Origin of the sequence: Zavarzinia aquatilis, from assembly GCF_003173035.1 — a bacterium.
Taxonomy (GTDB): domain Bacteria; phylum Pseudomonadota; class Alphaproteobacteria; order Zavarziniales; family Zavarziniaceae; genus Zavarzinia; species Zavarzinia aquatilis.
In genome coordinates this window covers 1-54921 of the sequence record NZ_QGLE01000012.1, presented here as the reverse complement: position 1 = coordinate 54921, position 54921 = coordinate 1, and the positions used below count along the sequence as shown (strand labels likewise).

The 54921-nt window shown below is 67.2% G+C and carries 57 protein-coding genes (1 of these 57 only partly in view); 34 read left to right on the top strand and 23 right to left on the bottom strand.

Annotated features, from left to right (window positions below):
• On the top strand, positions 1-405 hold the 3' portion of the coding sequence (locus DKG74_RS17560) for an SDR family oxidoreductase (protein ID WP_109907487.1). Its footprint begins 372 nt before the window's first position; 405 of the gene's 777 nt are visible here — the last part of the coding sequence; the start codon falls outside the window, past its left edge; its stop codon occupies positions 403-405.
• On the opposite strand, the gene DKG74_RS17555 is transcribed toward DKG74_RS17560, so the two are convergent.
• Entirely contained in the window at positions 338-1417 is a 1080-nt protein-coding gene (locus tag DKG74_RS17555; RefSeq protein WP_109907486.1) for an AraC family transcriptional regulator, read from the bottom strand. The genes DKG74_RS17560 and DKG74_RS17555 overlap by 68 nt on opposite strands.
• Before the next feature lie 127 nt (positions 1418-1544).
• Here DKG74_RS17555 and DKG74_RS17550 point away from each other — a divergent pair, with 127 nt between their 5' ends.
• From DKG74_RS17550 to hydA, 7 genes are all read left to right on the top strand, one after another.
• Entirely contained in the window at positions 1545-3311 is a 1767-nt protein-coding gene (locus DKG74_RS17550; protein WP_109907485.1) for an N-acyl-D-amino-acid deacylase family protein, read from the top strand.
• A gap of 164 nt (positions 3312-3475) precedes the next feature.
• Positions 3476-4720 (top strand): Zn-dependent hydrolase, encoded by a 1245-nt coding sequence (locus tag DKG74_RS17545; RefSeq protein ID WP_109907484.1) that lies wholly within the window; start codon positions 3476-3478, stop codon positions 4718-4720.
• A 29-nt stretch (positions 4721-4749) separates the two neighbouring features.
• Complete coding sequence (locus tag DKG74_RS17540) at positions 4750-5532, top strand: ABC transporter ATP-binding protein (protein ID WP_109907483.1); 783 nt, start codon at positions 4750-4752, stop codon at positions 5530-5532.
• 5 nt (positions 5533-5537) lie between these two features.
• Positions 5538-6440 (top strand): ABC transporter permease, encoded by a 903-nt coding sequence (locus tag DKG74_RS17535; protein ID WP_109907482.1) that lies wholly within the window; start codon positions 5538-5540, stop codon positions 6438-6440.
• Positions 6437-7387 carry an ABC transporter permease gene (locus tag DKG74_RS17530; RefSeq protein ID WP_109907481.1) on the top strand — a complete coding sequence of 317 codons (951 nt, stop codon included), beginning with the start codon at positions 6437-6439 and terminating at the stop codon, positions 7385-7387. The genes DKG74_RS17535 and DKG74_RS17530 overlap by 4 nt, the downstream gene beginning before the upstream one ends.
• Before the next feature lie 16 nt (positions 7388-7403).
• Complete coding sequence (locus tag DKG74_RS17525) at positions 7404-8387, top strand: ABC transporter substrate-binding protein (RefSeq protein WP_109907480.1); 984 nt, start codon at positions 7404-7406, stop codon at positions 8385-8387.
• A 218-nt stretch (positions 8388-8605) separates the two neighbouring features.
• Positions 8606-10060, top strand: a complete 1455-nt coding sequence (gene hydA, locus DKG74_RS17520; protein ID WP_109907479.1) for a dihydropyrimidinase — start codon at positions 8606-8608, stop codon at positions 10058-10060.
• 17 nt (positions 10061-10077) lie between these two features.
• On the opposite strand, the gene DKG74_RS17515 is transcribed toward hydA, so the two are convergent.
• Together DKG74_RS17515 and DKG74_RS17510 are read right to left on the bottom strand one after the other, a co-directional pair.
• Positions 10078-10776 carry a GntR family transcriptional regulator gene (locus tag DKG74_RS17515; RefSeq protein ID WP_243404158.1) on the bottom strand — a complete coding sequence of 233 codons (699 nt, stop codon included), beginning with the start codon at positions 10774-10776 and terminating at the stop codon, positions 10078-10080.
• Positions 10777-10856: 80 nt separating this feature from the next.
• On the bottom strand, positions 10857-11492 hold the full coding sequence (locus DKG74_RS17510) for a TetR/AcrR family transcriptional regulator (protein ID WP_207779401.1): 636 nt from the start codon (positions 11490-11492) through the stop codon (positions 10857-10859).
• Between the two features lie 76 nt (positions 11493-11568).
• Here DKG74_RS17510 and DKG74_RS17505 point away from each other — a divergent pair, with 76 nt between their 5' ends.
• Entirely contained in the window at positions 11569-12921 is a 1353-nt protein-coding gene (locus DKG74_RS17505; protein WP_109907477.1) for an oxygenase MpaB family protein, read from the top strand.
• Between the two features lie 81 nt (positions 12922-13002).
• On the opposite strand, the gene DKG74_RS17500 is transcribed toward DKG74_RS17505, so the two are convergent.
• Together DKG74_RS17500 and DKG74_RS17495 are read right to left on the bottom strand one after the other, a co-directional pair.
• Positions 13003-14154, bottom strand: coding sequence for a 3-ketosteroid-9-alpha-monooxygenase, oxygenase component (locus tag DKG74_RS17500; protein WP_109907476.1), 1152 nt, complete (start codon positions 14152-14154; stop codon positions 13003-13005).
• A gap of 283 nt (positions 14155-14437) precedes the next feature.
• Positions 14438-15295, bottom strand: coding sequence for an SDR family NAD(P)-dependent oxidoreductase (locus DKG74_RS17495; protein ID WP_109907475.1), 858 nt, complete (start codon positions 15293-15295; stop codon positions 14438-14440).
• Positions 15296-15382: 87 nt separating this feature from the next.
• On the opposite strand from DKG74_RS17495, the gene DKG74_RS17490 reads away from it, so the two are divergent.
• The 11 genes from DKG74_RS17490 to DKG74_RS17440 all read left to right on the top strand — a co-directional run bounded on the left by DKG74_RS17490 (position 15383) and on the right by DKG74_RS17440 (position 26366).
• Positions 15383-16318, top strand: a complete 936-nt coding sequence (locus tag DKG74_RS17490) for an alpha/beta fold hydrolase (protein WP_109907474.1) — start codon at positions 15383-15385, stop codon at positions 16316-16318.
• 29 nt (positions 16319-16347) lie between these two features.
• Entirely contained in the window at positions 16348-16836 is a 489-nt protein-coding gene (locus DKG74_RS17485; RefSeq protein WP_109907473.1) for a nuclear transport factor 2 family protein, read from the top strand.
• A gap of 232 nt (positions 16837-17068) precedes the next feature.
• Complete coding sequence (locus DKG74_RS17480; protein WP_109907586.1) at positions 17069-18841, top strand: FAD-dependent oxidoreductase; 1773 nt, start codon at positions 17069-17071, stop codon at positions 18839-18841.
• Between the two features lie 31 nt (positions 18842-18872).
• Complete coding sequence (locus DKG74_RS17475) at positions 18873-19634, top strand: SDR family NAD(P)-dependent oxidoreductase (RefSeq protein WP_109907472.1); 762 nt, start codon at positions 18873-18875, stop codon at positions 19632-19634.
• Between the two features lie 100 nt (positions 19635-19734).
• On the top strand, positions 19735-20499 hold the full coding sequence (locus DKG74_RS17470) for an SDR family oxidoreductase (RefSeq protein ID WP_109907471.1): 765 nt from the start codon (positions 19735-19737) through the stop codon (positions 20497-20499).
• Between the two features lie 137 nt (positions 20500-20636).
• Positions 20637-21827 carry an amidohydrolase family protein gene (locus DKG74_RS17465; RefSeq protein WP_109907470.1) on the top strand — a complete coding sequence of 397 codons (1191 nt, stop codon included), beginning with the start codon at positions 20637-20639 and terminating at the stop codon, positions 21825-21827.
• A 5-nt stretch (positions 21828-21832) separates the two neighbouring features.
• Positions 21833-22840 (top strand): aromatic ring-hydroxylating oxygenase subunit alpha, encoded by a 1008-nt coding sequence (locus DKG74_RS17460; protein WP_109907469.1) that lies wholly within the window; start codon positions 21833-21835, stop codon positions 22838-22840.
• A gap of 82 nt (positions 22841-22922) precedes the next feature.
• Positions 22923-23750 (top strand): acetoacetate decarboxylase family protein, encoded by an 828-nt coding sequence (locus tag DKG74_RS17455; protein WP_165837738.1) that lies wholly within the window; start codon positions 22923-22925, stop codon positions 23748-23750.
• Positions 23743-24618, top strand: coding sequence for an SDR family NAD(P)-dependent oxidoreductase (locus tag DKG74_RS17450; RefSeq protein WP_109907467.1), 876 nt, complete (start codon positions 23743-23745; stop codon positions 24616-24618). Before DKG74_RS17455 ends, DKG74_RS17450 begins: the two co-directional genes overlap by 8 nt.
• Entirely contained in the window at positions 24619-25083 is a 465-nt protein-coding gene (locus DKG74_RS17445) for a MaoC family dehydratase (protein WP_109907466.1), read from the top strand.
• An 80-nt stretch (positions 25084-25163) separates the two neighbouring features.
• Positions 25164-26366, top strand: coding sequence for an acetyl-CoA C-acyltransferase (locus tag DKG74_RS17440; RefSeq protein ID WP_109907465.1), 1203 nt, complete (start codon positions 25164-25166; stop codon positions 26364-26366).
• 4 nt (positions 26367-26370) lie between these two features.
• On the opposite strand, the gene DKG74_RS17435 is transcribed toward DKG74_RS17440, so the two are convergent.
• Positions 26371-27348 (bottom strand): hypothetical protein, encoded by a 978-nt coding sequence (locus tag DKG74_RS17435; RefSeq protein WP_109907464.1) that lies wholly within the window; start codon positions 27346-27348, stop codon positions 26371-26373.
• A gap of 124 nt (positions 27349-27472) precedes the next feature.
• Between DKG74_RS17435 and phnX the strand changes: the two genes are divergently transcribed.
• Positions 27473-28297, top strand: a complete 825-nt coding sequence (gene phnX / locus DKG74_RS17430; RefSeq protein WP_109907463.1) for a phosphonoacetaldehyde hydrolase — start codon at positions 27473-27475, stop codon at positions 28295-28297.
• 4 nt (positions 28298-28301) lie between these two features.
• Here phnX and DKG74_RS17425 read toward each other — a convergent pair whose 3' ends face one another.
• Entirely contained in the window at positions 28302-28970 is a 669-nt protein-coding gene (locus DKG74_RS17425) for a TetR/AcrR family transcriptional regulator (RefSeq protein WP_109907462.1), read from the bottom strand.
• A gap of 71 nt (positions 28971-29041) precedes the next feature.
• On the opposite strand from DKG74_RS17425, the gene DKG74_RS17420 reads away from it, so the two are divergent.
• Positions 29042-30124, top strand: coding sequence for an efflux RND transporter periplasmic adaptor subunit (locus DKG74_RS17420; RefSeq protein ID WP_109907461.1), 1083 nt, complete (start codon positions 29042-29044; stop codon positions 30122-30124).
• Between the two features lie 15 nt (positions 30125-30139).
• Entirely contained in the window at positions 30140-33220 is a 3081-nt protein-coding gene (locus DKG74_RS17415; protein WP_109907460.1) for an efflux RND transporter permease subunit, read from the top strand.
• A gap of 34 nt (positions 33221-33254) precedes the next feature.
• On the opposite strand, the gene DKG74_RS17410 is transcribed toward DKG74_RS17415, so the two are convergent.
• The 5 genes from DKG74_RS17410 to DKG74_RS17390 all read right to left on the bottom strand — a co-directional run bounded on the left by DKG74_RS17410 (position 33255) and on the right by DKG74_RS17390 (position 36626).
• Positions 33255-34124, bottom strand: coding sequence for a pirin family protein (locus DKG74_RS17410; protein ID WP_109907459.1), 870 nt, complete (start codon positions 34122-34124; stop codon positions 33255-33257).
• 20 nt (positions 34125-34144) lie between these two features.
• Entirely contained in the window at positions 34145-34816 is a 672-nt protein-coding gene (locus DKG74_RS17405; protein ID WP_109907458.1) for a nitroreductase, read from the bottom strand.
• A 66-nt stretch (positions 34817-34882) separates the two neighbouring features.
• Positions 34883-35620 carry an SDR family oxidoreductase gene (locus tag DKG74_RS17400; RefSeq protein WP_109907457.1) on the bottom strand — a complete coding sequence of 246 codons (738 nt, stop codon included), beginning with the start codon at positions 35618-35620 and terminating at the stop codon, positions 34883-34885.
• Between the two features lies 1 nt (position 35621).
• Positions 35622-36104 (bottom strand): hypothetical protein, encoded by a 483-nt coding sequence (locus DKG74_RS17395; RefSeq protein WP_109907456.1) that lies wholly within the window; start codon positions 36102-36104, stop codon positions 35622-35624.
• A gap of 18 nt (positions 36105-36122) precedes the next feature.
• Positions 36123-36626, bottom strand: a complete 504-nt coding sequence (locus tag DKG74_RS17390) for a DUF6306 domain-containing protein (RefSeq protein ID WP_109907455.1) — start codon at positions 36624-36626, stop codon at positions 36123-36125.
• Between the two features lie 259 nt (positions 36627-36885).
• On the opposite strand from DKG74_RS17390, the gene DKG74_RS17385 reads away from it, so the two are divergent.
• Entirely contained in the window at positions 36886-37509 is a 624-nt protein-coding gene (locus DKG74_RS17385) for an SCO family protein (protein WP_109907454.1), read from the top strand.
• Positions 37510-37619: 110 nt separating this feature from the next.
• On the opposite strand, the gene DKG74_RS17380 is transcribed toward DKG74_RS17385, so the two are convergent.
• The 10 genes from DKG74_RS17380 to sppA are packed head-to-tail and all read right to left on the bottom strand — an operon-like array spanning position 37620 to position 46251.
• The gene (locus tag DKG74_RS17380; RefSeq protein WP_109907453.1) at positions 37620-38906 is read right to left on the bottom strand and encodes a bifunctional folylpolyglutamate synthase/dihydrofolate synthase; all 1287 of its coding nucleotides are present in this window, start codon (positions 38904-38906) and stop codon (positions 37620-37622) included.
• Between the two features lie 31 nt (positions 38907-38937).
• Entirely contained in the window at positions 38938-39822 is an 885-nt protein-coding gene (gene accD, locus DKG74_RS17375) for an acetyl-CoA carboxylase, carboxyltransferase subunit beta (protein ID WP_109907452.1), read from the bottom strand.
• Positions 39823-39840: 18 nt separating this feature from the next.
• Entirely contained in the window at positions 39841-40677 is an 837-nt protein-coding gene (gene trpA, locus DKG74_RS17370; RefSeq protein ID WP_109907451.1) for a tryptophan synthase subunit alpha, read from the bottom strand.
• Entirely contained in the window at positions 40674-41900 is a 1227-nt protein-coding gene (gene trpB, locus DKG74_RS17365; RefSeq protein ID WP_109907450.1) for a tryptophan synthase subunit beta, read from the bottom strand. The genes trpA and trpB overlap by 4 nt, the downstream gene beginning before the upstream one ends.
• A gap of 9 nt (positions 41901-41909) precedes the next feature.
• The gene (locus tag DKG74_RS17360) at positions 41910-42548 is read right to left on the bottom strand and encodes a phosphoribosylanthranilate isomerase (RefSeq protein ID WP_109907449.1); all 639 of its coding nucleotides are present in this window, start codon (positions 42546-42548) and stop codon (positions 41910-41912) included.
• An 8-nt stretch (positions 42549-42556) separates the two neighbouring features.
• Positions 42557-43660 carry an NAD(P)/FAD-dependent oxidoreductase gene (locus DKG74_RS17355; protein WP_109907448.1) on the bottom strand — a complete coding sequence of 368 codons (1104 nt, stop codon included), beginning with the start codon at positions 43658-43660 and terminating at the stop codon, positions 42557-42559.
• Positions 43657-44613 carry a bifunctional Delta(1)-pyrroline-2-carboxylate/Delta(1)-piperideine-2-carboxylate reductase gene (gene lhpI / locus DKG74_RS17350; RefSeq protein ID WP_109907447.1) on the bottom strand — a complete coding sequence of 319 codons (957 nt, stop codon included), beginning with the start codon at positions 44611-44613 and terminating at the stop codon, positions 43657-43659. The genes DKG74_RS17355 and lhpI overlap by 4 nt, the downstream gene beginning before the upstream one ends.
• A complete protein-coding gene (locus tag DKG74_RS17345) occupies positions 44610-44969 on the bottom strand; it encodes a LapA family protein (RefSeq protein WP_109907446.1) in 360 nt (119 codons plus the stop codon). Before DKG74_RS17345 ends, lhpI begins: the two co-directional genes overlap by 4 nt.
• Positions 44970-45003: 34 nt before the next feature.
• Positions 45004-45324, bottom strand: coding sequence for an integration host factor subunit beta (gene ihfB / locus DKG74_RS17340; RefSeq protein WP_109907445.1), 321 nt, complete (start codon positions 45322-45324; stop codon positions 45004-45006).
• Positions 45325-45351: 27 nt separating this feature from the next.
• Positions 45352-46251, bottom strand: coding sequence for a signal peptide peptidase SppA (sppA, locus tag DKG74_RS17335; RefSeq protein WP_109907444.1), 900 nt, complete (start codon positions 46249-46251; stop codon positions 45352-45354).
• A 214-nt stretch (positions 46252-46465) separates the two neighbouring features.
• Between sppA and DKG74_RS22440 the strand changes: the two genes are divergently transcribed.
• The 3 genes from DKG74_RS22440 to DKG74_RS17325 all read left to right on the top strand — a co-directional run bounded on the left by DKG74_RS22440 (position 46466) and on the right by DKG74_RS17325 (position 47677).
• Positions 46466-46594 (top strand): hypothetical protein, encoded by a 129-nt coding sequence (locus tag DKG74_RS22440; protein ID WP_279340893.1) that lies wholly within the window; start codon positions 46466-46468, stop codon positions 46592-46594.
• Positions 46595-46677: 83 nt separating this feature from the next.
• Positions 46678-47268 carry a DJ-1/PfpI family protein gene (locus DKG74_RS17330; protein WP_109907443.1) on the top strand — a complete coding sequence of 197 codons (591 nt, stop codon included), beginning with the start codon at positions 46678-46680 and terminating at the stop codon, positions 47266-47268.
• 55 nt (positions 47269-47323) lie between these two features.
• The gene (locus DKG74_RS17325) at positions 47324-47677 is read left to right on the top strand and encodes a ribbon-helix-helix domain-containing protein (protein ID WP_109907442.1); all 354 of its coding nucleotides are present in this window, start codon (positions 47324-47326) and stop codon (positions 47675-47677) included.
• 12 nt (positions 47678-47689) lie between these two features.
• Here DKG74_RS17325 and DKG74_RS17320 read toward each other — a convergent pair whose 3' ends face one another.
• Positions 47690-50440 (bottom strand): winged helix-turn-helix domain-containing protein, encoded by a 2751-nt coding sequence (locus DKG74_RS17320; RefSeq protein ID WP_109907441.1) that lies wholly within the window; start codon positions 50438-50440, stop codon positions 47690-47692.
• A 387-nt stretch (positions 50441-50827) separates the two neighbouring features.
• Here DKG74_RS17320 and DKG74_RS17315 point away from each other — a divergent pair, with 387 nt between their 5' ends.
• The 7 genes from DKG74_RS17315 to DKG74_RS17285 all read left to right on the top strand — a co-directional run.
• A complete protein-coding gene (locus DKG74_RS17315) occupies positions 50828-52330 on the top strand; it encodes a YHS domain-containing protein (protein WP_109907440.1) in 1503 nt (500 codons plus the stop codon).
• Positions 52331-52391: 61 nt separating this feature from the next.
• Positions 52392-52673: a toluene-4-monooxygenase system B family protein gene (locus DKG74_RS17310; protein WP_165837737.1), complete on the top strand. Its 282-nt coding sequence runs from the start codon at positions 52392-52394 to the stop codon at positions 52671-52673.
• Positions 52670-53023, top strand: coding sequence for a monooxygenase system ferredoxin subunit (locus DKG74_RS17305; protein ID WP_109907438.1), 354 nt, complete (start codon positions 52670-52672; stop codon positions 53021-53023). The genes DKG74_RS17310 and DKG74_RS17305 overlap by 4 nt, the downstream gene beginning before the upstream one ends.
• 21 nt (positions 53024-53044) lie before the next feature.
• On the top strand, positions 53045-53362 hold the full coding sequence (locus tag DKG74_RS17300) for an MmoB/DmpM family protein (protein WP_109907437.1): 318 nt from the start codon (positions 53045-53047) through the stop codon (positions 53360-53362).
• A 33-nt stretch (positions 53363-53395) separates the two neighbouring features.
• Positions 53396-54403 (top strand): ferritin family protein, encoded by a 1008-nt coding sequence (locus DKG74_RS17295; protein WP_109907436.1) that lies wholly within the window; start codon positions 53396-53398, stop codon positions 54401-54403.
• A 12-nt stretch (positions 54404-54415) separates the two neighbouring features.
• On the top strand, positions 54416-54718 hold the full coding sequence (locus tag DKG74_RS17290; RefSeq protein WP_109907435.1) for an EthD family reductase: 303 nt from the start codon (positions 54416-54418) through the stop codon (positions 54716-54718).
• 11 nt (positions 54719-54729) lie between these two features.
• A partial coding sequence (locus DKG74_RS17285) for an alcohol dehydrogenase catalytic domain-containing protein (protein WP_165837450.1) occupies positions 54730-54921 on the top strand: 192 nt, incomplete at its 3' end.

Below are 54921 nucleotides of genomic sequence, written 5' to 3'. Positions count from 1 at the left end.
AAAAAGACGCCGGGTTCCGCCGTGGTCTCGCTCTGCTCCGCCTCGGCCCTGTATGGCGTGCCGGGGCTCGCGGTCTATTCGGCGACGAAATTCGCGGTTCGCGCCCTGACCGAGGCGCTGGCGCAGGAATTCGAGGTTTACGGCATCAAGGTCTCGGACATCATGCCCAGCTTTGTCCATACCGACATGGTGCACAGCCAGGGGGCGGACGCGGGCAAGGCCCTGTCCAAGATGGGCGGCATCCCGCACAAGCCGGAAGATATCGCCGAGCTGGCGTGGAAGGCGGTCGAAGGTGACAGGCGCCACTGGCCCGGCAACGCGGAGGTCGCCTTCGGCCTCAAGGTCGCCGGCCTGTTCCCGGGGCTTCTGCGCCGGATGATGACGCCGATGAAGGCGATGCGCTGACGCTGGCCTTGCGCCAGCGCGCCGGGCTTTGCCCGGTCCAGCGGCGGAAGGCGCGGACGAAGACGGCGGCTTCGGCATAGCCAAGACGGAGCGCGATCGCCTCGACCGTCAGGGTGCCGGCGGCCAGCAGGCGCTGTGCTTCGCCTTGGCGCAGGCGGTCGCGCTCCGCCGTGAAGCTGGTGCCGGCGGCGTCGAGAGCGCGTTGCAGGCTGCGCAGGCTGGTGTTCAGGGCCGCCGCCGCCGCCTCGGCGGTCAGGGACATGCCCGCGGCCAGCCGCGCCGCCAGCAGGCGCCGCACCGCCGCCACCATGCCTTCCGCCGACAGGCGCTCGCGCACCAGATCGTCGGCATGACGGCGCAGCAGGCTGTTCAGGGCTTCGTTGGCCGCGCGGACGGGGGTGGAGAGCTGGGCCCGGCGCCAGACCAGGGCATTTTCCGGCGCCCCGAAGCGCAAGGGCGCCGCGAACAGGGCCTGCCACGGGCCGGCATCGCGCGGCGCGGCGCGGGTCAGGCGGACTTCCTCGGGCGCGAGATCGGCAAGGCCGGTGATCCAGCGCGCGAGGGTAAGACTGCCGGCGAGGGCGGCGTCGATCCGCATCGCGGCCAGCGGCCAGTCGGCGCGCAAGGGCCGGTAGCGCATGAGGACGCGGCCCGGCTCGTGCCCGACCTCGATCGCCCCACCTTCCCCGACGAGGGCGGTCAGCCGCCCGGCCTCGGCAAGGGCCCCGCCGAGATCGGCCGCCGTCATCATCACCTGGCCGAGCACGCTGTAGCTGCCGGGTTGCACCCGCCGCCCGACCGCGATGCCGAAGGCGGGATCGCCGGTCGCCTGCGCCGCCGCCTGCCACAGGCGGTCGACGGCGGACAGCGGCAGCACGGCATCGGGCCGGGTCAGCAGGGCGGGCTCGATCCCCGCCGCCGCCGCCAGCGCCTCGCCGCCGCCGGGGATGAAGGCCGCCGCCGTCTCGATCAGGGTCGCCACATAGGCGGAGAGAACGCCGCTGCCGATCATGGCCGCCAGTGTCGCGCCTTGGCGCGAAAAGTCAATTTCCCGGCGGCTGCAGTCAATGACCCAAGTCTCGAATGCGATTAGATGTCATGATCATCGCTACCGCCGACAGAAGCGGGCAGGAGGAATCATGGACTACGATCTGAAAATCGCGGGCGGCACCATCGTCGACGGCACGGGCGCGCCGGCTTTTCCGGGCGATGTCGCGGTGAAGGACGGCGTCATCGTCGCCGTCGGGGTCTGCCCCGGCACCGCCGCCCGGGTTATCGACGCTTCGGGCGCCATCGTCACCCCAGGGTTCGTTGACCTGCACACCCATTACGACGGCCAGGTCAGCTGGGACGCGGACCTTCGCCCCTCGGTCAATCACGGCGTGACCACGGCCATCCTCGGCAATTGCGGCGTTGGCTTTGCGCCGGTGCGCCCGGCCGACCATGACTGCCTGATCCGCCTGATGGAAGGGGTGGAGGATATTCCGGGCGTCGCCCTTGCCGAGGGGCTGAAGTGGAACTGGGAGAGTTTCCCCGATTACATGGCGGCGATCGACTTTCCCCACACCATCGACTTCGCCGTGATGGTGCCCCACGACCCCTTGCGCGTTTATGTCATGGGCGAGCGCGCGGTGCGCGGCGAGGCGGCGACACCCGATGATGTCGCGGAAATGCGCCGGCTGGTGCGCGAGGCGATGGAGGCGGGCGCCTTCGGTTTCGCCACCGGGCGCAGCGACACCCATCGCACCTCCGACGGTCTGTGCACCCCGGCATCCGAGGCGACGGTGGCGGAGTTGACCGGCATCGCCGAGGCGTTGAAGGGCCTCGACCACGGCGTGCTTCAGGCCGTCTCGGACTTCGACCTCGAAAAGGGGCCGGAGGAGTTCGAGCGGGAATTCGACATCGTCGAGACTTACGCCGCGACCGCGCCCGACCACCCGACCTCGATCACCCTGATGGAGCGGCCGCTCGATCCCCGGCAGTGGCGCCGCATCGTGGCGCGGGCCGAGGCGGCGAAGCAGAAGGGCGTTACCATCCGCCTGCAGACGGCGCCGCGCGCGGTCGGCGTCATGGTCGGTTTCCAGTGCACCTTCCACCCCTTCATGGGCCATCCGTCCTACAAGGCCATCGCCCATCTGCCGCTGGACGAGCGGGTGGCGCTGCTGCGCGATCCCGCGACCAAGGCCCGCCTCCTCGCCGAGACGCCGGACCGCATGGCCGCCGACGGCTCGTCGGTGCCGCCGATGGTCGACAAATTCCTCGCTTCGGTCGATTTCGTCTCGACCATGCTGTTCCGTCTGGGCGAGAGCCCGGATTACGAACAGCCCTTCGAGAAATCGCTCTATGCCGAGGCGCAAGGCCGGGGTGTCGCGCCGCTGGAGGCGATCTATGACGCCATGCTGGCGGAAGACGGGCGGGCGATGCTCTATTTCCCCTTCGCCAATTACGTCGAATTCTCCCTCGACAATGTCCTGACCATGATGCGCCATCCGCTCGCCCTCGCCGGCCTGTCGGACGGCGGTGCCCATGTCGGCACGGTGTGCGACGCCTCCTTCACCACCTTCCTGCTGTCCTATTGGGCGCGCGACCGGGTGAAGGGCGAGCGTCTCGGCCTTGAGAAGGCGGTGAACATGCTCACCGGGGCGAATGCCGCCCATGGCGGTTTTACCGATCGGGGCATCATCGCGGTCGGCAAGCGCGCCGACCTCAATGTGATCGACTTCGACCGCCTGGCGCTGAAATCGCCCCACATGGTGAAAGACCTGCCGGCGGGCGGCCAGCGCCTGCTGCAGGACGCGGTCGGCTACCGCGCGACCCTGGTTGCCGGCGTGCCCGTGATCGAGAACGACAGGCTGACCGGGGCGAAGCCCGGCCGGCTGGTGCGCATGGGGCAGGCCGCCGCCTGATGCGTCCCGCCTGACGCTTCTCGGCGGGGACTGCCCAAGACATGGGCAGTCCCCGCCGTGCGACGAAAAATCTGCTCGAAATCTGTTGCCTGCCGCCGCGACCGGACCCGATACTGATCTGACCAAACGGTCAGGTTCGGGCCTTGGGAATCGGGATCAGGGGCATGAGCGAGCAGCGCAATCTTTCGATCAACGGCGACCGCCTGTGGCAGAGCCTGATGGACATGGCGAAGATCGGCGCGACCCCCAAGGGCGGCGTCTGTCGCCTCGCCCTGACCGATGTCGACAAGGCGGGCCGCGACCTCTTCGTCGACTGGTGCCGGGCGGCGGGCTGCTCCATCACCGTCGACCGCATGGGCAATATCTTCGCCCGCCGGCCGGGCCGTAACAACGACCTCGCCCCCGTCGTCACCGGCTCCCACCTCGACAGCCAGCCCACGGGCGGGCGCTTCGACGGCGTTTACGGCGTGCTTGCCGGGCTCGAGGTGGTGCGCAGCCTGAACGACCTCGGCCTCGAGACCGAACACCCGGTCGAGGTCGCGGTCTGGACCAACGAGGAAGGCTCGCGCTTCGCCCCGGCCATGGTCGCCTCCGGCGTCTTCGCCGGGGTGTTCGACCTCGACTACGGCCTCTCCCGCGCGGATCCCGACGGCAAGACCATGGGCGAGGAACTGGCCCGCATCGGCTATGCCGGCGATGCCCCGGTGGGCCGCCCGGTCCATGCCTATTTCGAGGCGCATATCGAACAGGGCCCGATCCTCGAGGCCGAGGGCAAGACCATCGGCGTCGTCACCGACGCGCAAGGCCAGCGCTGGTACGAGCTGAACATTACGGGTGTCGAGAGCCATGCCGGCCCGACGCCGATGACCCGGCGCAAGGACGCCCTGCTGGGCGCCGCCCGCATCGTCGACCTCGTGAACCGCATCGGCCACCAGTTCGCGCCCCGTGCCTGCGCCACGGTCGGCATGATGCAGGTCTATCCCAATTCGCGGAACGTCATTCCGGGCAAGGTCTTCATGACCGTCGACTTCCGCCACCCGGAAGACGCGACCCTGGCCGAGATGGACAAGGCGATGCGCGAGGGTGTCGCGAAGATCTGCGACGAGATCGGCCTCGGGGCCGAGATCGACCAGATCTTCTATTACGCCCCGGTGCATTTCGACGACGCCTGTATCGACGCGGTGCGCAAGGGCGTGGCCGAACATGGCTTCACCGCCCGCGACATGGTCTCGGGCGCCGGGCACGACGCCTGTTATCTCGCGCGGGTGGCGCCCACGGGCATGGTGTTCATTCCCTGCATCGACGGCATTTCCCACAATGAGGTCGAGGATGCGACGCCGGAATGGGTCTCGGCCGGCGGGCAGGTGCTGCTGCGCGCCATTCTGGAAAAAGCGGGCCAGGTGAATTGACGGTGCCGCTGGCAGGTGGTGGAGCGGCGATGGCGGCCAAGGTTGTCGATATTGCGGGCCTGTCCCTGACCTTCGAGACGAAGGACGGGCCGGTCTACGCCCTGTCCAACGTCGATCTGACGATCCGGCGCGGCGAATTCGTCTCCTTCATCGGGCCGTCGGGCTGCGGCAAGACCACCTTGCTGCGCGTGATCGCCGACCTCGAGAAATCGACCGGCGGCAGCATCGCCGTCAACGGCCTGTCGCCCGAGGAAGCGCGGCTCCAGCGCGCCTATGGTTACGTCTTCCAGGCCCCCGCGCTCTATCCCTGGCGCAATATCGAGCGGAACGTGACGCTTCCCCTCGAGATCATGGGAATGCCAAAGGCCGAGCGGCAGGCGCGGGCGAAGAAATATCTCGAGCTGGTCAATCTCGGCGGTTTCGAGCGGAAATTTCCCTGGCAACTGTCGGGCGGGATGCAGCAGCGCGCTTCCATCGCCCGGGCGCTGTCGTTCGAGCCGGACCTGCTTTTGATGGACGAGCCCTTTGGCGCGCTCGACGAGATCGTGCGCGACCATCTGAACGAGCAATTGCTGCGCCTGTGGGACAAGACGGAAAAGACCGTGGTCTTCGTCACCCATTCGATTCCCGAGGCGGTGTTCCTGTCGTCGAAGATCGTCGTCATGTCGCCGCGGCCGGGCCGCATCATCGACGTGATCGAGACCGATTTCCCCCGGGGTCGCGGCCTCGACATCCGCGAGACCCCGGAATTCCTGAAGATCGCCCACCGGGTGCGCGAGGGTCTGCGCGCCGGCCACGCCTACGAGGATTGAAGGCGATGGCGGCGGCGAAACCGAAACCGATCGCGCGCCTCTTCGCCGGCCATGCCGGGCCGGTCGCCGTGCTCGGCCTCGCCCTTGTCGCGCTGTGGTACGCGGGTGCGGTCTGGCTGAACGCCGACCTTCAGATCGACGCTTTCGCCAGGGCCGGCACCGACTGGAATTTCACCGATCTCGTCGCCGGCACCTGGGCGCAGGAGCGGCCGCTGCTGCCCGCGCCCCATCAGGTGCTGGCGGAGCTTTGGCGCACCACGGTCGAGACCGGCATCGCCTCGAAGCGCAGCCTCGTGTTCCACGGCTGGGTCACCCTGTCGTCGACCCTGCTCGGCTTCGCGGCGGGGGCGCTGCTCGGCATCCTGCTCGCGGTCGGCATCGTCCATGTCCGGGTCCTGGAAAAGAGCCTGATGCCCTGGATCATCGCCTCGCAGACGATCCCCATCCTCGCGGTCGCGCCCATGGTCATCGTCGTGCTGGGCGCCATCGGGCTGAAGGGGCTGGTGCCGAAATCGGTCATCTCGACCTATCTCTGCTTCTTTCCGGTCGCTATCGGCATGGTGAAGGGCCTGCGCGCGCCCGACCTCCTGCAACTCGACCTGATGCGGACCTATAGCGCCAGCGCGCGCCAGACCTTCTTCTATCTGCGCTGGCCGACTTCGCTGCCCTTCCTTTTCGCCGGGCTGAAGGTCGCGATCTCGATCAGCCTCGTCGGCGCCATCATCGCCGAACTGCCGACGGGGGCGCAGGCCGGCCTCGGCGCGCGGCTGCTCGCCGGGTCCTATTATGGGCAGACGATCCAGATCTGGTCGGCCCTTGTCGCCGCCGCGCTGATGGCGGCGCTGCTCGTCGCGCTGATGGGCGCGATCGAGCGGCAGGTGGCACGCCTGATGGGGGCGCGGTCATGAGCGGGCTGCGCCATGCCCTGCTGTTCCTCGGCATCGCCGGCCTCGGCGCGATCGCCATGCTCGATGCCCATACGGGGGGCGAGGCGGGGGCGGGTTATGCCCTGTCGCTTCTGGCCCTGTCGCTGCTCGGCTGGCGCGGCCTTGCCCTGCTCGCCAATGCGCGGCTCGGCGATGCCCGGCGCCAGCGCCTCGCCGATCTTGCCGTGCCGGTGCTGTTCGGCCTGTGGATCGTCTTCCTGTGGCAGGCCGTGACCGTGGGGTTCGGCGTGCCGCAGGTGCTGCTGCCGCCGCCGTCCATGATCCTGGCCCGCATCCTCGGCTCCGCCGACATCCTGCTGGCCGATTTCCGCCAGACCTTCCTGCAGGCGGTGCTGGCGGGTTACGTCCTTGGCTGCGGTTCGGGCTTCATCGTCGCGCTGATCGCCGACCGGGTGCCCTTCCTCCAGCGCGGGCTGCTGCCGCTCGGCAACCTGGCCTCGGCCCTGCCCATCGTCGGCGTCGCGCCGATCATGGTCATGTGGTTCGGTTTCGACTGGCCGTCCAAGGCGGCGGTCGTCGTCATCATGACTTTCTTTCCCATGCTGGTGAACACGGTCGCCGGCCTCGCCGCCGCCGGCCGGCAGGAGCGGGAATTGCTCGGCACCTATGCCGCGAGCTGGGGCCAGAGCCTGCTGGCCCTGCGTCTGCCGGCGGCCATGCCCTTCATCTTCAACGCGCTGAAGATCAATTCGACCCTCGCCCTTATCGGTGCCATCGTGGCGGAATTCTTCGGCACGCCCATCGTCGGCATGGGCTTTCGCATCTCGACCGAGGTCGGGCGCATGAACCTCGACATGGTCTGGGCGGAAATCGTGCTGGCGGCGGTGGCGGGTTCGCTGTTCTACGGCCTCGTCGCCCTCGCCGAGCGGCGCGTGACCTTCTGGCATCCTTCTTTGCGGCAGCGTTAACAGGGGAGTTTAGGGGATGAAGAGACTGATCGCAGGTGCGGCCCTGATGGCCGTCAGCCTTGGCGCTTTCGCCGCGCAGGCGGCCGACAAGGTCACGCTTCAGCTGAAGTGGGTGACCCAGGCCCAGTTCGCCGGTTATTACGTCGCCAAGGAAAAGGGCTTCTACGAGGAAGCCGGGCTTGACGTCACCATCAACCCGGGCGGCCCGGACATCGCCCCGCCGCAGGTGATCGCGGGCGGCGGCGCCGATGTGATCGTCGACTGGATGCCCTCGGCCCTCGCCTCGCGCGAGAAGGGCGTGCCCCTCGTCAACATCGCCCAGCCTTACAAGCGCTCGGGCATGATGCTGACCTGTCGCAAGGAGACGGGCATCACCTCGCCGGCCGATTTCCCGGGCAAGACGCTGGGCGTCTGGTTCTTTGGCAACGAATATCCCTTCCTGTCGTGGATGTCGAAACTGGGCATTCCGACGACCGGCGGCCCGAAGGGCGTCACGGTGCTGAAGCAGGGCTTCAACGTCGATCCCCTGTTGCAGAAGCAGGCCGACTGCATCTCCACGATGACCTACAACGAATATTGGCAGGTGATCGAGGCCGGGGTGAAGCCGGAAGACCTCGTCGTCTTCAAATACGAGGAGCAGGGCGTCGCCACCCTCGAGGACGGGCTCTATGTCCTCGAAGCCAAGCTGGCCGATCCGAAGTTCGTCGAGACCATGGCCAAATTCGTCAAGGCCTCGATGAAGGGCTGGGACTATGCCCGCGCCCATCCGGACGAGGCGGTGAAGATCGTGCTCGACAATGACGCGACCGGTGCCCAGACCGAAGGCCACCAGAAGACCATGATGGAAGAGGTGAACAAGCTCACCGAAGGCTCGACCGGCGTGCTCGACCCGGCCGATTACGAGCGGACGGTGAAGACCATCATGACCGGCGGCTCCGACCCCGTGATCACCAAGGCGCCGGTCGGCGCCTGGACCCACGCGGTTACCGACAAGATGTAAAGGGGCCGGTCTCCCTTTTCATTCCCCTCTCCTCCTTGGAGGAGAGGGGGCGCGGTGCCCCCCTCTGTCGTCATCCCGGCGCAGGCCGGGATCTCTGACCGGCAAGGGCGCCTCTCTCGTTCCAAGGCCCCGGCCTGCGCCGGGGCGACGAGGGCCATGGTTCGATCATTCGGAAAAGCGGCTCTCGCCGCGAAGGCAGACGAAGTGGAGACAGGATCATGACGCTGCTGGTCAAGGGCGGGACGGTCGTCAACGCCGACTACACGCGGCAGGCCGATGTGCTGATCGAGGGCGGCACCGTCGCCGCCGTCGGCACCGGCCTCGACGTACCGGCAGGCACCGAGGTGATCGACGCCGGGGGCGCCTATGTCATGCCGGGCGGCATCGACCCTCACACCCATATGGAGTTGCCCTTCATGGGCACCGTCGCGTCCGAGGATTTCTTTTCCGGCACCACGGCGGGCGCGGTCGGCGGCACCACGACGATCATCGACTTCGTGATCCCCAGCCCGCAGCAGGATATTCTCGAGGCCTATCACACCTGGCGCGGCTGGGCCGAGAAGGCCGCCACCGATTACAGTTTCCACGTCGCCATCACCTGGTGGGACGAGAGCGTGCGCGAGGCCATGGGCACGCTGACCCGCGATTTCGGCGTCAACAGCTTCAAGCACTTCATGGCCTACAAGGGCGCGATCATGTGCGATGACGAGGTGCTGGTGAATTCCTTCACCCGCGCCGGCGAATTGGGCGCGCTGTGCACGGTCCATGCCGAGAATGGCGAACTGGTCGCCCATTTGCAGAACAAGCTGATATCCATGGGCATCACCGGGCCCGAGGGACATCCCCAGTCCCGCCCCAGCGCGGTCGAGGGCGAGGCGGCGGACCGGGCGATCCGCATCGCCCAGGTGCTGAACGTGCCGCTCTACATCGTCCATAATTCCTGCATCGAGAGCCTGCAGGCGATCACGCGCGCCCGCAACGACGGACAGCGGGTGTTCGGTGAGGTGCTGGCGGGCCATCTCCTGGTCGACGACGCGGTCTATCGCAGCACCGACTGGGATTATGCCGCGCATCACGTGATGAGCCCGCCGTTCCGCCCGAAGGAGCATCAGGCGGCGCTGTGGCGGGGCCTGCAATCGGGCATGTTGCAGACGACGGCGACCGATCATTGCTGCTTCTGCACGCCGCAGAAGCGCATGGGCCACAATAATTTCACCCGTATCCCGAACGGCACCGGCGGGGTCGAGGACCGGATGCATGTGCTGTGGCATCACGGCGTGAACACCGGCCGCCTGACGCCATCGGAATTCGTCGCCATCACCTCGGCCAACGCGGCCAAGATCTTCAACATCTATCCGCGCAAGGGCGTGATCGCGCCCGGCTCCGACGCCGACATCGTGATCTGGGATCCGTCGCGGGAGCGGACGATCTCGAAGGACACCCACCACCAGAAGATCGACTTCAACATCTTCGAGGGCATGACGGTGCGCGGCATCAACACGGTCACCATCGCGAACGGCCAGGTGGTCTGGAAGGATGGCGACATCCGCACGGTGCGGGGCGCTGGCCGCTATGTGGACCGGCCCACGTTCCCGTCCTATTTCGATGCGGTGCGCCGGGTCGCCGAAGTGACGGCGCCGAGCGCGGTCGAGCGCATGGGCGCGGCCGGTTAAGGGGAGGCGCGGCGCCCTCAGCGGACGCCGCTGTAACGCTCGTAAGTCTCTTCGACCAGGGTGATATGGCCGCGCATCGCGGCCTCTGCCCCGGCCTTGTCGCCGCGCAGGATCGCGGTCACCACGTGATCGTGCTCGGCATGGGACAGGGGCAGGCGGCCGAGGGTACGGAACTGGGCGCGGCGGAACGGCGACAGGCGCGCCCGTGTCGCCAGCGTGATCTCGGTCAGATAGTCGTTGTGGCTGCCGTGATAGATCGCGCTGTGAAAATGCTCGTTCAGCTCGTGGTAACGCTGGGGATCGCCCTTGCGCACCAGCTCGGCCAGCCCCTCGTGGACGGAGACGAGGGCCTGCCGCTCGGCGGTCGTCATGTTCACGGCGGCGAGGCCGGCGCAGATCGCTTCCAACTCGCCCATCACCTCGAACATGCCGCGCAGGCGCTCGATCGAGGGCAGGGCGACGAGGGCGCTGCGATGCGGCCGCGCCTCGACGAGGCCCGAGGCGGCGAGTTCGCGGATCGCCTCGCGCACGGGGGTGCGGGAAACGCCGAAGCGGGTGGCGATCTCCACCTCTTCCAGCGGGGTGCCGGGGGTCAGGCGGCCCTGCACGATCTCGTCGGCGAGGACGAGGCGCAATTCTTCGCTGCGGGTGGCGGAGCGGCGCGGACCCGGACGGCTGGCGGTGGTTTTGGCGCGTTTGGCGGCGGACGTCGGCACGATCGGACTCTTCATACTCAAGACCTGAGCCTAGGGTTCGGAAGGTCCCGCGGCAAGGGGCTTGCGCCCCTCTGGCCCCGTCACCCGCCGCGGCGCCGGAACATCGCGCGGGCGAAGAATTCGGCCTGGGCCAGCAGACGCTCGACCGTATAGGCATCCGGGTCGCGCAGGCGCAGGCGCACCAGTTCTTCCGACAGGGCGCGGAGCAGGGCGATGGCCAGTTCCCGGTCGGGATTGGCGAGGCTGGTCAGGGCCGGATCGGCGGCCTGCAACGCGGCATCCATATGGGCGCGGGTCAGGGCGCGGGCTTCGTCCAGCCGGCTGTAGAGTTCGGGCGGGCCGCCCTGACCCGGCATCAGCAACATGCGCCAGGTCGCGGGCGCGGCGTCGACCGCTTCCAGCACCCCGGCGACACCGGCGGCGAAGCGCGATTGCCCCGGGGCCGGTGGCCGGCTGCCGGCGGCGAGAAAGGCGGCGGCGGCCCGGCCGAATTCCCGGTCCACCATGGCGAGCAGCAAAGCTGGCAGATTGCCGAACTGCTGGTAGATCAGCGTCCGGGTGATGCCGCAGGCCTTCGCGACACGGTCGAGGCTGACCGCGTGAAAACCCTCGGCGTCGACGAGATCGCGCACGGTATCGAGGATCTGTTCCCGGCGCAGGCCGACACTCATGCGCCGCCGGGGCGCGCCCCTCGAGGTCAGGACCGGTCGATTCATGCTTGCCCCCGTCACGGCCGCAGCATAACTTACAAAACATAACTTAATAAATGTAAGTTGTCGGGAGGGGGATCGGATGGAAAGCCTGCAGGCGCTGGAGGCGCGGGTCGCCGCCCAGCGAGACCTGTTGCCGGCCATGTACGGCAAGGTCGATTTCTCCGTCACGCCCGAGCGTTTCGCCGGCACCCCCGACATTCCGAGCACGATCAGGGGCGAGAAGGGCGAGGCGGCGCGCCGCCGCTTTCTGGCCGACCCCGAGACCGTGGCGCGGGCGCGGGCCTATACGATGCTGGGCGACAATGTCGCCGACGCCTATGCCGCCCTGATGCCGCAGTATGGGTTCCGCAAGCTGGTCGACATGTTGACGCGGGCCTGCGACGAGGGGGTCGAGGCGGTGGCGGAGGCCCCGGCCGAGCTGGTCGGCTTCATCCGGGCGATGGAGGCGACGCCGGACTGGATCGACATGAGCCTGATCGAGGAGGGGGCGCGCTACAGCCGCAACGCCACCGCCAATGTCGCGCCTTTCGTCGTGCGTGGCGCCTTCGTCGCCACCTTCCTCAACAAATATTCGGCCCTGCCCATGGCCCTGACCGGCACCCTGTCGCATGAGACGGCGGTGCGGCGGATCAAGGAGACGGCGGCCTTCTTCACGACGACGGCGCTGCCCGGCGCGCTCACCCGCTTCGGTCCCGGCTTCAAGGCGGCGGCCATGGTCCGGCTGATGCATTCCATGGTGCGATTCAATGTGCTGCGCGGGGCGACGACCTGGGATGTCGCGGTCTATGGCATTCCGGTGCCGCAGGTCGACCAGATGCCGGCGGGGACCATCGCCGTCTTCCTGCTGGCCTTCAAGCTGATGCGCCAGGGGCGGGCGGCATTCACGCCGCGGGAACGCGCCTTCGTCGAATTCAACCGCTATCGCTGCTGGCTGCTCGGCCTGCCCGAAGACCTGCTGCCGGCGACGCCGGATGGCATCCAGCAAGCCATGAGCGTCTACAGCGGCACATTGCGTGACGGCTATGACGACGCGACCTGCGGCGCGCTGGTGCGGGCGACCATGGCCGGCTATTTCCCCGCCGACCGCCGGCTGCGCAGCCGCCTCTTCGATGGGCTGGAGCGCAGCTTCGCCCGGGTCTTTTTCAACCGGGCCTTCCTGTCGGGCGACACCAGCGGCAAGGCCGCCCTGATGGGGGTCGCCCTGCGTCCCTACGACCGGCTGGTCTTCGTCGCCCTCGGCCTTTACGTCTATGGCCGGCAGGGGCTCTACAAGCTCGCCCTGCGCCTGCCGCTGATGCGGGACATCGCCGACCGGCGGCTGATCGCCCGGATCGACCGCCTGCTGATCGGCTATGGCCACGCCGAATATACCACCGACGCCTCGAAATACCGGGGCGCCGGCTTCGAGGGCAAACGCCAGCCGGCGGAGTAGGGCCTTACGCAAAAAAAACGCCGCCCGGGAGGGGCGGCGAAGTTGGGGAGCTCTAGTACAGATGCCCCGAGGGCAGGCGGCCTATTCGGCGGCCTGCTGGGCGGCTTTGTTGGCGGCCTCGTCGGCCACCCACAACTCGTTGGACTTGGCGAGGTCCATCTCGATCTCGAACTTGTCGGTCATGTCGGGCTGCACGTCCGCGACATCGACATAGAACTGCTCGTACCAGCGGCGCAGCTGGTAGACGGGGCCATCGGCCTCGCACAGCAGCGGATTGTCGATGCGGCGCTTGGTCTTCCAGATCGCGACGTCCTGGAAGAAACCGTCACGGTTACCCGAGGCATACATCTGGGCGATCTGCGCGTTCATCTCGTCGTCGAGGAACGGCAGCTTCTTCACCATGAGGCCGACATGAAGGGTGAAGCTGTCATGGTCGATCGGCACATGGCAGTTGATCAGATAGGCCTCGACCGTCATGCCGTTCACGACCGACGAGAGTTCGTCGATCATGTAGGACGGGCCGTAATAGGTGGCGACGGAATAAAGCTCGTCGATCACCACCTCGGCGCCGCCGAAGGCCATGTTGTCGCCGGACACCTTCAGGTCGGCGCGGGGCTTGCCGCGCATTTCCTGCCGGGCGACATGCTTCTCGAAGGTGTTCTTGAAGTAGGTCGCGCGGGCGCCGTGGACGTAATAGAAATGGGCCATGTCGGCCACATTGTCGATCAGCTCGCGGCAGTTGATGTCGATCTTCACCGTCTCCCAGATCCATTCGGACCATTCGCCGGTGAAGCATTCCTCGATGCGGGGGATGCGCACGGCGGGATCGGGCTGGCTGCCCTCGACATCGTGCCAGATGAAGAGCTGCTTGTTCTCTTCCAGGGTCGGCCAGGACTTGATGCGCGCGCGCGGCGGCACGCGGCCGGCATAGGGAATGGCCTTGCACTTGCCATCGCCGCCCCACTGCCAGCCATGGAACGGGCAGGACAGATTATCGCCCTTGATCGTGCCTTCGCCGAGGTCGGCGCCCATATGCGGGCAATAGCCGTCGACGACGTTCAGCTTGCCCGTGGAATCCGCGAAGACCGCGACGCGGGTGCCGAAGACGTCGAGCGAATGGGCCTTGCCGTCGCGGAACGTCTCGGCGAGACCGAGGCAGTGCCAGCCCCGGGCGAAACGCTGTGGCGGCCGATCCGCCTGGATGACCCGGATGTCGCTCTCGACTGCTGCCATGTCGTCCTCCCACAGAACATCGGATGGCCCCCTTGTTTCGGGGCGTTCATCACCTTGTGGCGGAGGTTAGGAACGCAGGCAACGATCATCATCACCTATATGGACTAGGAGGGCGGCCGGCGAGGTCCGTGGGGTCTTTCGCCATGGGCCGCCGAAAGCACGAAACCCGCGGATTCCGCGGGTTCCGATAATGACGGCGGCGCCTGCCGCCTGGCCCGTTCACATCCGGAAACGGACTGTATTCACTGGCGGTGCAATCATCCGCCGCTGCCCGGCAACGGTGTTACAGCGGCTTCTCGAACAGGGGCGCGCCGAAGAACTGGCGGAAGGAAATGGGCTGGTGGTCGCCCTCGTCCCTGATGCCGTAGTGAAGCGCGAGTTCCGAGGTGTAGAAGGTCCCGCCCGAGAGCCGCATCAGGTCGCCGTCCTGCCACAGGGCGTCGATGATCCTGCCGCCGAAGCCCGGGCTTTCCGCCCCGGCATAGCCGCCGATGCCCTCGAACATCTGGGGGAAATGCTCGAGGCCGAGCAGGGTGCGGTCGGTCTTGACGAGGCCGTGCCAGAACGACAGCGCGCAGACATTGTGGGGCTGCAGATCGGGCGCCATGTCGGCGGCCAGCTTGTCCTGACCGATCTTGGACAGGCCATAGGGCAGGGGGTGCAGATGCGCCCGCGCCCCGACCGACGAGGTGTTGACGATCAGGCCGCGCCCGGCCTCGATCAGCAAAGGAATGCCATAGACGCAGGCGACATAGGACGAGCGCAGGCCGACGTCGATCTGCTGCTGCCATTCCTCGAGGCCGCGTTCCCAGAAATTGCCGGGCAGGGCCGAGAAATCCTGCATGGCGAAGGCATTGTTGACCAGAACGTCCAGCCTGCCCTGTTCCGCCCGCACCCGGTCGAACACGGCTTTGGTCTGCGCGTCGTCGAGATGGTCGCAGGCGACGGCGATGCCCTTGCCCCCGGCGGCGTCGATCGCCGCCGCGGTCTCGTGGATGGTGCCCGGCCAGTTGCCGGTCGGCGCATCCTTGCTGCGCCCGGTGACATAGACGGTATCGCCCGCCGCGCCCAGCGCGATGGCGATGCCCCGGCCGAGGCCACGGCTGGCCCCCGTAACGACGGAAACCCGACCCGATGCCATGCAATCCTCCCCTGTCTTTGGGCGGGGATTCTGGGGCACAATCGTCCGCGCGCATCGTCCATACAAACTAGAATCGGGCGGAGAGAGATGGAAACGATCAGGGTGGCGGCCAATGGCCTCGATTTCGAGGTCGACCAGGCGGGCAGCGGCGAGAAATTCGCATTGCTGCTGCATGGATTTCCCGAATCCAAATTTTCCTGGCGGGCGCAGCTGCCGGTTTTCGCCGAGCGGGGCTATACCGCCTGGGCGCCCAACCTGCGCGGCTATGGCCTGACCACGCGGCCGCAGGGGCGCGGGAATTACACGCTCGATCACCTCGCCGACGATGTCGCCGGCCTGATCGACGCGGCGCGGGCGCGCGGCATCACGGGGCCGGTCACCCTCGTCGCCCACGACTGGGGCGGCGCCATCGCCTGGGCCTTCGCCCTGCGCGGCCTGCGCCCGCTCGAGAAATTCATCATCCTGAACATGCCGCACCCGGTGCTGTTCTTTCAGGGGCTGCGCCATTTCGCCCAGCTGCGCCGCTCCTGGTACATGTTCTTCTTCCAGATCCCGGGCCTGCCCGAATTGGCCCTGTCGCGGCGGGGCGCGGAGGCCATCGGCCGGATTTTCTTCGACCATGCCCGCAACAAGGGCAATTTCCCGCCCGAGGTTCTGGCCGAATACAAGCGCAATGCCCTGCGCCCCGGCGCGCTGACCGCCATGCTGAATTACTACCGCGCCAATATCCGCCTGCCCCGGCCGGGCGGGGCGAAGATGCCGCCGGTGCCCAAGCTGACCGTGCCCACCCTGATGGTCTGGGGCGAGGCGGATGCGGCGCTTGGCAAGGAGTTGACCGTGGGGACCGAGGCGCTGGTGCCCGGTATCACCATCCGCTATCTGCCCGGCGTCTCCCACTGGGTGCAGCAGGATGCGCCGCGGACGGTGAACGCCATGATCGAGGCTTTTCTCGACGGCCGGCCCGTGCCCGAGGCCGCGGACCTCGTCCATACGGGCGAGGCGGACGCCCCGCCGCCCCGCTAGTCTTCCCCCATAACAAGGGGAGGACGGCCATGGCCGAGACGTTGGAAAGCCTCGCGGCGCGCATCACGGCGCTGGAGGACAAGGCGGCGATCCACGAACTGAAGCATAGCTATTTCCGGGGGTGCGATCGCAAGCAGCCGGACGTGGTGCGCAATTGTTTCCGCCCGGACGCGGTGATCGACGCCGCCTATATGGGCGTGCACGAGGGGCGGGACTCCTTCGTCAACCTGTTCGAGATGGTCGGTTGCCGCGACACGATCCTCGACATGCATCACGCCCAGAATCCGGTGATCGTGCTCGACGGGCCGGATCGCGCCCATGGCACCTGGGATCTCTATTTCCATCAGATCAACCTCGACACCAGTTCGGCCGCGCAGGTTTCCGGCTACTACGAGGACGACTATGTCCGCGAAGAGGGGCGCTGGTGGATCGCCCGCAGCACCTTCCGCGTCACCTCGACCCTGATGACCGAGGTGGGCGAGGGCGGCTCGCTGCGCAACACTCTGCTGGGGCGGTGAAAACGGGGGCGCAAACCCCCTTCCCGGTCGGCGCTCCGGCGAAGGCCGGAGCCTCGTGACGGAAGGGCGCTGTTCTCGTCGAAAGGTCCCGGCCTTCGCCGGGACGACGAAGACAGAGCGGTGCCCGTCTCTAGTCCAAGGGGACGATGCCGGGGCGCGAGAGGCGGCAAGAATGGCGCCACAGTTCCGCAAGGGACGGGCGCACAGACGCTTTGGAATGGGGGAAACGGGCATGACCCTGGGAACAGGCAGCGACAGCATCGCCGACGGCGCGGTCTTCGACGTCATCGTCGTTGGCAGCGGCGCGGGCGGGATGCTGGCCGCCAACCGTGCCCATGATCTCGGGCTCTCCGTCCTTCTCGTCGAAAAGAGCGACCGTTTCGGCGGCACCTCGGCCGTATCGGGCGGGGCGATCTGGGTGCCCTGCAACGACGACCTTGGCGGTCTCGACGACCGGGCCAAGGCCCTCGCTTACCTGCGCGCCTGCACCATGGGGCGGGTGCCGGACGAGAAGCTCGCCGCCTATGTCGACAACGCCATGCCCATGGTCCGCTACAGCAAGGGCCAGGTCGGCCTCGGCTTCAAGGCGGTGATGGAATATCCCGACTATTACCCGGACCGGGAAGGCGCCCTGCCGGGCGGCCGTACCATGGACCCGGACGCGGTCGACGGCGGCGACCTCGGCGACGATTACTGGCGCCTGCGCGAGCCCTACGCCCTGATGCGCCTGTTCGGGCGGATTTCCCTGACCGTGAAGGAAGCCCGCGCGATCACCACCAAGAAGCCGGGCTGGCCGCTCGTCCTCATGAAGCTGATCGGCGCCTATGCCACCGATTTTCGCTGGCGCCTGAAGACGAAGCGCGATCGCCGCCTGTCCATGGGCAACGCCCTCGCGGGCGGACTCTTGCGCGGTCTTGTCCGGCGCGGCGTGCCCCGGGTGATCAACGCCCGCCTGCTGCGCCTGACCCGTGACGGCGAACGGGTGACGGGTGCCGTCATCTCCCGCGACGGCAAGGACATGACCATCGCCGCCCGGCGCGGCGTCATCCTCGCCGCCGGCGGCTTCGAGCGGAACGCCGAGATGCGCAAGGATCATCTGCCGCAGCCGACCTCGGACACCTGGTCGGTCACGCCCTATCCCAACAACACGGGCGACGCCATCCGTGCCGGGCGCGAGCTGGGCGCGGCGCTCGATTTCATGGATCTCGCCTGGTGGGCGCCCAGTATGCGCCTGCCTTCGCGCGACACGCCGAATACCGAAACCCGCGTCGGCATGTTCATGGAGCGCGGCTGGCCGGGCAGTCTGATCGTCAATCCGGCGGGCCGCCGCTTCGCCAACGAGGCGATGTCCTACAACGACTTCGGTTACGCCATGATCGCGGAACACCAGAAGACCGGCGCGGGGCTTTCGTGCTGGATGGTGTTCGACGCGACCTTCCGCAAGAATTACGTCGTCGGCGGGATCATGCCCGGCATGATGCAGCCCGACCGCAGCCTGCCGCCCGAATGGTTCGACAGCGTGATTTACCGCGCCGGCTCCATCGCCGAACTCGCGGGCAAGATCGGTGTGCCGGCCCCGGCGCTGGCCGAGTCCGTGGCGCGGATGAATGGCTTCGCCCGCACCGGCAAGGACACGGATTTCGGCCGCGGCGACAATGTCTACGACCGCTATTTCGGCGACCGTTTCGTCAAGCCCAATCCCTGCCTCGGCCCGATCGAGAAGGCGCCCTTCTATGCCGTGCGTGTCGATCTCGGCGACATCGGCACCAAGGGCGGGCTGAAGACCGACGCGCGCGCCCGCGTGCTCGACGAGGCGGGGGAGCCGATCGCCGGCCTCTACGCCATCGGCAATTGCTCGGCCTCGGTCATGGCGGCGGCCTATCCCGGCGCCGGCGCAACCCTCGGCCCGGCCATGACCTTCGGCTTCATCGCCGTCAACGATATTGCGGGCGCAAGGTCCAATCAGGATCAGGACCTGCCGCCCCGACAAGCCGCGCGGGCCTGATCCCGGCGAGTAACCAAGAAGGAAAGCCTAGATGGGCCGCGTACAGGACAAGGTGGTGATGATCACGGGCGCCGGCAGCGGCGCCGGCCGGGCCGATGCCCTTTTGCTGGCGAAAGAGGGCGCGAAGATCATCGCGACCGACGCCAACTTCGAGACGGCCAAGGCGACGGCGGCGGAAATCGGCGGCGACGCCATCGCCCTGCCGCTGAACATCACCCGGGAAGAGGACTGGGTGGCCGCCTTCGCCGCGGCGAAGGAAAAATTCGGCCATGTCGACGTGCTGGTGAACAATGCCGGCATCCTCATCCAGGCCTCCATCGAATACATGAGCTTCGAGGACTGGCAGAAGACGCTGAACGTGAATGTCACGGGGTACTACCTCGGCTGCAAGCACGGCGTCATCAACATGAAGGAAAAGGGCGGCAACATCATCAACATGGGATCGGTGACATCCCATTTGGGCAGCCCGAACTACTTCGCCTATGCCGCCGCGAAATCCGCCGTTGTCTCGCTCACCCGCAGCGTCAACGCCCATGCAAAGACGGGCGGCTATGCCATCCGCTGCAACGCGCTCTGTCCCGACGGCATCCTGACGCCGATGGTGCTGGCCCAGATGGGCCTGCCGCCCGACGCCGATGTCGAGATGATCAAGCAGTCGCCCATGGGCCACCGCTTCTGCTACCCGGAAGACGTGGCCAATCTCGTGCTTTTCCTCGCTTCCGACGAATCCAAATTCATCTCGGGCGCCGATATCGCCATCGACAACGGCAACTTCCGCTATTCGGAATTCTGAGGTCTCCGCCTCGTCGCCCCGGCGAAGGCCGGGGCCTTTCGACGAGGGGGCGTAACCGTCGACAGATCCCGGCCTTCGCCGGGATGACGAGGAACAGGGCATGGGCATCGACTACACGGGCAAGGTCGCGATCGTCACCGGCGGCACCAAGGGCACCGGCCGGGTCATCGCCGAAAGCCTGCTGGCGGCGGGCGCCCATGTCGTGATCTGCGGCCGTAACGCACCCGATATCCCGGTCGCGGCGGCGGGTCGCGAGGCGGTCTTCGTCGCCGCCGACGTGCGCGACCCGGAACAGGGCAAGCGCCTGGTCGATACCGCGGTCGAGCTGTTCGGTCGGCTCGACCTGCTCGTCAACAATGCCGGCGGCTCGCCCAATGCCGACGCGGCGACGGCGTCGCCCCGCTTTTCCGAGGCGATCCTGCGCCTCAACCTGCTCGGGCCGCTCTATCTCTCGCAGAGCGCCTGTCTCGTCATGCGCGGGCAGGCGGGGGGCGGGGCCATCGTCAACATCGCATCCGTGTCGGCGGTGCGGCCGTCGCCCGGCACGGCGGTCTATGGCGCGGCCAAGGCGGGGCTCGTCTCGCTGACCCGCTCCCTCGGCCAGGAATGGGCGCCGGCCGTGCGGGTCAACGCCATCGTCGCCGGCATGATCAGGACCGAGGCCGCGCTCGACCATTACGGCGGCGCCGAGGGGCTCGCCCGGATCGAGGCGGCGCTGCCGCAGGGCCGCATGGCGGTGCCCCGCGATATCGCCAATGCCGTCCTGTTCCTCGGCAGCGAGATGGCGGCCCATGTCACCGGCGCGGCGCTGGAAGTCCATGGCGGCGGCGAGCGTCCGCCCTTCCTCGAACAGGGGCAGGGCTGATATCGGCCCTGCCGATCATTGTTCGTGACGGCGAACGGAGAATTCGCCTCGGGCCACTTCCGGCTGTCGGGCGGGGGGCCTAGGGTTCAGATCAGAGAAGCCGGGGCAGCCGGCGATAATGATAACCGGAGGAAGAGATGGACCGCTATCTGGTGATTTCGGGCGATGGTCACGCCGGCCTGCCGCCGGAGAAATATCGCGACTATCTCGAGAGCAAGTATCACGCCGAATTCGACGAGCGCCTGCCCAAGGAAATCGCCTTCCGCGAGATGATGGAAGAGAAGCTCCTGGTCAAGGACTTCAACGACAAATGGCGCGCCGCCTGCGGTGACGACATCTTCGGCGTCTGGGACGGCGTGCTGCGCGACAAGGTGCTGGATGGCGACGGTATCGCCGCTGAAGTGCTGTTCCCCGACGGTATCACCGAACGCAATGCCCCGCCCTTCGGCGCCGACATCGGCCTGCGCTGCCAGGGCGCGGACCCCGAACTGCTGTGGGCCGGTGCCCGCGCCCATAACCGCTGGATGGCGGACTTTTGCCGCGATAATCCGGTGCGCCGCATCGGCCTTGCCGTGATCCCCGTCGTCTTCGACGTCGAGACCGCGGTGAAGGAAATCGCCTGGGCGAAGAAGGCCGGCCTCTCCGGCGTCGTCTTCCCCTGCATGACCGACGGTTTCGATCCGTACAACCACCCCAAATACGATCCCGTGTGGAAGATCTGCGAAGATCAGAACATGGCGATCCATTTCCATTCGGGCGCGTCTCCGCCGATGGCCCCGGTGCCGGGCGCCATCGGCTGCTTCCTGATGGAATTCCCGTTCTGGATGACCCGCTCGATGTGGCAGTTCATCTTCGGCGAGGTGCTGGAGCGTTTCCCCAAGCTGAAGATCATCTACACCGAAGGCTCGGAATTCTGGTTCAACTGGATGAACACGATGATGGACATCCGGGCCAGCGTGAAGCACACGAGCGGCAAGCTGGGCGACTTCCGCGCCAAGCTGACCATGAAGCCGTCGGAATATTTCGCCCGCAACATGTGGGTCGTCGCCTCGGCCCTCGCCGACCGGGACACCGCCGTGGCCTGCAAGGAACTCGGCATGAACCGGGTGATCTGGGGCTCCGACTATCCGCATCCCGAAGGTTGCTGGCCGAAGACGGCGGAGAAGATGCTGATCTCGCTCGGCGGCCTGCCCGAGAGCGATCTCGAGCAGATCTTCTGGAAGTCGGCGGCGGAGGTCTATGACCTCGACCTGCCGGCGCTCAACAAGATCGCCGGGAAGATCGGCCCCAAGAAGAACTGGCTCGCCACCGCCCAGGCCGCGGAGTAACACCCATGATCTCGGTCGAACGTTTCCCGATGGATATCCCCTACGGCTGGTTCTTCGTCGCCTATTCCGACGAATTGCAGGCCGGCGACGTGAAGACGGTCCAGTATTTCGGCGAGGAACTGGTGCTGTTCCGCACCCTGTCCGGCAAGGCCGGTCTGCTCGAGGCTTATTGCGCCCATCTCGGCGCCCACCTTGGCCATGGCGGCAAGGTCGATCAGGACGGCATCCGCTGCCCGTTCCACGCCTGGGCTTACAACACCGAAGGCTGGGCGACCGACGTGCCCTACGCCAAGAAGATGCCGCCGATCCTGTCGCGCCGGCCGTGCATGAAGGCCTATCCCATCGTCGAGAAGAACAATGTGGTCTGGGCCTGGTATCACCCGGAAAAGGCTGAACCCTTCTTCGACGTGATCGAGCACGAGGAAATCGGCCAGATCGCCGACGAGCAGTGGGAAGAGCTGGACCGCTATCACTGGACGATCCTGTCCAACCCGCAGGAAATCGCGGAAAACGGCGTCGACATCGCCCATTTCCGCTATGTCCACGGCATGGATGACGTGCCCGAGGGCAAGACCAGCTACGATGGCCACCTGCGGCGTTCCATCGCCGAGGGCCAGCGCACGCTGCCCATGCCCGACGGCGAGATGAAGACCTTCCCGACGCGGGTCGAGACGGTGCAGAACGGCGCGGGCCAGAAATACACCCGCATCACCGGCATCACCGACACGCTGCTGATGGTGCTGGCGACGCCGGTGACCAAGGACAAGTGCGAGCTGCGCTTCGCCTTCACCCACCGCAAGTTCGACAAGGAAAGCATGGAATATAATATCGCCCGCATGGCGATCGCGCTGGTGATCGGCCAGACCGGGGTCGAGGGCGATATTCCGATCTGGAACCACAAGATCCATCGCAAGAACCCGATCCTGTGCGACGGCGACGGCCCGATCATGCAGTTCCGGGAATATTTCGAGCAGTTCTACGTCCCCGCCGAGCAGCGCGCGGCGGCGGAGTAACCACAAGCGTAATCGAATGACAGACCGGGGCGCCTCACCGCCCCGGAACGCCCGGGCTTTGCCCGCAACGAGGGGAAACGAAATGGCCAAGGTACGTTATGTGAAGGACCTGTCGAAGACGGGCTCCACCGGGGGGATCGGTTCGGCGTCGATGCGGACCTCGGTCCGCACCTTCCGCGCGATCTACGAGACCGAGCCGGAGATCGCCGCCGCCGTGCTGCCGAAGCCGCTCGTCCTGACCGAGCCGAAGATCTTCGTGCAATTCGCCCATGTCATCATGCACCTGTCGGACACCAACAAGATCGAGATCGGCGCCGCCACCGTCGGCGTCGCCTGCGAGGCCGAAGGGGTGAAGGGCTGGTACGTCCTGTCCATGCCGATGGAAGGCGATTTCGTCTGCATCACCGGCCGCGAAGTCTTCGGCGAGCCGAAGAAGATCGCCTCGGTCGATTTCGATGTCGCCGGCGACAAGATCAAGGTCGCGGTGAAGCGCAACGGCATCAAGTTCATCGAGATGGAAGGCACCATCGGCGAGTCCAAGGGACCGGCTGAATTCACCGAGAATTTCTTCTGCTACAAGGGGATGCCCTCGATCACCCGCCGCGGCGGCTTCGACGGTCCGGTGTTCCTGACCCAGCTCGACTGGGAACGCAAATACACCGACATGAAGAAGATCGCGGACGCGAAGATCACCCTGAACGAAAGCCCGTTCGATCCGATCGCCGACGTGCCCGTGAAGAAGGTCCTCGAAGCCTTCTACTGCGAGGGCGGCTCGATCACCTCGGGCAAGATCCTGCGCGAGGTGCCGTCCGAATGGCTCGACGCCTTCTGGCATCAGCGCTTCGACGAGCCGGGCATCCAGGGCATCGAGGTGCCGCTCGAATCCGAGAAGAAGGTGGCTAATGCTTGATCTCGCCGGCAAGACCGCCGTCGTCACCGGCGGCGCCTCGGGCGTTGGCCTCGCCCTTACCCGCGCCCTCGCGGGCGAGGGGTTGAAGCTCGTCATCGCCGACATCGACCAGGAAGCCCTCGACCGCACCGTCGCCGAGCTGAAGGCGAACGGCACCGCGGCGATCGGCGTGAAGACCGACGTCACCAAGGAAGACTCGGTCAACGCCCTCGCCGATGCCGCCTATGCGGCGTTCGGCAAGGTGCATTTCCTCTTCAACAATGCGGGTGTCGGCCTCGGCGAGGCGCAGCGCAAGATGTGGGAAATGCCGATGAAGGACTGGAACTGGGGCTTCGCCGTCAATGTGACCGGTGTCGTCCACGGTATCCGCGCCTTCGTGCCGCGCATGATCGAAGGCGGGGAAGAGGGGCTGATCTGCAACACCTCTTCCTTCAACGGCGGGCTGTTCCCGCTGCCCAACACGCCGATCTACGCGGCGACCAAGGCGGCGGTCACCTCGATTTCGGAAACCCTGCACTGGCAGCTCCAGATCGCGAAGACGAAGCTGCGGGCGGCGGTGCTGTTCCCCGGCCCCCATGTCGTCAACACGCGGATCATGGACAGCAACCGCAACCGCCCGTCCGAATTCTCGGATGGCAAGGATACGGGCGCGGCCGCCTACAAGACCATGCGCGACCTCGTGTCGGCGACCGGTCTCAAGCTGCAGTTGACCGAGCCCGAGGAAGTCGCCGATTTCGTCGTCGAGAGTGTGAAGGCCGACCGTTTCTGGATGTTCCCGCAGGCCGAGGCGCAGAATACCATGCTGCGCACCCGGACCGAGAACATCATCGCCCGGGGTGAATTGCCACTGCCTGCTCTGGGAATCTAAATGGCTGAAACAGTAAAATTCGCCGGCCCCCGCGACCTGATCGGTCGCGAGGGTTCGGCCCTCGGCACCAGCGACTGGCTGTCGATCGAACAGGACCGGGTCAACCTCTTCGCCGACGCGACCAACGATCACCAGTGGATCCATGTCGACGTCGAGAAGGCGAAGACCGGGCCCTTCGGCGCCCCCATCGCCCATGGTTACCTGACCCTGTCGCTGATCGCCGGCTTCCTGCCGCAGATTGTCGATGTCGGCGTGTTCAAGATGGGCGTCAACATCGGCTGCGACAAGATCCGCTTCCTCGCCCCCGTCAAGGTGGGCAGCCGCATCCGCGGCAAGGGCGAACTGGTCAAGGTGCAGGAAACCCCGGACGGTGGCATCCAGGTCACCATCCGCGTCACCATCGAGATCGAGGGCGGCGACAAGCCGGCCTGCATCGCCGACACGGTCAGCCGCTTCTATCCGTGATCGACGGATGGCGTCGTCCCGGCGAAGGCCGGGATGACAAGCGTCAGGGCCGCATCAGAACAAGACAGAGGGAGAGAAATATGCGCGAGGCCGTCATCGTCTCGACCGCCCGCACCCCGATCGGCAAGGCCTTTCGCGGTGCCTTCAACGATACCGAAGCTCCGGCCCTCTCGGGCCACGCGGTCGCCGAGGCGGTGCGCCGGGCGGGCGTCGATCCCGCGCGGATCGAGGATTGCATCATCGGCTGCGCCGGCCAGCAGGGCACCCAGGGCTATAACATCGGCCGGCTGACCGCCGCCGCCGCCGGCCTGCCCGAGACGGTGGCCGGCATGTCCGTCGACCGCATGTGCGCCTCCGGCATGATGGCGATCGCGACCGCGGCCAAGCAGATCATCGACGACGGCATGGAGATGGCGGTCGGCGGCGGCGTCGAATCCATCAGCCTCGTGCAGAACCAGCACAAGAACGGCTTCCGCGCCCGCTCCGAGGCGGTGATCGCGCAGAGCCCCCATATGTACATGCCGATGATCGAGACCGCCGAGGTGGTCGCGAAGCGTTACGGCATCAGCCGCGAGGCGCAGGACGAATTCTCCTTCGTCAGCCAGCAGCGGGTGGAAGCCGCCCGCGCCGCCGGCCGCTTCGACGCCGAGATCGCGCCCCTGAAAACCCGCATGGCCGTGGTCGACAAGGAAACGAAGGAGACGAGCTTCAGGGACGTCACCCTCGCCTTCGACGAAGGCCCGCGCGCCGACACGACGCTCGAGGGTCTCGCCGCATTGAAACCCGTCCATAAGGGCGGCACGCTGGTCGAGACCGGCGCCTGCATCACCGCCGGCAATGCCTCGCAGCTCTCGGACGGGGCCTCCGCCTCGGTCCTCGTTGAGGCGAAGCTGGCCGAGACCCTGGGCCTGAAACCCCTCGGCGCCTATCGCGGCATGGCCGTCGCCGGCTGCGCGCCCGAGGAAATGGGCATCGGCCCCGTCTTCGCCGTGCCCAAGCTGCTGCAACGCCATGGCCTGAAGGTCGACGACATCGGCCTGTGGGAATTGAACGAAGCCTTCGCCGTCCAGGCTATCTATTGCCGCGACCGGTTGGGCATCCCGCAGGAGCGGCTGAATGTCGACGGCGGCGCCATCGCCGTCGGCCACCCCTATGGCATGTCCGGCGCCCGTCTCGTCGGCCACGCCCTGATCGAGGGCAAGCGCCGGGGCGTCAAATATGTCGTCGTCACCATGTGCGTGGGCGGCGGCATGGGCGCCGCCGGCCTGTTCGAGGTCTATTGATCCCTCAGCTGGTCGCCGGGCGCGGCGGCCAGCTTCCATCCTTTACCCTGGCGAGGAAGTCGCGGATCACCTTGGTGACCGGCAGGTGATAAATGCCCTTGTCCGGGCTGGTGGTGTGGGTGACGAAGGGCAGGACGAGATCGGGCATGATGCCCGGCACCGAATTCAGGGCGCCCAGCGCATCCGCCATGCCGATGACGTCATAGGTCCAGATCTTGCCCGGCATCTCGACGATGGCGCTGAGGGTGACGATATTCGCCTGATGCTCCAGCTTGTGGAGGGCTTCCGGGTGATGGACCTGCAGGCTGTTCAGGGCTTCCGAGATCACCAGATTGCCCTTGGAATGGCCGACCAGCAGCGTGAAGGACAGCCGCGCATCGGCCAGCAGGGCGGCGAGCGCGGCGACATCGGGGTTCCAGTGGGCCAGGAAATCCGTGTGCGAGCTTCCGTCCGCCGTGTCGGGCGGCACCACCGGCATCTTGATGCCCCAGAGATCGAGCAGATAGCGCAGCCGGTTGGCCGCGCCGAACAGGAAATAGCCGCCAAGACCCTCCGTCACCACGTCGGACGCGCCATAGCCGGCGACCACGGCGGCGACGGGCGCGCCCACCGCATCGGCGACATCGCGGGCCAGCGCGGCCGAGCCGAGGGCGGAGCTGCCGACGCCTGAAACCGTGACCGCCCGGACATCCGCGCCGCCCGCGGCGACGAAGGCGTCAACGTCGGGAAAATGCCGGACCGGCGCGGTGCCGCTGGGCGGGACCAGCAGGATCATGCCCTCCTTGGCGAGACGTGGGGCCAGTGTCTCCACCTCCGCCGCCGTCAGGTTCTCGACGTTGTAATACTTGGTGTCGAAATAGGCGTTGCGCTTGCGCAGCGGCTCCAGCAGCCCGTCCAGCAGGGGAAAGCCGGTCGAATCCGCCTGTGTGGCCCGGCGGCGGCGGCGGGCCACGAGATTCAGCGTCCTGAGGTCGTTGCTCATGCCCAGGCTCCCGTTCAGGCTGCCTTGAGGCTAATGCAAGGCCGGCCCGCTGCATAGGCCGCTTGCTGCGCCGCAACGTCCCCGGTTATGAGAGTGGCGGCTTCCCGACCGAGGACTTCGACCCATGTCCAGCACCGCTTTCAGCCACCTCAAGGCCGTCGTCTTCGACTGGGCGGGGACCATCGTCGATTTCGGCTCACGCGCGCCGATGGGCGCCTTCGTCGAAGCCTATGCCCGTCTGGGCGTCGCCATTACCATCGCCGAGGCGCGGGGCCCGATGGGCCTGCCCAAGCGCGCCCATATCGCCGCCCTGATGGCCGATCCTGCCATTGCCGCGCGCTGGCAGGCCTCCCATGGCCATCTGCCGGGCGAGGCCGACATCGACAAGGTCTACGAGGTTTTCGTGCCGCTGAACGAGGCGGTGGTGACCGATTACGCCGACCTCATCCCGGGGGCGCTGGCGACGGTCGAGGCCTGCCGGGTCCGGGGGCTGAAGGTGGGGTCGACCACGGGCTATGTCCGCTCGATCATGGAGCGGCTGGTGCCGGTCGCCGCCGCCGCCGGCTATCGGCCCGACAATCTGGTCTGTGCCGGCGATCTGGCCGACGGGCGGCCCGGCCCCCTGATGATGTATCGGACCTTCGCCGATCTCGGCGTCTGCCCGCCCTCGGCGGTGGTCAAGGTCGACGATACCGAACCGGGCATCCTCGAAGGCAAGGCGGCCGGCACCTGGACCGTTGGCCTGTCGGTCTCGGGCAATATGGTCGGCCTGTCGCTGGCCGAATGGCTGGCCCTGCCGGAAGCTGAACAGGCCGCGCGCAGGGCCGTCGCCGCGGCCAAGCACAAGGCGCTGGGCGCCGACTATGTCGTCGATTCGGTTGCCGACCTGATGCCCGTGCTCGAGGCGATCGAGGCGCGGCTGGCCAGGGGCGAGCGCCCGTCGGCCTGACCCTTCAGGCCGCGATCCCGTTCAGCAGGACGTCGAGCGACAGGGCCAGCAACTCGTCGAAAGGCGTCCATTTGAAATCGCCATGGGTGATCAGCAGGGTGACGAGGCCGTGGCCGGTCGCCCAGACCACCTCGGCGATGGCCGTCGGCTCTCCCGGCTTCAGATGGCCAAGCTCGATCAGCCGGCGGATTTCCCCTTCGAGAAGACCGAAGGCGCGCAGGCCGAAGCCCTCGTCCTCGGCCGGAGGAGGCGTATCTTGCCGGGGCCGGTGGCCCTGCGGCATCCGCTCCCGCTTCAGCGAGGCGAGCTTCGTCATGAAGACGAGGCGATAGACATCCGGGTTCGCCAGCCCGAAACGGACATAACCTTCCATCAGGCGGCGCAGGCGGGCAAAGGGCTCCGCCCGGTCGGGCACCTGACCGAGGGCGTCGGCGCTCGCTTCGATCAGGCCGCGGAAGAAGGCCTGGCATACCGCGAGGAGCAGCGCCTCCTTGTCGGCGAAGTGATGGTAGATCAGCGTCGGCGTCACCCCGGCGAGCCCGGCGATGCGCCGCATCGAGGTATTCTCGACCCCTTCCGCGATGAACAATTCGCGCGCCGCCGCCAGAATCTGGCTGCGCCGTTCCTCGGCACTCAGGCGTTTGCGGGAAGGTTGTTCGCTCGTTGGGGCCATCGTGGCTTGACCCTAACGGAAATCGCGCTAATTTAACACCGTAAACTTAACCCCGTTAACCGGAGCCGATCATGCGCCCCTTCCTGTCCCTCGCGGCGCTCCTCGCGTTCGCCGGCCTCGCCGCGCCGGCGCTGGCGGCGGATGCCGGGGTCAAGGAACAGCCGCCTCGCCCGGTCGCGGCGGCCAGCGCGGTGCTGGCGCTCGATGCCGGCGACATCAAGGCCTCGGGTCTCGTCGCCTACAAGCGCGAGGTGGTGCTGTCGTTCAAGGTCGGCGGCGTGGTGCAGGCCTTCTCGGTCGATGTCGGCGACGAGGTGAAGCAGGGCCAGTCGCTGGCCATTCTCGATACCGCGGAAATCGACGCCCAGTGGCGCGAAGTCACCGCCAATGTCGAGAAGGCGCGGCGCGACGTGCAGCGCCTGGCGCCGCTGGTCGGTCAGGGCTTCGCCGCCCAGGCCCGGCTGGACGACGCGCGCACCGCCCTTGCCATGGCCGAGGCCAATCGGGATTCCGTCGCCTTCAACCGCAGCCTGGCCGAGATCAAGGCGCCGGCCGATGGTGTCATCCTGGCGCGCGATATCGAAAGCGGCCAGATCGTGCCCGCGGGCCTGACCGTGCTCACCCTCGGCGACATCGGTTCGGGCCGGGTGGTGAAGGTCGGCATCGCCGACCGCGACGTGGTGAAGATCGCCCTCGGGGATGCGGCCGGCGTTCGCCTGCCGGGGGTCGAGGCGCCGACCACGGCCCATGTGTCGCGCATTGCGCCCAAGGGCGACATGCGCACCGGCGCCTTCATGGTCGAACTGTCACTGGACGACACCGGCCTGCGCCTGCCGTCCGGCCTCGTCGCCGATGTGGCGATCCGCCCGCGCTCGCAGGAGGAGAGCAGGGTCGTGATGATTCCGGCCTCCGCCATTCTCGAAGGTTTTGGGGCGGAGGGCAGCGTCTTCGTCATCGACCCCGCGACCTCGCGCGTCGAGCGCCGCCGCGTCGCCTTCGGGCCGCTCTCGGGCGAGAATGTGCAGATCCGCGATGGCCTTGCCCCGGGCGAGAAGGTGGTTTCGGCCGGCGCCGGCTATCTGCGCGACGGCGACGCCGTGCTCGTCACCGATCTGGTCGCCCTGCGCGACGGCACGGCCAAGCCGGCACAATAAGCGGGGGCGCGGATTATGGGGGGTATCGGCGGTTTTGCCGTTCGCCAGTGGCAATTCACCCTGGTTGTCTTTGCCATGCTGGCGGCCATGGGCGTTTCCGCCCTTTTGTCGATCCCGCGCGCCGAGGATCCCAATTTTCCGACCCCTATCGTTTCGGTGACGGCGGTCCTGCCGGGCGCCGATCCGCTGGACAATGAAAAGCTGGTGACCGACGCGATCGAGGACGCGGTATCCGGCCTCGACGATATCGACAAGATCGAATCGAAATCGCGCGACGGCGTCGCCAATGTCACCGTCCACTTCGAATGGGGCTCGGATACCGAGCGGAAATACGACCAGGTGGTGCGCGAAATCAACGCGATCCGCCCGACCCTGCCTGAAGGCCTCGTCCGTCTCGACATCAAGAAGATCGAGACCAGCATGACCAACTTCGTGCAGATCGCCCTTGTCTCCGACACGGCGCCGGCGCGCGAGCTGGAAGAGCGGGCGCGGGTGCTGAAGGACATGCTGGACCGGGTCGACGGCGTGCGCGAGACGGAAGTCTGGGGCGAGCCCCGGACCGAAGTGCGCGTCGCCCTCGACCTCGGCCGGCTGGCGGCGCTTGGCCTGCCCGCGTCGGCCGTCGCCGACGCCCTGAAGGCCGAAGGGGCGAGCGTGCCCATCGGCTCCATCCATGCGGGCGCCCGGCGCTTCAACGTGAAGGCGACCGGCGACTTCAAGACCTTGGACGATGTCGCCAACACGGTGATCACCGCGCATGACGGCACCATCGTCAAGGTTTCGGACGTCGCCGAGGTTTCGTGGTCGGCGGACGAGCCGAACCACATCACCCGCTACAACGGCCATCCGGCGGTCTTCGTCACCGCCAACCAGAAGGATGGCCAGAATATCTTCGCGATGCGCGACGCGGTCTATGCCCTGCTCGACCAGTTCGAGACCGAGCTGCCGCCCAACATCACGCTGGAGCGGGGCTTCGACCAGTCGGTCTCGGTCGATCACCGCCTGTCGAACCTCGCGCGGGATTTCGCCATCGCCCTCGGCCTCGTGCTGATCACCCTGCTGCCGCTGGGCTTCCGCGCCTCCATCGTCGTCATGCTGTCGATCCCGCTGTCGCTGGCGATTGGTGTCTCGATCCTGAAGATGACGGGCTTCTCGCTCAACCAGCTCTCCATCGCCGGCTTCGTGCTGGCGCTCGGCCTGCTGGTCGACGATTCCATCGTCGTCACCGAGAATATCGCCCGTCACCTGCGCGAAGGCATGGATCGGACCAAGGCGGCCATCGCCGGCACGTCGCAGATCGCGGTCGCCGTCCTCGGCTGCACGGCGACGCTGATGCTCGCCTTCGTGCCTCTGCTGTTCCTGCCCGAGGGCGCGGGCAAGTTCATCCGCTCGCTGCCGGTCTCGGTGCTCTATACCGTCGGCGCCTCGCTCTTCGTCTCGCTGACCATCATTCCTTTCCTCGCCAGCCGCATCCTGTCGCGCCACGAGGACCCGGAAGGCAATGCCCTGCTGCGCGGCATCATGAAGGGCATCCACACGGTCTACCGGCCGCTGCTCCATGTCGCGCTGGGCCGGCCGCTGGTAACCTGCATTCTCGCTGCCGGGCTGTTCGCCGGCTCGATCATGCTGGTGCCGCGCATCGGCTTCTCGCTGTTCCCGCCCGCGGACTCGCGCCAGTTCGTGATCGACGTCGACCTGCCCGACGGCTCGCCCCTGGCGGAAACCGATGCGGCGGTCCGCTATGCCGAACGCGAGGTGGCGGCGACGCCGGGCGTGCGCTGGGTCATGTCCAACGCCGGCCATGGCAACCCGCGCATCTTCTACAACATCATCCCGCGCGAGGACGATCCGACCCATGGCGCGCTCTTCGTCGAGCTGGATCATTGGGACAGCCGCACCAGCCCCGCGGTGATCGACGAGCTGCGCAGCCGCCTCGACCGTTATCCGGGGGCGCAGATGGTGGTGCGCATCTTCCAGAATGGCCCGCCGATCGAAGCGCCGGTCGCCATGCGCCTGACCGGCCCCAATCTCGAGACCTTGAAGACCCTCGCCGCCGAAACGACCCGGATCATCGAAAGCGTGCCGGGCACGCGCGACGTGATCAATCCCCTGCGCCTCGACCGCACCGATCTCAACCTCGGTATCGACACGGCGAAGGCCGGGGTGCTGGGCGTGCCGGCGGGCGCCGTCGACCGCACCGTGCGCCTCGCCCTTGCGGGCGAAGAGGTCGCCAGTTTCCGCGAGGCGGATGGCGATGATTATCCGGTCGTCGTGCGTGCGCCGCTGGCCACCCGGCACGAGATGGACGCGCTCGGCACGATCTACATCCCGACCGCGACCGGGGCGACGCCGCTCGCCAGCGTGACCAGTCCCCATTTCGAAGCCGGCCCCGCGCGGATCGACCGTTTCGACCGCGAACGCTCGGTCACCGTCACCGCCTTCACGCAGACCGGCTACAATACCGAGCGGGTGACCGGCGAGATCCAGCAGGCGCTGAAGGCGATGCAACTGCCGCCGGGCTATCGCCTCGCCCTCGGCGGCGAGGCGGAGGCGCGGCAGAAGAGTTTCGCCGGTCTGTCCGACGCCATTCTCGTCGCCGTCTTCGGCATTCTCGCCGTGCTGATCCTCGAATTCCGCAGCTTCGCCTCGACCGCCGTGGTCGCCGGGGTCATCCCGCTTGGCGTCATCGGCGGCATCCTCGGGCTCTATCTGACCGGCTATACCCTCAGCTTCACCGCGGTGGTCGGCTTCATCGCCCTCATCGGCATCGAGATCAAGAATTCGATCCTGCTGGTCGATTTCACCACCCAGCTGCGCCGTCAGGGCGTTGGCCTCAAGGAGGCGATCGAACAGGCGGGCGAGATTCGCTTCCTGCCCGTGCTGCTCACCTCGATGACCGCGGTCGGCGGTCTGATGCCGCTGGCGGTCGAGGGCTCGGGCCTCTATTCGCCGCTCGCCATCGTCATCATCGGCGGGCTGGTGACCTCGACCTTCCTGTCGCGCCTGGTGACGCCGGCCATGTATCTCCTGCTTGCGCCGAAGACGCTGCCAGACGATCAGATGCTGCCGGCGGCATCGCCTGCCGCGGGGGAATAGGGCACCCCATCCGGGACGGTGAATTTGGCGGGGATCAGTCGGGCAGGGGGATGAATTCGGTCTCGCCCGGCACCCTGGGGAAGCGGCCGGCCTGCCAGTCGGCCTTGGCCTTCTCGATCCGCGCTCGGTCGCTGGAGACGAAGTTCCAGAAGATGTGGCGCTCCCCGTCGAGCGGGGCGCCACCCAGCAGCATGACGGTGGCCGCGGTCTCGGCCCGGATGGTCACCGGCGCGCCGGGCGTGAACACGGCCATGGTGCCCTCGCCCAATTCGCCGTCCGGCGTCGTCACGCAGCCGCCGGCGACATAGATCGCCCGTTCCTCATACTCGTCCGGCAGGGCGAGTTCGGTGCCGGTGTCGAGCCTGGCCTCGACATAGAACAGGGGCGAGGGGATGTCGACCTGCGCCGTCGCGCCGTAAGCCGTGCCGGCGATCACGGTCAGCCGCGCGCCCGGCTGAAACACGACGGGCAGGCGGTCGGCGCCGACATGGGTGAAGAAGGGCTCGCTCTCCTCCATCGCCCTGGGCACGGCGACCCAGGCCTGAACCCCGTGCAGATGGGTGGTGCTTCCATCCGGGTGTTCGGGCATCCGTTCGGAATGGGTGATGCCGTGGCCGGCATTCATCCAGTTCAGCTCGCCCGGGCGGATCGGCTGGACATAGCCGAGACTGTCGCGGTGGATGATCTCGCCCGAGAACAGCCAGGTGACGGTGGCGAGGCCGATATGGGGATGCGGCCGCACGTCGGCGAGGCCGCGCGGCCCGGCATCGACCGGCCCCATGTGATCGAGGAAGACGAAGGGGCCGACATGGCGGCGCGCGGCGAAGGGCAGGATGCGCCGGACCATGAAGCCGGGGGCCAGTTCGCGCGAACGCGCCTCGATCAGAAGTTCGGTCGCGGCCATGTCGTCTCCCCCTTGCGCCGTCAGTCGCCGAGGAACGTGACGAAGTCCTCGAGCGGTGCGCGTTCGCTGCGGAAATTGTTCAGCGGATGTGCGGGATCGCGCCGGCCCAGCGCCATGCCGGCGAAGAGCATCAGATTGTCCGGCATTTTCAGATGTTCGCCCAGCGTCTTGTGCCAGATCGCCCAGGCTTCCTGCGCGCAGGTGTCGAGCCCGTGCTCCCGCGCCAGCAGCATGATGGACTGCATGAACATGCCAAGGTCCGCCCATTGGCCCTGCTGCATCTGGCGGTCGATGGCGAAGAACAGGGCGGCGGGCGCGCCGAAGAATTCGAAATTGCGCGCGAACTGCATCAGCCGGCCGAACTTGTTGTCCCGGGTGATGCCGATGGTGTCGTACAGCTGCTCGCCGACGCGGTAGCGCCGGGTGCGATAGGGCTCGGTCAGGTCGGGCGGATAGATGTGATATTCCGTGCCCTCGCCCTTCGGGTTCTCGGGCAATTTGGCGCGGATCAGCGCCTTGATCTCGTCAAGGGCGGCGCCGGTCGCGACATAGACCGTCCAGGGCTGGAGGTTGCCGCCGGATGGCGCCCGCTTCGCCCCCTCGAGGATCGCCTTGATGGTGTCCACCGGCACCGGATCGGGCAGGAATTCCCGCACCGACAGGCGACTGTCCAGAGCTTCCGAGACCTTCATTCAGTCCTCCCTTACGTTGACGTAAACGTAAAGGAGGCGCCCGCTCTCGTCTATCGCTTTAAACGGTCACACAAGATGCATCCCGCCGTCGATCGGCAGGGTGCAGCCGGTCAGGGCCGGGCTGTCGATGGCGAAGCTGAGCGCGCGGGCGAGGTCGGCGATGGTCGAGCCGGCGCCGAGCGGGGCGGAATGAAAGGCTTCGGCGAAACTCTCGTCCGATTGCTTGCCGCCGGGCAGGGTGAAGCCGGGGGCGATGGCAACGACCCTGATGCCCCGGGGCGCGAGGGCGACCGCCAGCAATTCGGTCAGGGCGGCGAGGCCGGCCTTGGCCACCGTATAGGACAGGAAAGCCGGGTCCGGCCGCCCCGACAGTTTGAAGTCGGTGATATTCACGATCAGGCCCGGCCGCTGGCGCGCGGCGAGGGCATCGGCGAAGGCTTTGGCCAGGAAGGCCGGCGCCGACAGGTTGACGGCGAGATGGGCATCCCAATTGGCCCTGTTAAGGCTCTCCACCCGGTCGTGGACGAAGCGGGCGGCGTTGTTGACCAGCAGGGACAGGCCGGGGGCCAGATCGACGGCGGCCGGGATCAGCCGCTCGACCGCGCCGGCATCGCCGAGGTCGGCCTGCAGGACATGGGCGGTGCCGCCGCCCGCCGCTATTTCGGCGGCGAGGCGCCCGGCAGCTTCGGCGCTGTCGTTGTGGTGCAGAACGATGGCATAGCCCCGCGCGGCGAGATGGCGGGCGAGGCCGGCGCCGATGCGGCGCCCGGCGCCGGTCACCAGGGCGGCCGGCTGCAGCGCCATGTCAGGGCAGGACCTTGCCGCCGATGACCGACCAGACCTTGTCCGGCGTGCCGTCCTCGCCGACGAGGCTGGTGTCGTAGGTGCTGCCGTCCTCGAGGGTGACGCGGAAACTGCGCGCCCCGGTCAGGGCGACCGCGGTCGGCGCCGGGCGGCCCCGGCTGCGGAAGATGGTCTGGTCGAGCGGGCGGGTCGCGTTCGACAGGCTGACCGTGACGTCGAAGGTGCGGTCGTCGGCCGAGCCGCAGTCAACCGCGCTCAGGGTCGCGACCACGGTGGCGTCGTCATTGCTCGCGCGGGCGATCTCGCCCTGCTCGCAGCGGATATAGAAGAAGACCGTCGCGCCGAGGCCGAGCACAATGAGGCCGAGGGACGGCACACCGAGCGCCAGGAAGACATAGCGGCTCCACGGCGCGGGCAGCAGGGCGCGGCAGACGAAGGCCGCGACCAGCGCGAAGCCGGCGAAGAACAGCAGGGTCATCAACATGGGGAAAACCAGCCGGGATCAGAGGCCGTTCATATAGGACTGGGCGCGTTCCCGGTTCCGCTCCACCTGCTCGATGCAGTCGGCGAAGGCGGCGGAGATTTCGGCATCCTGCAGGTGGGGCAGGGCCTCGCGCAGGGTCGCCAGCAGCCAGGACTGGCCGCGCAGGAAGAAGGCGATGCGGTCCGCCCGCTCGGGCAGTTCCATGGCGCGGTCGAAGAAGCCGTTGGTGGCATCCGACGGCTCGACGCCGCGGGCCTTCAGCAGGCGGGACAGGGTCTGGATCGCCTTGGAGGCATCGGCCTGAATGTCGAGATACATGCCCCGCTTGTTCTGGCACGAGGCGCGGCAGGCGAAGACGGCGGCCACCTTGGCCCCGGCGCGGATCGTTTCGATCAGCAGATTGATCAGCTCGTCGAGTTCCGAATCCGACAGCGGACCGTCGAATCGAGGGGCGCGGAGGTCACCGTGGTCGTCGGTGTTTTGGTCCGAGGATACGGCGCGTTTGCGGTCGACAGCGTTCACTTGGCTCGACGTCCTGTAGTATTTTTCGATCAGTAGGGGCCCGGGTGAGGGCGGCGATCGGGCAGATCGGGATACGCGCAACCACCTGCCCCAAATGTCCATTGCACTAAAGCACGAAGTTTTCGCGGATCGAAGACCGGAAGCCATGCCGATGCCGAAGACCGCATATGCACGCATCCCGGTAATGACGGGCTGGACGCCCCGACCTGCGGCGCCAAGCCCCTTGACCTGAGAGTGTGTCGGCGTTCATGTGAGCGCCATGCGCAAAACGACCCCCCTGATCATCGCCGCCGCCCTGATCGGCATCGCCGCCCTGACCTGGTTCGAACTGGGCCGTATCGACCAGCGGCTCGAAGCTGGCGCCACCGCGGAAAGCGGATTGCCACCAGACCACGAACTGGCCAGTTCGGTCGGCGGTCCCTTCTCGCTGCTCGACGAGAACGGCCAGCCGGTGACGGAAAAGAGCTGGCCGGGCAAATATCTGCTGGTCTTCTTCGGCTTCACCTATTGCCCCGACGTCTGCCCGACTACCCTCGCGGAAATGACCGAGGCGCTGAAGGCCATGGGGCCGGTCGCCGACCGCATCCAGCCGCTGTTCATCACCGTCGATCCCGAACGCGACAATGCCCAGGCGATGAAGGACTACACCTCGTCCTTCGATCCGCGCATCACCGGCCTGACCGGTGACCGGGCGCAGATCGACGCCGTCCTCAAGACCTATCGTGTCGTCGCTCTGCGCCGGGGCGAAGGCGAGGATTACACGATGGATCATTCGACCCTGCTCTATCTGATGGGGCCGGACGGCAAGCTGAAGCAGATCTACAGCCACGACATGGAACCGAAGGCCCTCGCCGACGGTATCGTGAAGCTGATCGGCGGCTGATCCATCTTTCTGTCGTCACCCCGGCGCAGGCCGGGGTCTCGTGACGGAAAGACGCCCTGGCCTTGTCGAGATGCCGGCCTGCGCCGGCATGACGAGGTGGAAAGAAGGCGTCAGCCGTTTTCCGCCAGCACCCTGCCGGCGAGATAGAGCGAGCCGCAGATCATCACGCGCGCGCCCGGGCCCGCCAGCGCGGCGGCGCGGGCGACGGCGGCTTCGATATTGTCCGCCGCTTCGGCGGCAAGACCCGCCCCGGTCGCGGCATCGGCGACTTCGGCGGCGGGACGGGCCGCATCCTCGCCCGGGATGGTCACGGCGACCACCGGCGGCCTCAGGGCCGCGAAGGCGCCGAAATAGCCCGCCGCATCCTTGGTCGACAGCAGCCCGGTGACGAGGGCGAGGGGGCGGCCATCCTTCGCCGTCATTTCGGCCAGCGCCTCCGCCAGCGCGCGGGCGGCATGGGGGTTATGGCCGCCGTCCAGCCAAAGCTCCCCATCCTCGGGCAGCTGGGCAGGCAGCGGACCGCGGGTCAGGCGCTGCAGCCGGGCCGGCCATTCGGCCCCCGCGATGCCCGCTTCGATCGCCGCTTCCGGCAGGTCGAGCAGCAGGGCGGCGGCGACGGCGCTGGCGGCATTGGCGATCTGATGCGGCCCGGCCAGGGCGGGGCGGGGCAGGTGCCAGTCGGTCAAGCCGGCCCCGGTGAACAGGAAACCGTCCTCGACCGGGCGCGCGGTGAAATCGGCGCCGGCCACGATCAGCGGGGAATCGAGGTCATCCGCCCGGTCGCAGATCGCGGCGAGGGCATCGGCCGGCTGCGGGCCGATGACGGCGGGCACGTCCGGTTTCAGGATGCCGGCCTTCTCGGCGGCGATGGCGGCGATGGTCTCGCCCAGGAATTCCCGGTGGTCGAGGTCGACGGGCGTGATCACGCAGAGTCGGGGCATGGTCACGACATTGGTCGCGTCGAGCCGCCCGCCGAGGCCGACTTCGAGCAGGACGAGATCGGCCGGTGTCCTCGCGAAGGCGAGCAGGGCGGCCGCCGTCGTCACCTCGAAGAAGGTGATCGGCGCTTCGCCGTTGGCGCGCTCGCATTCCTCGAGGAGGGCGGTCAGGGTATCTTCGTCGATCAGCTGGCCGGCGAGGCGGATGCGTTCGGCGAAGCGCACCAGATGGGGCGAGGTATAGGCATGGACCCGGAGGCCCGCCGCCTCGGCGATGGCGCGCAGATAGGCGACGGTGGAGCCCTTGCCATTGGTCCCGGCGATATGGACCACCGCGGGCAGGCGCTGCTCGGGATGGCCGAGCCGGGCGAGCAGCCGCTCCATCCGGCCAAGCGAGAGGTCGATCTTCTTCGGATGCAGCCGGGTCAGCCGCTCCAGCACGCGGTCGCTACCGGTCATGACGGTATCCGGTCCCCGGTCGGGGGCCGGCTCAGGCCTTGACCGGGACCTTGACCGCCGCCTTCGGCTTGCGGTCGGTCAGCAGCGCGATGATGGTGGCGAGGCGGCCTTTCAGCTCCTTGCGCGGCACCACCATGTCGATGATGCCATGTTCGAGCAGATATTCGGCGCGCTGGAAGCCTTCAGGCAGTTTCTCGCGGATGGTCTGTTCGATCACGCGCTGGCCGGCAAAGCCGATCAGGGCGCCCGGCTCGGCGATCTGGATGTCGCCCAGCATGGCGTAGGAGGCGGTGACGCCGCCGGTGGTCGGATCGGTCAGCACGACGATATAGGGCAGGCCGGCATCGCGCACCATCTCGACCGCGACGGTCGAACGCGGCATCTGCATCAGCGACAGGATGCCTTCCTGCATCCGGGCGCCGCCCGCGGCGGTGACGACGATCAGCGGCACGCCGTGATCGACCGCGCGCTCGGCCGCGGTCACCAGCGCCTCGCCGACGGCAAGGCCCATGGAGCCGCCCATGAAGGCGAAATTCTGCACCGCGACCACGGCGCCCAGCCCCTCGATCGTGCCATAGGCGACCAGCATGGCGTCATGCTGGCCGGTCTTGGCCCGGGCATCCTTCAGGCGCGCGACATAGGACTTCTCGTCCTTGAACTTCAGGGGGTCGGCCGGCACATCGGCGACGGGAACCAGGGTAAAGCCGGCGTCGAGCAGCAGCGCCACCCGTTCCTCGATGCCGAGGCGCATGTGATGGCCGCAGTGCTGGCACACCTGCTGGTTCTCGTCGAGTTCGCGGTGGAACAGCATCTGGCCGCAGCCGGGGCACTTGGTCCAAAGGTTGTCCGGCATGTCGCGGCGCACGAAGGCGGCGCGGATCTTGGGACGGACGACGTCGTTCAGCCAGTTGGCCATGGGGTAACTCCGACGGGCTCAGGCGGCGCTGCGCTTGGCGCCGCGCACACCGGCGGCGAGCGTGGCGACGAAAGCGGAAATACGGTCGGCCAGGGGCTTGCCCGTCAGGCCTTCGGCCGCGGCCTCGCCGATCATCGAGACGACGGCGCTGCCGACCACGGCGGCATCGGCGTTACCGCCGATTTCCGCCGCCTGTTCGGGCGTCCGGATGCCGAAGCCGACGGCGACCGGCAGCTCCGTATGGCGCTTCAGCCGGGCGACGGCGGCGGCGACGGCGTTGCAGTCGGGCGCGGCCGATCCGGTGATGCCATTGATCGAGACGTAATAGACGAAGCCCGAAGTATGGCGCAGCACGGTCGGCAGGCGCTTGTCATCGGTGGTCGGCGTCGCCAGGCGGATGAAGGCGATATCCTGCTCGAGCGCGGGCAGGCACAGCTCAGGGTCTTCCTCGGTCGGCAGGTCGACGACGATCAGCCCGTCGATGCCGGCGGCCTTGGCGTCGGTCAGGAAGCGCGGCACGCCATAGGAATAGATCGGATTGTAATAGCCCATCAGGACGAGCGGCGTCGCCTGGTCGGTCTCGCGGAAGCGGCGGACGAGGCCGAGGGTCTTGGCCAGGGTCTGGCCATTGGCGAGGGCGCGCAGGCCGGCCGCCTGGATCGCCGGCCCGTCGGCCATGGGATCGGTGAAGGGCATCCCGATCTCGATCACGTCGGCGCCGGCGGCGGGCAGGGCCCTGATCACCTCGAAGGAGGTTTCGAGGTCCGGATCGCCCGCGGTGACGAAGACGACGAGGCCGGGGCGGCCCTCGGCCTTCAGCGCGGCGAAGCGGGCATCAATGCGGGCGACGGTCACAGCTTCGCTCCCAGGGCAGTGGCGACGGTGAAGATGTCCTTGTCGCCCCGGCCCGACAGGTTGACCAGGATGATGTGATCCTTCGGCAGGTCGGGCGCGATGCGCGCGACATGGGCGAGGGCGTGGGAGGATTCGAGCGCGGGAATGATGCCTTCGAGCTTGGCGCAGAGCTGGAAGGCGTCCAGCGCCTCCTGATCGGTCGCGGAGACGAAGTTCACCCGGCCGATATCGTGCAGCCAGCTGTGTTCCGGCCCGATGCCCGGATAATCGAGACCGGCCGAGATGGAATGCGCCTCAATGATCTGGCCGTCGTCGTCCTGGAGGAGATAGGTGCGATTGCCGTGCAGCACGCCCGGCCGGCCCTTGGCCAGCGAGGCCGCGTGCTTGCCGCTCTCGAGCCCGAGGCCGGCGGCCTCGACCGCGTCGATCGCTACCTCCTTGTCGTCGAGGAAGGGGTAGAACAGGCCGATGGCGTTGGAGCCGCCGCCGACGCAGGCGACCAGCGTATCCGGCAGGCGGCCTTCGGTCTTCAGCATCTGGGCCTTGGCCTCGTTGCCGATCACCGCCTGGAAATCGCGCACCATGGCCGGATAGGGGTGCGGCCCGGCGACGGTGCCGATGATGTAGAACGTGTCCTCGACCTGGGTCACCCAGTCGCGCAGGGCCTCGTTCATCGCGTCCTTCAGGGTCTGCGAACCCGAGGTGACGGGGACGACTTCGGCGCCCAGCAGCTTCATGCGGAAGACGTTCGGGCTCTGCCGCTCGATATCGGTCTTGCCCATGTAGATGGTGCAGGGCAGGCCGAAGCGGGCGGCGACCGTCGCCGTCGCCACGCCATGCTGGCCGGCGCCGGTCTCGGCGATGATGCGCTTCTTGCCCATGCGCTTGGCCAGCAGGATCTGGCCCATGCAATTGTTGATCTTGTGGGCGCCGGTGTGGTTCAGCTCTTCCCGCTTCAGATAGATCTTGGCGCCGCCGAAATGATCGGTCAGCCGCTCGGCGAAATAGAGCGGGCTGGGCCGGCCGACATAATGTTCGAGGAAATAGTCGAGTTCGGCGCGGAACGACGGATCCTTGCAGGCGTCCTCATAGGCCTTCTCGAGGTCGAGGATCAGCGGCATCAGCGTCTCGGCGACGAAGCGCCCGCCGTAGATCCCGAAATGCCCGTGTTCGTCGGGGCCCTCGCGGTAGGAATTGGGCGTCTGTGCGGGCGCCATGGCCATGATCGTTCCTCAAGCAGACCGCGCCGCCGCCAGGAAGGCGGCGATCAGGTCGAAATTCTTTACCCCCGGCGCCGATTCGACACCGCTCGACACATCCACCGCCGAGGCCCCGGAAATTCGGATCGCTTCGGCGACGTTGTCGGGGGTCAGCCCGCCTGCCAGGAACCAGGGCCGCGACCAGCGCTCTTCGGCGATCAGGCCCCAGTCGAAGGCAAGGCCATTGCCGCCGGGAAGGCCTTTTCTAGGCGGTTTGGCGTCGAGGAGCAACAGGTCGGCAACAGACTCGTAATCATGAGCCGTCGCGACATCCTCCGTTCCGGCAATGCCGACCGCCTTCATCACCGGCAGGTTGAAGCGCCCGCGCAGCTCGGCGATCCGCGCGGGGCTTTCCTTGCCATGGGCCTGCAGGATCTTCACCGGCGCCTGCGACAGGATGGCGGCAATGGTGGCATCGTCGGCATCGACGGTCAGGGCGACCGGCGTCACCCCGTCCGGCAGGCGGGCAATCAGGGCACCGGCCTCCTCGGGGGAGAGATTGCGGGGCGAGGGCGGGTAGAACACGAAGCCGACATGGCTGGCGCCATGCTGGACGGCGGCATCGACGGCTTCGGGCGTGCGCAACCCGCAAATCTTCACGGAAACGGACATGGCCGGGACTATAGCAGCTTTCCGGCGGCCCAGTGTTGCAGTGCGTCGAAATCTGCCGCGCCGTCGAGATGGGCCGCCACCCGCTCGCCCATCACCGCGCCGAACTTGAAGCCATGGCCCGAGCAGCAGGACAGCACCAGCGCTCCATCGACATCGGCGATGCGGAAACGCTCGTCGGCCGTCACCGTATAGAGACAGGTCTTCGCTTCGATGATGCGGTAATCGTCGAAATCGCGGAAACGGCGGCGGCCGCCTTCCCAGATCGCTTTCGCTTCATCCTTGCCGGCGCCGCGCCGGGCTTCCGGATCGTCCGGCCCGCCGTCCATGTGATGGTCGCCGAGCTTGAGGCCGTAGCCGTCGACCGGCGGCACGGCATAGAAACCGTCGTCCCGCTCGATCTCCAGCAGCATGGGGCCGCTGGCCCAGGCCGCCCGCCATTTGTCGGGCACCCGGGCGTAGGTGACCACCTGGCGCACCGGGCGCAGCTCGGCGGCGAGTGCGGGGACGAGGCGGGGCGTCCAGGCCCCGGCGGCGACCACCAGACGGTCGCCCTCGATCCGGCGGCCATCGGCGAGGATCGCCGTCGCCCGCGCGGGGTCGAGATCGGCGACCGCGATGCCTTCGAGAAGAGTGCCCTTCGCCCGGACATAATCGCCAAGGCCGCCGACGATGCGGTCCGCCAGCAGGGCGCCGCCGCTCGTCAGCCACAGGGCGTCGATCGCGCCCTCGGACGAGAGCATGGGGAAACGCCGGTCGAGTTCCGCCGGTTTCAGCCGTTCATAAGCGATGCCCAGCCGGTCGAGGGAGGCAGCGGATTGATCGGCCCAGTCGCCCGCCGCGAAATGATGGGCGAGGGTGCCGGTCTCGACATAATGCCGGCGGCCGAGGTCGCGCCACACGCCGTCCCACGCCGCATAGGCGTCATGGATCATCAGGGCATAGCCGTCGAGCGCGCCGTAGGGGTAGCGGATCAGGCGGTGACGGTCGACCGAGGTGGCGAGCGGATCGGGCACCCGGCCCTGCTCGATCACCGTGACCTCCATGCCCAGGTTGATGGCGGCCCTTGCGGTGGCGAGGCCATAGAGGCCACCGCCGACGATGATCAGTTTCATGGCGCGAGCGACCGATGCAGGAAGGCGGCGGCGACGAGGTCTTCGAGCGCGGTGCCGACCGATTTGAACAGGGTGATGTCGGAAGCGTCCCGTCGGCCGGGGTGGCGCCCGGCGCAGAGATCGGCGAGGTCGGCGGCGATATCGGCCGCCGAGATCAGGCCGCGCCGCAAGGGATCGGCGAGATCGCCCGCCTCGTGCAGGGCGCCTTCGCGGGTATCGACGAAAAGGCGGGCGCGGGCGATGGCGGCATCGTCCGCCTCGCGCATCTCGGGGGTGAAGCCGCCGATCAGGTCGACATGGCAACCGGGTTTCAGCCATTCGCCCCGGATCAGCGGTGTCCGGCTCATGGTGATGGCGCTGACGATGTCGGCCCCGGCGACGGCGGTGACCAGGTCTTCGACCGCCTCGGCGCCGGTAACAGCGGCGACGGCGCGGGCCTTGTCGGCGTTACGGTTCCAGATCAGCACCCGGGACAGGCCGGGGCGGACGGCACGGTAAGCCTCGACGACATGGGGCGCCAGATTGCCGGCGCCGACGACGAGCAGGGTCTTCGCGTCCGCCCGCGCGAGATAACGCGCGGCGAGGGCGGAGGCGGCGGGGGTGCGGCGGACGGTGAGGGCGCTGCCGTCGACGGTCAGCAGCGGCGCCCCGCTCGCCCCGTCGAACAGGACATAGAGGCCGATCACCGAATCGAGGCCGCGCGCACCATTGCCGGGCGCGACCGTGACCAGCTTCACGCCGGTGTAGGCGCCGGGCTGATAGGCCGGCATCACCAGAAAGATATTGGTCGCCCCGGCGCCGTCGTCCATCGGGTAGTGACCGCGCAGGGGCGCGGCGATGGTGCCGGCGGCGAAGGCATCGCGCAGGGCGTCGATCAGCCCGGGATAGGTCAGGGCGGCGCGGGCAACTGCCCCGTCGATATGGCGAAGCGCGGCGGGCGGCGGCACCGTCATGGCGCCAGCGGACCGGCGGGGGCCTGGATCGGCGCGGGCAGATTGGCGCCGCCATGGGCGATGGGGCCGCTCGGCTGCGGCTTGGCCGATTCGACTTCGCGCTGCAGGACCTTGTAGCGGCGGGTCAGCAGCCGGCGGCGGCGCCAGCCCGAGGTCCAGGCGACACCACCGCCGATCAGGATGCCCAGCACCAGCGCGGCGAACAGGGCAAGGAACAGCGGCATCTGCACGGCATAGGACGGGGTCGCCCCGCCGAAGGGGTCGAGCGACAGTACCACGGGCGCGCGATTGGCGACCGCGAGGGCGACCAGCACGATGACGAAGGGCAGGGTGATGAGCAGCGTGCGCAGTTTCATGACGGCTTCCCCATGGCGGATTTCCGGGGGGCGATCAAGCCTTGGCGGCTTTTTTCTTGGCCGGCGCCGGCTCGTCGTCGACGTTCAGACGTTCGCGCAGTTCCTTGCCGGTCTTGAAGAAGGGCACGAATTTCTCGGACACTTCGACCGCCTCGCCGGTGCGCGGGTTGCGGCCGGTGCGGGCCGGCCGGCTTTTCACCGAAAAGGCACCGAAGCCGCGGATTTCCACCCGGTCGCCGCGCGCCAGGGCATCCGCCACCTCCTGGAAGATGGTGGAAACGATACGTTCCACATCCCGCTGATAGAGATGGGGGTTGGCGGCGGCAAGGCGCAGGATCAGTTCAGACTTGATCATGGCCCGTGCTTTCCTCGCCAATCGTCGTCAGTCGAGGCGAGGGTGCCAAACCGAAGTCAAGCCGTCAAGGGTAAGCCATTTAGGCACAAAGGCTTTTCCGCTCAGAACGGCCGACAGGGGGCTATCGTCGGCGGTAACGTCAAGGATGGGCAGGTCCGGGGCGAGGCCCTTGTCCCCGGCCAGCCAGAGCCTGATTTCGGGCTCGGCGCCAAGGGCGTCGACCAGCTTCAGGGCAAGGGCCTGCCGGCCGGTGAAGATGCGCCCGTCGGTCACCCTGGCGAGCTCATCGGGGGCAAGGCCCCGGCGCTCGCCGACAATGGCGCGGAACCAGGCGAAACTGTCGTCGATCACCGATTGCAGGGCAGTGCGGGCATCGGGCGACATCGCCTCGAAGGGCGAGGGCGAGGCCTTGAGCGGCGCCGATTTCACCTCGTTCACGCCGATGCCGATCTCCGCCATCAGTTTCGAGAATTCGGGTGCTTGGATCAGGACGCCGATGGAGCCGGTGAGCGAGGTCTCGTAAGCGAAGATGCGGTCGGCCGCTGTCGCGATCAGATAGGCCGCGGAAGTGCCGAGGGTACGGATCGAGGCGACCACGGGTTTCTTCGCCGACAGCCGGCGCAGCGCCTGATAGAGCGCCTCGCCGCCGACGGTGGTGCCGCCCGGGCTGTCGATGGCGAGAATGACCGCCTCGACGCTGTCGTCGGTCGCCAGCCGGTCGAGGAGGGCGAGTTCCTCGTCGCTCGCCACGATCACGCCTTCGATCGTCACCCGGGCGATATGGGGCCGCAGGCTGCCGTCGAAGACGCCGGGCAGGGCAAAGACCCCGAGGGCGAGCAGGGCAAGCAGCGCGAGCAGCCGCCAACGGGTCAGGCGGCGGCGCAACAGCCGCCGGTCGGTCAGAAGGTCGTCGGTCCCGCCGCTCATTCTCGCCTCATGTTGTTGCCGTGCAGGGTAATCGCCGATGGCGCGGGGGGAAGGGCTTTCTTTCGCCGGGCTCTCCAGTTCGCGGAAAACAAAAATTGCCCCGCAACCGACGACTGCGGGGGGAATTCCGGTTTGGTTAACGAAACCTCTTTGATAAATAACCGTTCCGGAGACATCTGCTCCCGAAAATACGGATGTTAAGGAGCCTGGGGCCATGTTTGAAGTGCTGTCGTCGACCGATCTGTCCAGCGTTCTCGCGGTGGTCGATACCGGCCCGGGCCATGTCGCGGCGGTGACCGCCCTGTTCCTCATGTGGGCCGCCGGCCGCGCCTTTTTCCGCTGAGGGGCGTAGTAGGCCCCTAATACCCCGGCCTGGCCAAAGCCTCCTATCATCCCCGAAACAAGGGGTGAACGGAGGAAACGAACATGGCCCGCAAGATCCTGATGATCATCGGGGATTTCACCGAGGATTACGAAACCATGGTGCCGTTTCAGGCCTTGCAGGCCTGCGGCCATAAGGTCGACGCGGTCTGCCCCGACAAGGCGGCGGGTGACAAGGTCGCGACGGCGATCCACGATTTCGAGGGCGATCAGACCTATTCGGAAAAGCCCGGGCACAAGTTCGTGCTGAACGCGAGTTTCGCCGATGTCGATCCAGCGACCTATGACGCGCTGGTCGTGCCCGGCGGCCGGGCGCCGGAATATCTGCGCCTGAATGGCGCCGTGCTTGCCATGGTCCGGCACTTCTTCGAGGCGGGCAAGCCGGTCGCCGCCATCTGTCACGGGCCGCAATTGCTGGCTGCCGCGGGCGTCCTCAAGGGGCGGCGGGTTTCAGCCTATCCCGCCTGCGCACCTGAAGTCGGCCTCGCCGGCGGCGAATTCGCCGATATTCCGGTTGATGGCGCGGTGACCGACGGCAATCTGGTCACGGCGCCGGCCTGGCCCGCCCATCCCGCCTGGCTGGCGCAATTCATGGCGTTGCTGAACCGGGGCACCGCCCGCGCCGCCGCCGAATAGCCGTGGCCGGACCGGCGCGACGGGCGTAGCCTGAGGCGAAAAGGGGAGGCCGGCCATGTGCAAACTCTTCATCGGTGCCGATCCGTCGCTCTGGACCAGCCGCGCCAAGTCGCTGCGTCTCGACGGCATGGTGACCAGCATCCGCCTCGAGGAGTATTTCTGGCGGGTGCTGGGGCGCGTCGCCGCCCATGACGGGCTGAGCGTGAACCAGTTGATCGCTCGCCTGTGGCACGAAGCGGCGGAAGCTGGCCACGACCTCGGCAATTTCACATCGTTCCTGCGGGTGTGCTGCGCCCGTTATCTCGATCTGCTGGCGCGGGGCGAGGTCGCGGCGGGCCGGCCGATCCGCTCGGTCGACGCCGCCGCCATCCTGGCGCGGGAAGAGGATGCGCGGGCCTTTTCCGCCTGACCGGCACCCGGTTCACCGCAGGCTGATCACGCCCAGCGTCCTCGCGGTGCGGATCGCCTGACGCCGTCCGCGGGCGGCGAATTTGTCGAAGATGCGTTGCCAGTACCATTTCACCGTGCTTTCGGCGATCGCCATCCGGGTGGCGATTTCGCCGTTGGACAGGCCGCTGTCGGCAAGACGCAGGATTTCGATCTCCCGCGCCGTCAGCGGCTCGTACAGCCCGCCGTCGCCGGCTTCCGCCGACGCTTCCGGATCGCTGGCCGCGTCGGGGCCCATGGCTTGCAGGATTGCGTCGGCGTAATCGGCGACCGCGGGCTGCCGGTCGCGACAACCCTGGCGGATGGCGGCGAAGGTCGGGGCGAGACTGGCGCCCTGATCGGCGAAGGTGCGGATGAAGCGCGCGTGGGTCAGGCTTTTCAGATTGTCGACCAGCAGGCGCTGCGCGGCCTCCCTGTCGCCGTCGCGCAGCAGGGCGCGGGCCAGCAGGGCGGACACGGCGGCCGCGCCCGCCTTGGCCTGGCGATGGACCGTGAAGCGGAGCCAGCGGTTCAGGATCGCGATGGCCTCCCGGGTCTGTCCCGCCGCGATCATCAGGCCGCAGTGAACGAGGGCGGCGACTTCGTGCCGGGTACTCGGCTGGGGAATGGACCAGGGATCGTCGAAATCCGTGGGCAGGGGTGCCAGATCGAGGGATTCGAGGGCCGGCGCGAAGAAGGAATCGAGCGAGGCCAGCCGCACCCGCTCCAGGATGATGCGGCCCTGGAAGCGGTCGAAACCGAATTCCCGCGCGGCGCAGTCCGCCTCGTCCAGCAGGGCCGAAACCTGGGCGAAATCCCCATCGAGAAAGGCGAGCCGGATGGCGGTGAGAAAGGCCGCCATCATGTTGTCGACGAAGCCGAGTTCCTTGCTCAGCTGAAGGCGGCCCGCCAGCATCTGCCGCGCGGCGTCGATCTCGTTCCGCTCATAGGCGATGGCGGCGAGCAGCGAGGTCGGCATGGTGGCCAGCGGCGTGACATCGCCGTGCAGCCGGATCGCCACCTCGAGCGAGCGGGACAGGACCGAGACGGCCTCGTCCAGCCGGCCGCAGCGGTGCAGCGAACGGCCGACGATGGAATCGTGAAACACCGTGCCGTAAAAGGCGCCGTGGCGGACGAACATGTCGCGCACGTCCTCGGCCCGGGACATCACCAGATCGAAGCGATAGAACTCCCGGTCGGTCAGGATCTTGGCCGACAGGGACGAGGCGTACATGAACATGTCGCTGCTGCTGCGCCCGTCGATCCAGGCCTGGGCGGCGACGCGGGCGCCCGCGTTGTCGTCGTTCAGCAGCTTCAGCATCATTTCCCGGTGAGACAGTTTCTCGCGCAGATAGGCGAGATCGCTGTCGCAGGGGCTGTCACCCGCCCCGTCCGTCAGGGCCTGGACGGCGACGCGCGCATCGCGCAGGTCCGCCTCGGCCTCGCGGAAGCGCCAGCGCAGCTCGCTCTGCCAGGCGCGGTCCAGCAGCAGGCGGGGCAGCCGGCGGATGTGGCTGTCGCGCAGGCGCCGGGCATGGGTTTCAAGCGTCATCGCCCGCCCGGCCGAGAACAGGGCATCGCTGCCGGCATCGAGCAGGGCGCCGGCGAATTCGTGATCGCCCGAGGCGAAGGCATGGCTGATCGCCTCGGTGATCATGCCGTTGTCGAACAGCCAGCGCGCCGCCGTTCGATGCAGGTCCGCGATCCGGCCAGGATGCAGTTCGGTCAGCTTGCGGCGCAGGTAGTCGTTGAAGAGGTGGTGATAGCGAAACCACTTGCGTTCCTCATCGAGCGGCACCAGGAACAGATGCCACTGTTCGATGTATTCGAGGTTGGCGTAGTTGCCGGCGCTCGGATTCACCGCGTTGCAGAGTTCCAGGGTGAAGCGGTCGAGCACCGAGGTGTTCAGCAGGAAGTCGCGCACCGCCTCGGGGTGCTTCTGGAACACCTCGTCCGAGATGAACCCGTCGATCCGCTTGTTGGTGCCCGAGAAGGCATTGATGAAATGCGCCTTGTCGGCCTCGTTGGCGAGGGCGATGGAGGCGAGCTGCAGGCCGGCGATCCAGCCCTCGGTCTTGCGGCGCAGAAGATCGCTCTGGTTTTCCGTCACGTCGCCGTGGCCCCACAGGCGCAGAACCCTGCGGGTTTCATCGGGATCGAATTGCAGGTCGCGGAAGGTCAGTTCGCGCACGAGGCCGGAGATGCGCAGCCGGGCGAGCGAGATGTTGTGCTGGTTGCGTGTCGCGATGAAGAAGCGCAGCCGCCGGGTATTCGCCTCGAAAACGAGATTCATCAGCGCCAGCGCGCGCTCGTCGGTGACGCAGTGATAGTCGTCGAGGAAGAGAGCGATGTCCTGTTGCAGGTCCGCGATCTCGTTCAGCAGTGTCCGCTGCAGGATCGCCTCGGGTGGCATCAGCCCGGTCTCGAGCAGGATCGCCGTCGCGGCGCAGGCATTGGGCGCGGCGGCGCGCAGGGCCGAGACGAGAAGGGCGATCAGGCCCGTGGTGTCGTTGTCGGCCTGATCGAGACTGGCCCAGCCGGCGAGCGCCCCGGCGTCGCGAAAGCGATAGAAGGCCTGGACCATCGCCGTCGTCTTGCCCGAGCCCGCGGGCGCGGTCACGAGGGTGATCGGCGCCCGGTCGCCGGGGTCGAAACACCCGGTCAGGCGCGCGCGGCTGATGGTCCGCTCGTGGTTGTTCGGCGGCTGCAGCTTGGTCTTGCGCACGAGGACCCGGGAAGATTGCATCGGATCTTCACTAACCTCTTTATTGTTGGCCGAAGCATGGATTTTTCCTGTGCTTCAGCGCCTCCCAGATTGAAATTAGACCGGCAGGACCAAGGTGTCATGTCCGATCTCGCAATATTGGCGCCAATACCCGGCGGAGTATTTCGCGGGCGCAACATTCGCAGGCGCAGCAAATTCCCCAGTCTACATAGGACCAGTCGCGCCGAACGAGACCATTCCTTTCGGTTGGCGGGGTCGGCATCAATGGCCGGCCTGTGAAATTCTCCTTCCGTCCCTTTGGGCGGGTGAAGCCGGGGCGGCGCCCGACCATAACGGCAACACACGGCAGGCCGGAGGGTCCGCGACGGACGCGCCGGCCGGGAGCCGAGAACGGGAGGGAGAAAAGACATGACCTTGCTGCAGCGAAGCGACTGGTACGATGTGGCCCGCGACACCAACTGGACCCCGTCCTTCGTCGCCGAGGCGGAATTGTTTCCGTCCGACATCAGCGATCCCTTCGACATGCCGAAGGCGGCCTGGGCGGAATACGACGAGCCCTACAAGGTTTCATACGCCGAATATGTGAAGGTCCAGCGCGAGAAGGACGCTGGCGTCTACGCCGTGAACACCGCCGCCGCGCGCACCCGCTTCATGGAGGAAGCCGGGCAGCGCTGGCATTCGGTGCTGAAGCTGCATTTCGGCGCGGTCTGCCTCGCCGAATCCAGCTCGCAGATTTCCGAAGGGCGCATGGCCCGCTTCGGCCGGGCGCCGGGGATGCGCAACATGGCAACCTTCGGTCTGCTCGACGAAATCCGTCATGGCCAGGCCCAGCTCTATTTCGCCCATGAAAGCCTGCGTTACAGCCCGCAGTTCAATTTCGCGCACAAGCTGCTCGGCACCCAGGAATGGGGCGCGATCATGACCCGCTCGACGCTTGACGATGTCTTCCTCGGCCGGGACGCGGTGACGACGGCGATCATGCTGACCTTCGCCTTCGAGACCGGCTTCACCAACATGCAGTTCATCGGCCTCGCGGGTGACGCCGCCGAAGCGGGCGACACCAGCTTTTCCAACCTGATTTCGTCGATCCAGACCGACGAGTCGCGTCACGCCCAGATCGGCGCGCCCCTGCTGAAGCTGATGGTCAAGAACGGTTACAAGGCCGAGGCGCAGAAGGCGGTCGACATCGGCTTCTGGCGGACCTACCGCTTCTTCACCCTGCTGACGGGCACGGTGATCGACTATTTCATGCCGCTCGAGAAGCGGACCTCCTCCTTCAAGGAATTCATGGAGGAATGGATCGTCGATCAGTTCGAGCGCACCCTGCTCGACATGGGGCTCGACCTGCCGTGGTACTGGGATTTCTTCCTCGAGGACATCAACAGCTTCCATCATGGGATGCAGATCGGCTGGTGGCTCTATCGCGACACCGTGTGGTTCGACGTGCCCGCGGGCGTCTCCCCGGCCGAGCGCGAATGGCTGGAAGCCAAGTATCCGGGCTGGAACGACAGCTGGGGCCGGTTGTGGGACCAGATCGGCGAGAACATCCGCGCCGGCAAGACCGACCTGACCGTGCCGAAGACGCTGCCGGTGGTCTGTTCGTTCAACAACCTGCCCCTCGTCACCACACCCGGCAAGAGCTGGGACCCGCAGGGTCAGATGCTGACCTACAAGGGCAAGAAGTACTACTTCCAGTCTCATGTCGAGAAATGGATCTTCGAGCAGGATCCGGAGCGTTACGCCGCGCACCAGACGCTGATCGACCAGTTCCTGGCCGGCAAGATCCAGCCGCCGAACTACGAGGGCGCGCTCAATTACATGGGGCTGTCCCCGGTCGAGCGCGGCAAGGACGCCGAGAACTATGCCTGGGCCTTCGCCGGGCGCGAGCCCCGGAAGATGGCGGCCGAGTGATCAGCCCGGCGACCCCGGCGGAGTCCCGCCGGGGTCGCGCCCGAACCATTGGAGAAGCGAAATGTCTGATCTGCCCCTGCTCGTGTCCTGCGAGCGCGATTTTCTCGTGCATCTCGTCGCGGTCCCGTCGGAAGCCCGCGTCTGCGACCTGATCGAGGCGGCGGCCTCGCTTGTCGTCGGCGTGCATCTGCCCGACATGCCGGCATCGAGCATCCGCCTGCGCAAGATCGACCGTCACGAGGCGCTGCCCGGCGACGCCAATGTGGTCGACGCCGGTATTGAGCCGATGGACTGGGTGCATCTGTTCTTCGAGCCGGCGTCCGACGGAAAGCCGCTGCAATGACGGTCGATATCGCCGGGACTTATCGGACGGTCTGCGATCTCGACGAGATCTGGGAAGGCGAGGTCGTCGAATTCGAGGTGGACGGCCACGACATCCTGATCGTGCACCAGATCGGCGGCGAGGTGATGGCGCTGCAGGCCCTGTGCCCGCATCAGGACATTTCCCTCGCCGAGGGCAGTTTCGAGAACGGCGTGCTGACCTGCCGCGCGCATCTGTGGCAGTTCGATAGCCGCAGCGGCGCCGGGCTCAATCCGGACGACTGCCGTCTGGCGCTTTATCCGGTACGGGTCGAGGCCGGCAAGGTCCTGGTCAGTGTCGAGGGTGTCACGCCCTTTCGTGTCGGTGCCTGAAAGCAACAAGGGAGATTGCACATGTCCGAAGCCGCCACCCGGCACGAAGGGCCCAGCAATAACATGGTCGGTCCCGTATTGCGGGCCGGGGAACTTGCCGATGTGATCGTCGAGGCGATCCGGCGCGACAATCCGGATGACGACGTCAATGTGATCGACAAGCGCGCCTATCTGCGCGTTCAGGTCGATGGCGAATGCGTCGTCCGCCGCGCGACGGTGGAGGAGCTGCTGCGCCGGCCGTTCCTGATGCAGGAGATCGAGCCGATCCTCGCGTCCTTCGCCGGCCAGATCGAGGCGACCGAACGCTATATCCGCTTCTTCCTCGACAATCGCCGCTGAGCGGCCAAGAGCAGAATTCAAGGGAGTGACACCATGAGAGAAGGTCCCGTCGAACAGGCGAAGCTGAAGACCTGGAGCGCCCTGTCCGGGCAGCGCCGCAAGCCCAGCGAATACGAGGCCGTGGCCTATGACGCCCATTTCCTCAACGATTACGCCCAGCCGGGCAAGAGCGGGCCGGCCCTGCCGTCAATTGGGCCGGACAGCTTCATCAATCGCTGGTACCAGAAGAACCTGATCGAATCGCCGCTGCGCCACGACGACTGGCTGGCCTTCCGCGATCCCGAGGAAGTGACCTACCGGCGTTACAACATCATTCAGGAAGGCCAGGAAAACTACGTCGCCGAAATCCTCGACCGCTTCAGCAACGAGGGCCATGACACCGGCCTTTCCGCCGAGTGGCAGACGGTTCTCGCCCGGCTCTACACGCCGTCGCGCTTCCTGCACCACACGGTGCAGATGGCCTCGGCCTATGCCGCCACGACCACGCCCGCTTCCACCATCTCGCATTGCTATGCCTTTCAGTCGGCGGATGCGTTGCGGGCGCTCTCCCATGTTTCCTACCGCACGGTGGAACTCGCGCGTTGTCACGGTCAGGCCGGTTTCAATGAAGACGAGCGCAGCCATTGGGAAACGGCCCCTGAATGGCAGGGCTTCCGCGAACTGATGGAAAAGGTCCTGGTGACCTACGAGTTTGGCGAATTGTTCGCGGCGCTCAATCTCGTCGCCAAGCCGGCGATCGACGAGGCTTGCCTGCGCCAGCTCGGGCGGGCGGCGCGGCGACATGACGACTCGGTGCTCGATCTTCTCTCGGACGCGGTGCTGAAGGACACGGCGCGGTCGCGCAGCTGGACGCAGGCTCTGGTCAAATTCCTCGGTGCCCGGGACGGCAATGTGCCGCTGCTGCGCGGCTGGATCGCGAAATGGGAACCGCTGGCCGACCAGGCCATCGACGCCTTCTGCGCCGGTCTTCCCGACGGCGATCGCGCCGCCGTCGCGGCCCGTCAGGCGACGCGGGATTTCCGCGCCGCCATGGGCCTGTGACGGAGACGGGCGATGGCGACCCTGCTCGTGCTCTATGGCCGCCCGTCCGATCCGGCGGCCTTCGATCGCCATTACGCCGAGCGGCATCTGCCGCTGGTGCGGAAGCTGCCGGGCCTGCGTGGCGTTACCCTCAGCGCCGGTGTCGAAGTGCTGTCGGGCGACGACCTCTATCGGGTGGTACGGCTGGAGTTTCCGACGGCGGAAGCGGTGAAGGCCGCGCTCGGCTCGGCGGAAGGTCTTGCGGCGGCGGCCGATCTGGCCAATTTCGCCGATGGCGGCATTCAGATCGTCGCCTTCGACGAGGTCGCGGCATGACGGGGGCCGTGATGGACGTGCGCGCCGCCGTCGCCTTCGAGGCCGGCAAACCGCTGGAAATCGTGACCGTGCAGCTCGAAGGGCCGCAGGCCGGCGAGGTGCTGGTCGAGATCAAGGCGACCGGGGTCTGCCATACCGATGCCTACACGCTGTCGGGCGCCGACCCGGAAGGCCTGTTCCCGACCATCCTCGGCCATGAGGGC

Excerpts from the sequence above, each read along its gene's own strand:
- DKG74_RS17295 (WP_109907436.1), top strand. The coding sequence starts at position 53,396 with ATGAGAGAAGGTCCCGTCGAACAGGCGAAGCTGAAGACCTGGAGCGCC.
- DKG74_RS17345 (WP_109907446.1), bottom strand. The coding sequence starts at position 44,969 with ATGAAACTGCGCACGCTGCTCATCACCCTGCCCTTCGTCATCGTGCTG.
- DKG74_RS17555 (WP_109907486.1), bottom strand. The coding sequence starts at position 1,417 with ATGATCGGCAGCGGCGTTCTCTCCGCCTATGTGGCGACCCTGATCGAG.
- DKG74_RS17400 (WP_109907457.1), bottom strand. The coding sequence starts at position 35,620 with ATGGCGCTGCAGCCGGCCGCCCTGGTGACCGGCGCCGGGCGCCGCATC.
- DKG74_RS17380 (WP_109907453.1), bottom strand. The coding sequence starts at position 38,906 with ATGACCGGTAGCGACCGCGTGCTGGAGCGGCTGACCCGGCTGCATCCG.
- DKG74_RS17460 (WP_109907469.1), top strand. The coding sequence starts at position 21,833 with ATGATCTCGGTCGAACGTTTCCCGATGGATATCCCCTACGGCTGGTTC.
- DKG74_RS17480 (WP_109907586.1), top strand. The coding sequence starts at position 17,069 with ATGACCCTGGGAACAGGCAGCGACAGCATCGCCGACGGCGCGGTCTTC.
- DKG74_RS17440 (WP_109907465.1), top strand. The coding sequence starts at position 25,164 with ATGCGCGAGGCCGTCATCGTCTCGACCGCCCGCACCCCGATCGGCAAG.
- sppA (WP_109907444.1), bottom strand. The coding sequence starts at position 46,251 with ATGAGCGGCGGGACCGACGACCTTCTGACCGACCGGCGGCTGTTGCGC.
- DKG74_RS17490 (WP_109907474.1), top strand. The coding sequence starts at position 15,383 with ATGGAAACGATCAGGGTGGCGGCCAATGGCCTCGATTTCGAGGTCGAC.
- DKG74_RS17325 (WP_109907442.1), top strand. The coding sequence starts at position 47,324 with ATGTGCAAACTCTTCATCGGTGCCGATCCGTCGCTCTGGACCAGCCGC.
- DKG74_RS17500 (WP_109907476.1), bottom strand. The coding sequence starts at position 14,154 with ATGGCAGCAGTCGAGAGCGACATCCGGGTCATCCAGGCGGATCGGCCG.
- trpB (WP_109907450.1), bottom strand. The coding sequence starts at position 41,900 with ATGGCCATGGCGCCCGCACAGACGCCCAATTCCTACCGCGAGGGCCCC.
- DKG74_RS17470 (WP_109907471.1), top strand. The coding sequence starts at position 19,735 with ATGGGCATCGACTACACGGGCAAGGTCGCGATCGTCACCGGCGGCACC.
- DKG74_RS17465 (WP_109907470.1), top strand. The coding sequence starts at position 20,637 with ATGGACCGCTATCTGGTGATTTCGGGCGATGGTCACGCCGGCCTGCCG.
- DKG74_RS17290 (WP_109907435.1), top strand. The coding sequence starts at position 54,416 with ATGGCGACCCTGCTCGTGCTCTATGGCCGCCCGTCCGATCCGGCGGCC.
- DKG74_RS17410 (WP_109907459.1), bottom strand. The coding sequence starts at position 34,124 with ATGGCCGCGACCGAACTTCTGATCGAGGCGCGTTCGCGCGAACTGGCC.
- ihfB (WP_109907445.1), bottom strand. The coding sequence starts at position 45,324 with ATGATCAAGTCTGAACTGATCCTGCGCCTTGCCGCCGCCAACCCCCAT.
- DKG74_RS17525 (WP_109907480.1), top strand. The coding sequence starts at position 7,404 with ATGAAGAGACTGATCGCAGGTGCGGCCCTGATGGCCGTCAGCCTTGGC.
- DKG74_RS17540 (WP_109907483.1), top strand. The coding sequence starts at position 4,750 with ATGGCGGCCAAGGTTGTCGATATTGCGGGCCTGTCCCTGACCTTCGAG.
- DKG74_RS17445 (WP_109907466.1), top strand. The coding sequence starts at position 24,619 with ATGGCTGAAACAGTAAAATTCGCCGGCCCCCGCGACCTGATCGGTCGC.
- DKG74_RS17300 (WP_109907437.1), top strand. The coding sequence starts at position 53,045 with ATGTCCGAAGCCGCCACCCGGCACGAAGGGCCCAGCAATAACATGGTC.
- DKG74_RS17405 (WP_109907458.1), bottom strand. The coding sequence starts at position 34,816 with ATGAAGGTCTCGGAAGCTCTGGACAGTCGCCTGTCGGTGCGGGAATTC.
- accD (WP_109907452.1), bottom strand. The coding sequence starts at position 39,822 with ATGGCCAACTGGCTGAACGACGTCGTCCGTCCCAAGATCCGCGCCGCC.
- DKG74_RS17420 (WP_109907461.1), top strand. The coding sequence starts at position 29,042 with ATGCGCCCCTTCCTGTCCCTCGCGGCGCTCCTCGCGTTCGCCGGCCTC.
- DKG74_RS17360 (WP_109907449.1), bottom strand. The coding sequence starts at position 42,548 with ATGTCCGTTTCCGTGAAGATTTGCGGGTTGCGCACGCCCGAAGCCGTC.
- DKG74_RS17425 (WP_109907462.1), bottom strand. The coding sequence starts at position 28,970 with ATGGCCCCAACGAGCGAACAACCTTCCCGCAAACGCCTGAGTGCCGAG.
- DKG74_RS17545 (WP_109907484.1), top strand. The coding sequence starts at position 3,476 with ATGAGCGAGCAGCGCAATCTTTCGATCAACGGCGACCGCCTGTGGCAG.
- DKG74_RS17415 (WP_109907460.1), top strand. The coding sequence starts at position 30,140 with ATGGGGGGTATCGGCGGTTTTGCCGTTCGCCAGTGGCAATTCACCCTG.
- DKG74_RS17450 (WP_109907467.1), top strand. The coding sequence starts at position 23,743 with ATGCTTGATCTCGCCGGCAAGACCGCCGTCGTCACCGGCGGCGCCTCG.
- hydA (WP_109907479.1), top strand. The coding sequence starts at position 8,606 with ATGACGCTGCTGGTCAAGGGCGGGACGGTCGTCAACGCCGACTACACG.
- lhpI (WP_109907447.1), bottom strand. The coding sequence starts at position 44,613 with ATGACGGTGCCGCCGCCCGCCGCGCTTCGCCATATCGACGGGGCAGTT.
- DKG74_RS17550 (WP_109907485.1), top strand. The coding sequence starts at position 1,545 with ATGGACTACGATCTGAAAATCGCGGGCGGCACCATCGTCGACGGCACG.
- DKG74_RS17305 (WP_109907438.1), top strand. The coding sequence starts at position 52,670 with ATGACGGTCGATATCGCCGGGACTTATCGGACGGTCTGCGATCTCGAC.
- DKG74_RS17395 (WP_109907456.1), bottom strand. The coding sequence starts at position 36,104 with ATGTTGATGACCCTGCTGTTCTTCGCCGGCTTCGCGCTGGTCGCGGCC.
- DKG74_RS17510 (WP_207779401.1), bottom strand. The coding sequence starts at position 11,492 with ATGAATCGACCGGTCCTGACCTCGAGGGGCGCGCCCCGGCGGCGCATG.
- DKG74_RS17505 (WP_109907477.1), top strand. The coding sequence starts at position 11,569 with ATGGAAAGCCTGCAGGCGCTGGAGGCGCGGGTCGCCGCCCAGCGAGAC.
- DKG74_RS17330 (WP_109907443.1), top strand. The coding sequence starts at position 46,678 with ATGGCCCGCAAGATCCTGATGATCATCGGGGATTTCACCGAGGATTAC.
- DKG74_RS17355 (WP_109907448.1), bottom strand. The coding sequence starts at position 43,660 with ATGAAACTGATCATCGTCGGCGGTGGCCTCTATGGCCTCGCCACCGCA.
- DKG74_RS17475 (WP_109907472.1), top strand. The coding sequence starts at position 18,873 with ATGGGCCGCGTACAGGACAAGGTGGTGATGATCACGGGCGCCGGCAGC.
- DKG74_RS17485 (WP_109907473.1), top strand. The coding sequence starts at position 16,348 with ATGGCCGAGACGTTGGAAAGCCTCGCGGCGCGCATCACGGCGCTGGAG.
- DKG74_RS17320 (WP_109907441.1), bottom strand. The coding sequence starts at position 50,440 with ATGCAATCTTCCCGGGTCCTCGTGCGCAAGACCAAGCTGCAGCCGCCG.
- DKG74_RS17435 (WP_109907464.1), bottom strand. The coding sequence starts at position 27,348 with ATGAGCAACGACCTCAGGACGCTGAATCTCGTGGCCCGCCGCCGCCGC.
- DKG74_RS17385 (WP_109907454.1), top strand. The coding sequence starts at position 36,886 with ATGCGCAAAACGACCCCCCTGATCATCGCCGCCGCCCTGATCGGCATC.
- phnX (WP_109907463.1), top strand. The coding sequence starts at position 27,473 with ATGTCCAGCACCGCTTTCAGCCACCTCAAGGCCGTCGTCTTCGACTGG.
- DKG74_RS17495 (WP_109907475.1), bottom strand. The coding sequence starts at position 15,295 with ATGGCATCGGGTCGGGTTTCCGTCGTTACGGGGGCCAGCCGTGGCCTC.
- DKG74_RS17535 (WP_109907482.1), top strand. The coding sequence starts at position 5,538 with ATGGCGGCGGCGAAACCGAAACCGATCGCGCGCCTCTTCGCCGGCCAT.
- DKG74_RS17310 (WP_165837737.1), top strand. The coding sequence starts at position 52,392 with ATGTCTGATCTGCCCCTGCTCGTGTCCTGCGAGCGCGATTTTCTCGTG.
- DKG74_RS17530 (WP_109907481.1), top strand. The coding sequence starts at position 6,437 with ATGAGCGGGCTGCGCCATGCCCTGCTGTTCCTCGGCATCGCCGGCCTC.
- DKG74_RS22440 (WP_279340893.1), top strand. The coding sequence starts at position 46,466 with ATGTTTGAAGTGCTGTCGTCGACCGATCTGTCCAGCGTTCTCGCGGTG.
- DKG74_RS17315 (WP_109907440.1), top strand. The coding sequence starts at position 50,828 with ATGACCTTGCTGCAGCGAAGCGACTGGTACGATGTGGCCCGCGACACC.
- DKG74_RS17455 (WP_165837738.1), top strand. The coding sequence starts at position 22,923 with ATGGCCAAGGTACGTTATGTGAAGGACCTGTCGAAGACGGGCTCCACC.